Below are 49,587 nucleotides of genomic sequence, written 5' to 3'. Positions count from 1 at the left end.
TCCACAAAAACATGCCACAAATGCGGCCACAAAAACAACAACATAACCCTAAAAGACAGACAATGGAATTGCCCAAAATGCGGCACACATCATGAAAGAGACCACAACGCAGCAATCAACATCTTAAACGAAGGGTTAAAAACACTAAAAACAGAACCTAGGGGGCCTAGGGGATAGCTTAAAATATTTTCCATTCATATAGAATGGATTACCTAAGAATCTCCGACCTCTACAGGTCGGAGAGGTTCAATCAAACGAATTCACATCAAAGTATGACGAATTGATCGGCGCTGTCGGAACATACTTCAACAGCTCCGGAATCGCTTACTCATTTGATGTGTATGTCAACGGCGAGAAGGTCCACACGCAAAGCGGTGTAAGCGATTTTGCAGGATTTAGCACAATCGTTTTGAACAGATACATTCCAGTCAAAACGGGAGACAAATTCAAGGTTGTCTTCAAAAGCAATGCGCTTCCTTATCAGGCATATTCAAGACAACACTACATTGCAGGAATGAGTTTTGTAAGTTCTGACGGCAAGTCATGGAGCGATATAACACTTCAAAACAAGACCGTTTGTCTTAAGGTCTACACCGTCAGGGATGATACAAAAATCATCAATAACAATGACATTTCAGTTGATTATAATGGGGGTTCATACTTCACCGTAAGGGTTGTAACTGCTGACGGCCGTGCCGTTGGGGCCGGTGAAAAAATCACATTCATTATCAACAAAAAGACCACAACAGTAAAAACTGACATGAACGGCGTGGCCAAAGTCAAAATAATTGGTGGTCCTGGAAAATACACAATAACAACCAAATACAATGGCAGAACCTACACAAACAAAGTCACCATAAAACATGTCCTGACAACCAGCAAGGTCACAGTCAAAAAGACCGCCAAGAAGTTTACCCTTAAGGCCAAACTTAAAATCAACGGTAAATTGGTTAAAGGCAAGAAAATAACATTCAAATTCAAAGGCAAAATCTATAAGGCCAAAATCAACTCCAAGGGAATTGCAAAAGTCACTGTTAAAAAGGCTGTTATCAAAAAGCTTGAGAAAGGCAAAACTTATGCTTTTAAGGTCACTTATCTTAAGGACATCGTAAAATCAAGTGTTAAGGTTAGCAGATGATATCTCTCATCTGCAGTCCATTTTTATTTTTGATTTTTTACAGAATAATCTCCCATTGAATAATTGATGGAAGGGTTAATATAATCACTGATTGCATTTCTATCTTTCATTTGGTGGAACGGCATTTGCATTAGTCAATGGCTATTGCAAGCCATTACACTTTCAGTCGCAATGAGGGTATATCAAATACTTTTTAATGCAGATTTTTGTGGTTTTAAGAATATCATTAAAGATTATATATTCCTAAAATCTAACTATAACTATGTCAAATTTAAGTTTTGAAGAAGCAATTAACAATTTATCCGACGATGATGTTAAGGTCAGAAAGGAAGCTATCGAATCATTGGTTGGAATCACTGATGAAGAAGCTATCGAACCGTTAATCAAAGCCACCACTGACGATAATGCACAAGTAAGATTCAAAGCGGCTGAAATTTTAGGCAGCATGGGAGATGTGGCTGTCGATAAATTAATTGAAGAGTTTACAAATGCGGAAGGTAAGGACAAACGTTTTTTAGCCTTTGCACTTAAAGAAACTGAAGATAAAAGAGTCATTCCTTATTTTTTAGAGGCAACTTCCGATGATGATTTTGGAGTTAGAAAGGTTGCAGTACGTGCTTTGGGCGAACTTCAGGCTGAAGACGAGCTCGATTCAATTGCAAAATGTCTTGAGGATGAGGATTGGGGAGTCAGGCTTGCAGCTATTCAGGCATTGGGTGACCTTGCAAGTGATGAATCAATCAAATTAATCAAGGATGCAAGAAAAGCTGAAGAGGATAAGGACTTCAAGAAATCCTGTAACAAGGCAATCAAGAAAGCTCAAAAAAGACAAAAAGCCAAGGCATCCGGTGAAGCGGTTGTAAAGGTTATTCCTATGAGCACAATTAAGGAGATGGAAAAAACCAATCTGCAAAAAGCCATTAAAGAATATGAACGCTATGTAGAGGCAAAACAGACTAAGGATGCTCCATACAAAAGATTATGTATTCTATACAGAAAGGCTGATGACTATGACAATGAGGTCAGGGTCATAGAAACCGCAATCGAAGTCTTTGAAGGCACCAAAAAGGTTGACTACTTCGAAAAAAGATTGGCCAAGTTAAAATAGTCATTTTTCAATGACTTCATAGAGATCTTTCCTTTTGTTTTTTAAAACGGGAAGCTCTTCTCTTACTTTTTTTATTTCACTCAAATCAATTTCACAGATGACTAGTTCCTCTTTTTCTCCCGCCTGGGCAATTACTTCTCCCCATGGATTTGCAATGATTGAATGGCCATAGCTGTGATAGCTTGCATCAATATTCAATGCAGGTGCAACTCCTATGCAGAAAACCTGATTGTCCAGTGCTCTTGAGCGAAATAGCAGTTCCCAATGTGCGGGGCCGGTTGTCTGGTTGAATGCTCCCGGATAAAACAGAATTTCAGCACCCTTTTCAGCCATTATCCTTGCAAGTTCGACAAATCGAACGTCATAGCATATTCCGATGCCTATTCTTCCGAAATCAGTGTCGGCAATTGTAAAGTCATCTCCTGCAGTCAAAACATCTGATTCCTTGAAGGTGATTCTGCCTTTGACGTCAATGTCAAAAAGATGCATTTTCCTGTGTTTTGCTATGATTGAGCCTGTTTTGTCGAATAGGTAGCTGGTATTGTATAGCTTGTCGCCTTCCCTTTCGGGGATGGATCCCGCAAGGATGTAAACGTTATATGATTCGGCAAGTTGAGAAATAGTATTTAATGTGCAGCTGTCATGCTCATTTTCGCCGTATTCGACAAACTTGTCATTTGAATAGGGGCAGTTGAACATTTCGGGCAAAACTATAAAATCTGCATTGCTGTGTGCACTGTCGGCTATAAATGAGCCTGCTTTTTTAAGATTGGCCTTTTTGTCATCCACTACATTCATCTGACAAAGGGCAATTCTGACTTTATTCATGTTAACACAAAAAATAGAAAAAAGTATGAATTAAATCATACTTAAGCGATGTCTGCTGAACTTATTGCGTTTTCAATGTCTTGAGATGTAAGGGAGTTTTCAGCGTCTCCGGTTATTTTGAAAACATAGAGTTTTCCATCACTGAACATTGAAATATATCTGGTGTAGTCTCCATTTGCATTTTCCAGTAGCATATTTGAGGAGTTTCTACCGTCTACGGTTATTGTTTCAACAAGTTCGACATAATCTCCGCCTTCTTGAGCGTGAGTGATTCTTTGTTGTGTTATTTCTTTTAGGGATTTTGCTGTAGTAGTAATGTTGTAGTATTCAATAGTTGTATTTTCCGGATTTTTGAAAAATACCGCACTGCTGTGTTCCTCATCACTTCCATTTACTTCTTGCCATGATTTTGGATATTTGAATGAAAAATCTCCATCCTTGTATTCAACTAAATCATTTGATTGAAGTATTGGGTTAGAGTTACTACTGCTTGAAGTATTATGATTTGATCCCATAAGTACAATTCCACAAATAACAATCAATGTTATAATTAAGATAATTCCAATAACTAACTTCTTTCTCTTAATAATGGTAAGAGTGCCTTCGTCATTGGTCTTTTTCTCTGTTTTTGGTTTTTCTTGGAAAATATCCTCTTTTTTAGGTGCTTTAGCTTTCTGTTTGGGGAATTGATAACCGCAATTACCGCAAACGGGAGCACCATCATAACTAGGATTTCCACATTCTGGACATTTTTTCACAGATTTACCTCCATTAAATGTTACATTTAATTTTTATATTATAAAAATATATTTAATTAATGTGATAGTATGGCAGATGAAGAAATTATTAATCTTGATGACATAAATTATGCAGTTTATAAAATTGGCGAATGGAAAAATCATTATGAAATCAATCAGATAGGCCTATCCAGAGAAATACCGGTTACCAAAAATACAATAACCCATATTAAGTTTTCCATGGATGAAATCAGAAATTCACAATTTTCACTTTCAGATAAAACGGTCAACGGATTTGTTGCCATTGCGATGCAGTTGAATCCAAAGGTCCAGGAAATGGAATTGGATGATGTCATCGAATTGGAGGAAAATGAATATCAAAATATTTTATCAGAATTGGACGGTCTTGATGTTTTGAGCGATGATGAAAGCATTCCCCTTGACGGCGAGGAATATCTCATTTACAAATTGGAAAAGGACTGTCATGTAACCACTTCAACTCCGGCAAATGAATTCACTCAAAAATTCTATGAGGCGGAATTGAAAAAAATTGAAGATGCCCTGGATTAGAAGAAATCCAGAGTCACTTTCTTGTCTCTTTTTAACTCACGGGGAGGTTCAACGGATACGAATTCGATTCCTTCCTCTTCAATCATCTCAAGTGCATCATCCATGATTGACGGCGCAACAAGCAAACCCCTTATCTTTTTCTTTTCGGCTTCAACTTCCCTTAAATAGTCATTGTCGGTATTTTCCATATCCTGAATGTATCTTCTGAGCTGTTTTACTGCGGTCACTCCCGCTTTTCGGGCTTTCAGTTCCAGAATCATCAAATTGTTGTCGCTGTCCTTTCCTAAAATGTCAATGAATCCGTGCTCAACGCTGTATTCTCTTGTGGTCGGCTTGAATCCCTCTTCGATTATATGTGGCTTTTCCATTATCATGTCGCTCATGTCCTTTTCATATCCGGCCTGTTCAAGCTCCTCAAAGTCCTCCACATTCGCATAGTTGATGAATTGGACATGCTTTATCTCAACGGTCAAAAGCTCTTTTGGGGTTCTTCTGTGGCTTTCCAAAAACAGGTTGTCATTTTTTATGTAAGCTCTTGTTCGGGATTTTGGAGGCTGCCAGTTTACCGGCTCCACCTTTTTTTCCTGATGGATTAGAAATGCCCCGTCCGGCTTAATCATTATTATTCTCTCTCCCCAGTTCAATTCACTCAGGGCTCTTCCTTCATAGTTTACCTTACAGCATGCAAAAATAAGTATTGTGGCCCTTTTTCTAAGTGCCTCTTCAATCAAATCATAAGCATCTTCACAATTAGGTTTTTCTAAAATTTTATATTTCATCACAATTTACATTGTTTAGATTAATTTAAATAATTTGTTTTCAAAATCAATTATTATAGTTCGGGGGAGGAATTTCCATTTACGATGATGAATATTTTGAAGAAAAGAAAGAGTATTTTACCATGGATTCGTTTGAATTTGAAAACGGTGAGATAATTGATGATGCTGTTGTTGAATATATGACCTTTGGAACTCCTAAATATGATGAGAACGGAGTTATTGACAATGCAATTCTTTACTGTTCAGGTTCTCTTGGAACATTTGCCGGAATAAACAAGATTTTGCCGCTGACCGAAAAGGGCGATGCCTTTGATGGGGACAAATACTTTTTCATCAGCATGTCCGCTTTGGGGGCTCCAGGATCCTGCTCCCCTTCTACAACCGATTTGAAAAACAGGTTTCCAAAATACTCCCTTGCCGATGTCGTCAATTTCCAAAAACAATTTTTAGATGAAAAATTCGGCATCGGACATGTTGTGGGACTGATCGGCAATTCGATGGGAGGATTTGTCGGTCTTACACAGGCAATCCTCTATCCTGATTTTCAGGATTTCATCATATGCGGCGTAAGCAGCTACAAGGTTGCAGGCCATGATTACATCCTTTCGAAATTTGTGGACGAAATCATAACTTCCGATCCGGATTATGCAAAAGGCGAAATGACCTATTCATTAATAAGGACTTTGAGGTTGGCAAACCTTGCCGAGTTTAATTTTGGACTGTCCAAGGAGGCATTAAGGGCAATGCCTAAAGAGGAACTGGCCGCTGAATTCGAAACATTCGGAAATGAGATGCTTGAAATTGACATTTACGATTTGAAATACTGCAATGAATCCTGCATGAACTTTGATGTTGAGGATGATTTGGATAAGATCACTTCCGATGTGTTAATCGTTGCATGCAAACAGGACCCTCATTTCCCGCCGGAACTGGATGGTGTTCCGATGTCTGAAATGATTGAAAATTCCCGGCTGATTGTAATGGACTCAGAATTGGGGCATCTGTGCTTTAACGAACTTGAAACAATTTCAGATGAATTGAAGGAATTCATGGATGGGTTTTGATGATAGTCAATATTTCGGATTACGGTGACAGGGACGATAAGAAGTTCATCGAATACTCCATTTCAGGATTGTCCGAAATGCAGTTGGATTACCTGAAAACCAATTTAAACGAGGATATTGTTGTTAGGGGTGAGGTCATGGTATTGACAATGTATTTTCGTGATGAATTGTATCCTTTCAAAAGCGACGTTGCAAAAATAAGGTTGGACGATTTCATTGCCCGTGAGGAAATAGAGATGAATGTCTTTTTGTCAAGTTTTCTTGAAGATATGTAACATATTTTATACTTTAATGTTTTAAATACGGTTGTATTTTGATTTTTTACCAATTATTTTCAAAGCATTCTAAAAAAAATTTATATGTTCATAATCACTATGTATTAATTGAAAGAGGTTTTTTAAAATGTATCTTGAAAAAAATATTCATGTAATGGATTCATTTGAATTTGAGTATGGAAGAGTGTTGGAGAATGTTGAAGTTGAATATAAGGTTTTCGGCACTCCAAAATATGATGAAGAGGGATTCATTACTAATGCAGTCTTATTTTTTTCTACATTCAATGGAGTCTATTCCTTTTTAAGTGAATCTCATAAGTACATAATGAGCCATGGTAATTTTACTGATGAATTCTATTTTATTGTAGTCAGTCCGTTAGGAACTCCTGGGTCATGTTCTCCTTCATCCACCGGTTTGAATTATGAATTTCCAAGATATACCTACACTGATGGAATAAATTTTTTAAAACAGTTTTTGGCGGAAAAATTTAAAATAAGAAAAATCTTGGGTCTGGTTGGGGAAGGTATTGGAGGTTATGTAGTTTTAACATGGGCATGTGAGTTTCCTGATGAAATGGAATTCATTTTTATTGTAAATTCTGCCGCTAAGGTTTCAGGATACAGATTTATCATTTCAAAAGTTTTGGAGCTTATCATGGATTCAACTGAGGATTATTATACCGATGGGTATAGCATTTCAAAAACTAAGAATATGATTGCAGTAAATGCGCTTCTTTTTGCTCATTCTTCCTCTAAAAAAATATTTAATAATTTAAACAATGATGAAATTACCGCAATATTTGAGGATTTCAATGATGAATGCATCTTCAGGGACATCTATGATTTCAAATTCAGAAATGAATGTTCTATGGAATATGATGTGGTGGATAAACTGGGCAATATTAAGGCCAAATCATTGTTCGTCGGAACCAATGATAACTATTTCAATTTTGAATTGGATATGCTGCCGTTTAAAGAACTGGTTCCAAATTCAATTGTCATAAAACAGGAAGATAAGAAAGAGAATTATTACTTTGAAGAAAAAGATTATGCTCCTGTTGGCGAAGTTGTCATCGCCTTTTTAGAGCAATTTAAAAAATAAGGTGTTAAAGCTAGTTTAACTAGCGTTTAACATATGTTCAACTGCTTTTCTGGATTTGTCAGCGACATCCTTAGGCAATGTGACTTCAGGAGCTTCATTGACAAGTGAATCTCTGATTTTTTCAAGGGTGTGCAGTTTCATTGTTTCACAGATTGCCCCTTCAAGCATAGGATAGAGTTTTTTGCCCGGCACCTCTGAGTTGATTCTTGTAATCATGTCTATTTCGGTTCCGATTACGAATTCCTCCTTGTCGCTTGAAGCAATGTGTCTGAGCATTCCTCCGGTTGACATCACTTCGTCACATGCTTTTTGAACTTCAAGCTTACATTCTGGGTGGCAGATTATCTCAGCGTTAGGATATTCTTTTCTTTTAAGCTCAACGTCTTCAACATGGAATAGTCTGTGGACATAGCAATGGCCGTCCTTTGGAACAGGAATGATTTCCTTGTCGGTCTTTTCTGCAACATAGGTTCCCAGATTTTTATCCGGTCCGAACAATATCTTGTCCTGCGGCAGGCTTTCAGCAATCTTAGCTGCATTTGCGGAGGTACATAATGTGTCTGCGTGCTGCTTTGCCTCAGCAATACTGTTGACGTAAAGAATGACTCCCGCATCAGGATGCTCCTCTTTTGCCTTTAGCAGTTCCTCTTCAGGAAGCATATGTGCCATAGGACATTCTGCCTCAAGTGTGGGAATGATGATTTTCTTATCCGGATTTAGGATAAATGCGGTTTCTGCCATAAAGTCAACTCCGCAGAATATTACCAAATCCTTGTCGTCTATTTCGGAAGCCTTTATGCACAATTCCAGTGAATCGCCTAAAAAATCAGCAATCTCCTGAACTTCTTTAGGCTGGTAGTTGTGTGCAAGGATTATTGCATTTTTCTCTTCTTTTAACTTTAAAATTTCTTCTTGAAGTGAGTTATTCATACTTTCCACCCATTTTCAACATATTTTCTTATTTCATTTGTGATTATTAATTTATATTTGTCTTTGCTATTAAAGTCTTTTACCCAAAATGATACTTTCACTTTACTTTGTTTAAATGATATCTCCTTTGCATAGACATCAGGTTTCGGTTCCTTTAAGATTTCATCATACTCTGAAATCTTTCCTGTGATATAATCCTTAAACTCCTCAATGTCAACATCTAATGCCAACCCAGTCAATATGTCCACCCTATACTTTTCAGGAGCCTTATACTGCAGGTATGGTTCATTTGTCAGGGTTGAATTTGGAATATGGTCCTTAACTCCGATGTCGTCAACAATGATTGTGGACCTGAGTGTGACTCGTTCCACAATTCCCTTTTTGCCTTTGATTTCAAGCGTGTCTCCGACTTTTATGCTTTTTCCAAGAATCAGTACGATTCCGGAAAACAGGTTTGAGATGATATCCTTTGCAGCAAAACTCACTGCAATACCGACAATACCCAAACTCAATAGTGTTCCGGTCAGATTGATTCCAAAGAATTGCAGAATGACCATCAATGCGATAAAGTAGATAATATAATTAATGATGTCTCTGACGAGATAAACTAAGGTCATATCCGTTTTAAATCTTTTCATCTTATTCATTAAAAAGGCAACGACACGTGTAAGTATTGATGCCGCAATAATGATAAGCAGAATATAGATTAAGGTTGTTGTAGGGTCGTCCACTGTTGGAATATTCATGATTTGCCTCGAACAATTTCTTCCATATAATCTTCGGCCAATTCTGTGTTTTCAAAGATTTCCTGGGCTTCCTTTAACATTATCTGAGCGTATTCCTCTCCATATCTTGTGCTTATGTGGGTGATTATCAGTTTTTTGCTGTTTGATTCACGGGCAACAAAAGCCGCATCCTTTGAAGTGGAATGGCCATACTCTTCAGCATTCTGCGCTTCTTTTTGTATGAAAGTTGACTCATGGATGAGCAATGTGCTGTCCCTTGCAAACATGATCATCTCTTCACAGGGACGGGTGTCTCCAGAATAGGTTATCTTAATCCCTTTTCTTGGGGGGCCGAGAACCTGCTCAGGCTTTATGGTTCGCCCATCGATTTCAATCTCCTCTCCATTGTGCAGCTTTCCAAAGGCAGGGCCAACTGGAACTCCCAGCTCAATGGCCTTTTCACGCAAAAACCTTGGCTTTTTCTTTTCTTCAATGGAATAGGCTAATGACGGAACATTGTGCCTTACGCTTTGTGCCCTGATGACATATTCATCTGTTTCTTCAATGATTCCGGTGTCAATTTCAATAAATTCCACAGGATACTCGATTGCACAGTAACCTAAACTGTAAATGGCATCCTTCAATTTGTTCAAACCTCTTGGGCCGTAAACCGTTAATTTTGATTCCCTTCCATTCAGGCTCATGGATTGAAGCAATCCCGGAAGGCCCAATATGTGGTCACCATGAAAATGTGTGATGAACACTTTTGATATTTTCATAGGGCTTACATTGGTAAACAATAATTGCCTTTGTGTCCCTTCACCGCAATCGAACAGGAATACATCCCCAAAAGCCTTGAGTGCAATTGAGGGATGGTTGCGGTCTTTCGAATGGACTGCCGATGAGGTTCCTAAAAATGTTACTTCCATAATCTATCACTTCAATATTAATATAGAATTAATTATATATTCATAATTATATTAAATTTTAGGTGATTTTTTGGATAAGATTATTGAATACATGCTGGCTGAAGATGAAGGATTCGGGGACATTACCTCAAATGCGGTGGTTGAAAAGGACAAGATTGTAAATGCGTCTATCGTATCAAAGGATGAGGGCATTTTGGCAGGAATTGATGTCATTCGTGAATTATTTGAAGAATATGGTGTTGAGATTACTCTCTGTTTGAAGGAGGGAGTCAGAATCTCTAAAAACGACTTGCTTATATTATTCAGGGGTGATGCAAGAACAATATTGCTTCTTGAACGTACCGCACTGAATCTGCTCATGAGGATGAGCGGTGTTGCCAGTGCCGCTGCCGAATATGCCGATTTGGTTCGTGATTACGGCGTAAGGATTGCAGGCACCCGAAAAACATCTCCCGGAATAGCGAAATTTGACAAGTATGCTCTCACTGTCGGCGGCGTTGACACTCATCGCTTCAGTTTGGATGATATGGTTCTCATTAAGGACAATCACATTGCAGTTTGCGGATCTCCATTGGATGCGCTTTTGAAGGCCAAGGAAAACACAAGCTTTTCCAAAAAAATAGAAATAGAAGTTGAAACATTGGACGATGCGGTTGAATGTGTTGAAAACGGTGCGGACATTGTGATGCTTGACAACATGTCCGGAAATGAAGTCAAAAATGTCATTGACGAGCTTGAAAAGCTCAATATCCGTCAGAATTCTCTGATAGAGGTTTCAGGCGGAATCACAAAGGACAATATCATGGATTATGTTGAATATGGCGTCGACATCATTTCAATCGGGGCGCTGACACATTCCTCAAGAAGCCTCAATTTCAGCCTGAGGATAGAGTAGTTGTCATAGCCTCAGCGATAATTTTTCCTTCAGCTCCTCATCGGTCATTTCGGTGATGAATGTTTCATCGCTGCTTATGGCCTTTTCAGCGAGATTCAGCTTGTTTTTGCTCATCTCGTCAATCACTTCTTCAAGGGTTCCCTTTGTGATGAACCTGTATACCATCACATCGCTTTTCTGACCGATCCTGTGGACCCTGTCCGTTGCCTGGTTTTCGATTGCAGGATTCCACCACAGGTCATAATGGATAACGTTCTGTGCGGCCGTCAGGTTCAGTCCGACACCACCTGTCTTGAGTGTGGCAACAAGAATCTTGCAGTCCTTGTTTTCCTGGAAAGTCTCAATCACTTCCGTTCTTTTCTGCTGGGAAAGTGAACCGTGTAAAAAGAGCACCTCGGTTTTCAGCTTTTTGGATACAAGTTTCTTTATGATTTTGCCCATCTGGGCGTATTGGGTGAATATTATCACCTTTTCATCCATATCCCGGATGTTTTCAAGGATTGTAATCAGAAGTTCCATCTTTCCGGATTCCGAAATCTTCGGATTGTCAGAACGCAGGAACTGTGCCGGATGATTGCATGCCTGTTTAAGGCCGGTAATGATGTTTAAGATGATTCCACGTCTTTCAATGCCTGTTTTTCCTTCCAAATCCTCAAATATGCCGTCCATTATCGCATTGTATAACTTGATTTGCTTGTTTGTCAGGCTGCAGTAGATGTCATTGACGATCTTGTCTGGAAGCTCGTCCTTGATGTTGTCATGGGTCTTAAGGCGCCTCATGACAAACGGCTTTGTTATTGTCCTGAACTTTTCCAGCGTCTTTGTCTCTTCAAGCCTCTCGATTCTCATCACGTAGTTCGCCTTGAAGCTGTCCAGTGATGATAGGTATCCCTTGTTTACAAAATCAAATATTGACCAGTAATCAGTCAATTTGTTTTCAATGGGAGTACCTGTAAGGGCAATCTTTGTTTTTGCCTTGACGTTCTTGATTGCCTTTGTCTGCTGGGTATTCGGATTTTTGATGTTTTGAGCCTCATCAATGACGCATATGAACCATGTTTTGTCTAAAAACATGTCCAAATCAAGCCTTATCACTCCATAGGATGTAAGCATTATGTCATATTCCTCAAACGGGAATGTCCTGTTTGACCCGTGATAGATGTAATATGACAGTTCCGGTGTGAACTTTTTGATTTCATTTTCCCAGTTGGATATCAGTGTCGGAGGGACAATGATCAGTGACGGCTCGCTGTCCAGAGGATTTGCCTCCTTGAAATGGAGTATTGCGGTTAAAACCTGGACCGTTTTACCCAGCCCCATGTCATCCGCCAGTATGCATCCGAACTTATATCTGACATTGGAGACAAGCCATGAATAACCTATCTTTTGATAAGGCCTCAGCTCTCCGGTAAATGACTTTGGAACGTCGTAAGCTTTGGTTTCCCCAATCAGTTTCTTGAATTTCCTGAAATCATTCGGGTTTTTCATCTGATTTTTAATTAACTTTTCAGATTCCTTGTCCATAGTCTTATTTTGGTCATTTTAATTAATAAATTTTCAAAATTGAATTTTAAAAATTGAATTTTTTTTTCAAAAAATGAGGATTTCCCTGCTAAAAAACAAAGTTTAATAATAATCTAAAATAAAATATAATAAAGATAGTAAATTTTTATATTTTATTATGGTGATTTAATGGTAAAAATAGCTAAATTGGCTTTGGAAGATGGAACTATTTTAAAAGGTGAAGCATTCGGTTATGAAACCACCAAATTAGGAGAACTCGTTTTTTCCACAGGTATGGGCGGTTACACCGAATCATTGACTGATCCATCTTTTAAAGGAGAAATATTAATGTCCACTTACCCGCTTGAAGGTAATCACGGCGTAAGTGAAGAGTGGTATCAATCTGACAAGATTCAGGTTGAAGGATTTGTTTGTCGTGAAGTTTGCAGTCAGCTTTCAAACTTCGGACCTCAAAAAACATTGGACGAATTTTTAAAAGAGTTTGAAACTCCCGGAATCAGCGGAATCGACACTCGTGATTTGACACTTAAAATCAGAGAAAGAGGTTCACTTAAAGCGGCAATCACAACAGAAGATATAGATGATGACAAGCTCCTGGAAATGGCAAAATCACAGCCAAGCATTGAAGACAGGGATGTTGTGCCTTTGGTTTCCACAAAGGAAATCAAGATATTCAATGAGGATGCAGACAGGAAGGTTGCATTGATTGACTGCGGTGTCAAGAAAAACATCATCAACTCATTTTTGGAACGTGACATCGGAGTCGTATTGTTTCCGTATGACACAGACTACAAGACAGTCCTTGACTATTCTCCGTCAGGACTCATGATTACATCAGGACCTGGAAACCCTGACAGGGTGTCAGAGACCATCGAAACCATGAAAAAGCTATCAAACAGGCTGCCTATTTTCGGTATCTGTATGGGTCAGCAGCTCATTGCCAAATCATTCGGCGCAAGATCATATAAGATGAAATTCGGACACCGTGGGGAAAACCAGCCGGTAAAAGACTTGAACACTGGAAAAGTGTTCATTACTTCACAGAACCACGGTTTCACAATTGACAAGGAATCCCTGAAGGAAACCGATTTGGTATTGACTCAAATCAATCTGAATGACGGCACACCTGAAGGAATTTCCCATAAGGAGCTGCCGCTGCATTGTATACAGTACCACCCTGAAGCGGGACCTGGTCCGAACGATACAAGACACATTTTTGACGAATTTAACCAAATGATGGATGATTATTAATAGGAGGATTACAAATGCCAGTAGATAAAGATATTAAAAAAGTATTGATTATTGGTTCCGGACCTATTCAAATCGGACAAGCAGCAGAATTCGATTATTCTGGTTCACAAGCATGTAAATCACTAAGAGAAGAAGGTATTGAAACAGTGCTCGTCAACAGTAATCCTGCTACAATTCAAACCGACCTGGGAATGGCCGACACTGTTTACACTGAACCGTTGACTCCTGAAGTCGTTGCAAAAATTATTGAAGAAGAGGAAATTGACGCTATTTTACCAACCATGGGTGGACAAACCGGATTGAACATTGCAACAGGACTTGGAGATCTGGGATTGCTTGAAGGAATTAAGGTAATAGGTTCTGACGTTCAGACAATTAAGGATGTGGAGGACCGTGACTTATTTGCAAACCTTATGGAAGAAATCGGAGAGCAAATTCCAAAATGTCACGCTGTTGAAAGCGTAGATGCAGCCCTTGAAGCGGTTGAGGATATCGGATATCCTGTTATCGTAAGGCCTGCTTTCACATTAGGAGGAACCGGTGGGGGAATTGCCCACAACGAGGAGGAACTCATTGAAATCGCAAATCACGGACTTGACATGAGTTTCATCAACCAGGTTCTCATCGACGAATCAGTACTCGGATGGAAGGAAATCGAATTTGAAGTAATGAGGGATAAGGAAGACACCTGTATCATCGTATGTACCATGGAAAACATAGACCCTATGGGAATCCATACAGGAGACAGTGTTGTAGTCGCTCCTATCCAGTGTCTGTGTGATGAAACCATCCAGAAAATGCGTGACGCATCAATCAAGATTATCAGAGCATTGGGAATCCGTGGAGGATGTAACATTCAGTTTGCGCTGAACCCTGAAACCGATGAATACAAGGTCATCGAAGTAAACCCAAGGGTATCAAGAAGCAGTGCGCTTGCATCAAAGGCAACAGGTTACCCAATCGCTAAAATCTCATCAAAAGTCGCATTGGGACTGACTTTGGATGAAATCAAAAACGACATCACAAAGGAAACCCCTGCATCATTCGAGCCTGCTATCGATTATGTTGTTATCAAAATCCCAAGATGGCCGTTTGACAAGTTCAAGGGAATCAGCCGTGAAGTTGGAGTTCAGATGAAGGCAACCGGAGAGGTAATGGCTATCGGAAGAACCTTTGAAGAGGCATTCCAGAAAGCGTTAAGGTCACTTGACATGGGATTCGACGGATTTGAATATGTCGAATGGAGTGAGGAGGACCTTGCTCATCCGACTGATCTCATCTACTTCCAGATTTATTCAGCAATAAAGGACGGAATGGATATCGACAAGATTCGTGAACTCACCAAAATCGACAATTTCTTCCTCTACAAAATCAAAAACATCGTAGAGTTTGAAAACGACATTACAGCTGAAAAGCTTGACGATGAGGAATACCTGAGAAAGGCAAAACAGATGGGATGCTCAAACAAGCGTCTGGCGGAACTGTCCGGCCAGACTGAAGAGTATATCAAAAACCTGCTTACCAGATACAACATCAAACAGTCCTACAAGATGGTGGACACCTGCGCTGCAGAGTTTGAGGCAAAAACCCCATACTACTACAGCAGCTATGATGAGGGTAACGAGCTGACTTCAACAACAAAGAAAAAAGTGGTTATTCTTGGTGCAGGACCTATCAGAATCGGACAGGGTATAGAATTCGATTACTGTTGTGTACACTCCTCCTTGGCATTAAAAGAAGAGGGAATAGAAACAATCCTAATCAACAACAACCCTGAAACCGTAAGTACAGATTATGACATTTCAGACAAGCTGTTCTTTGAACCGTTGACCTATGAGGATGTGATGGGAGTAATCGAACAGGAAAAACCTGACGGTGTCATCGTGCAGTTCGGAGGACAGACCTCAATCAACCTTGCCGTGCCGCTTGCAAATGCCGGCGTCAAGATATGGGGAACACCATACGACAGTATCGACAGAGTAGAAGACAGGGAACTCTTTGCAGAGCTTCTTGAAAAACTTCACATTCATCAGGCACCATACGGAACAGCAAATTCATTCGAAGAGGCAAAAGAGATTGCAGAAAGAATCACATTCCCTGTCCTTGTACGTCCGTCATATGTTATCGGGGGAAGGGCAATGGAAATCGTTTATGACATGAACGAGCTTGAGGAATATATGAAAGAGGCAGTTAAGGTCTCACCTGACCACCCTATCCTTGTGGACAAGTTCCTTGAAGATGCCATCGAGCTTGATGTGGACCTGTTATGCGACGGTGAGGATGTATTCATTGCAGGAATCATGGAACACATCGAGGAAGCAGGTGTTCATTCAGGAGATTCAGCATGCGTGATACCTCCTCAGACAATTCCGGAACATATCCTCAACACAATCCGTGAGCATTCAACCAAGCTGGCCTTGGAATTGGACGTCAAAGGTTTGATGAACATTCAGTATGCTGTCAAGCTTGATGAGGAAATGGTATACATCATCGAGGCAAACCCTCGTGCAAGTAGGACAGTTCCGTTTGTGAGCAAAGCCATCGGTGTGCCATTGGCAAAAGTTGCAACATGGATCATGAACGGTGCCAAATTAAGGGACTTCGGACTTGAAAAGGAAATCAAGATAGGTCACGTGGCTGTAAAGGAATCAGTATTCCCATTCCTGAAACTTCCTGAATCCGATACAGTGCTTGGACCTGAAATGAAATCAACCGGTGAAAGCATAGGTATAGATGACAGCTTTGGAATGGCATTCTACAAGTCACAGCTTTCAGCAAACATGGAACTTCCTAAGGAGGGTAAGATTTTCATCAGCGTCAAGGAAGCCGACAAGAAGAAAATCAGGCCAATCGCTGAAAAGGCTGCCAATTTAGGATTTGATATTGTGGCAACTGCAGGTACCGGTGATGCAACAGGTCTTGATTCAGTTGAAAAAATCCTGAAAGTGTCACAGGGATCTCCTAACATCAGGGACGCAATTCTAAACAATGAAATCGACCTGATTATCAACACCTCTGAAGGTAAGCAATCCGCCAAGGACGGTTATATCATCAGACGTTTGGCCATTGAGTTAGGTATACCTTACGTTACCACTTTGGCAGGAGCAAGAGCAGTCTTGAATGCTATTGAAGCTGTTCAGAATAATGAAATCAATGTAAAATCCTTAAATGAATATGTTGATGGAGAATAATTATTCTCTATCCTTTTTTTAATTATTATACAAATAATCCTTAATGTTAATACCGCATGAAGGACATTCCTCTTCACCGATTTTAAGCCTGCTTTTACACTTGGGACAGAAGTTGAGCTGAACCTTATACTCTTTGCTTTGATCAATGACTGCGTTGACCTCAATTCTTTCGGTGATGTTGCTTTTCAGGACACTCAGGTCCCAGTCACTGTCCATCAAAAGCTTCTTATAATAGAATGCTTCAGTCATTGTGTCGTAATGACCTATGATGTCGTCGCCTTTTTTAATGTAGAATTTCCTTATCTTGTGGTCAAAAAGGATTTCCCCTTCCCTTTCCTTTTTATTGAATTTTGTTCCCTTGATTCTGCCTTTTGGGCGTTTTTCGGGAAAAGGAGGCAATTCCATATTTTCATACTTGTTTTCAAGGTCGCATTCGACAAGCAGGTCATAATCGAAATTACAAAAAAACAGCGCATCCCTTTCATATAATGCATCGGATAATTTTCTGAACTCTCCATAATCCTTATTGTTGTATTTGACCCGGTATACGTTGCCGGTTTTAACAATATTCCTGTAAAAGTATCTTATTTCCTGGGAGTTAATAGAAATCACCTTGATGGTTTAAAAAAGAGATTATCGAATTTTAACGATATCTAGTTTATATTATTGTTTTTCAAATTTAATAAATTTATGGAATACAAAAATACTTTAATAAAAAAAATTAGATTTTACTTTAATGTTTACTGTATCAAATGGAATTATATTGAAAGGCCAGGATTTGACTCCAGTCCGTGAAAATATCGTTGTGGACAATGGGAAAATCATTGAGATTGCAAAGGATGCAAAAGAGGGCAAAATCATAGATGTAGATGGTGCCGTCGTATGCCCGTCATTTATCAACGGCCATGTTCACATTGGTGACTCCATAATCAAGGATGAGGGTTATAGCCTTACATTGGCTGAAATGGTTAAGCCTCCAAATGGCGTCAAGCATGTTGCCCTTGCAAATGCCGAAGATGATGATCTAATCGATGCCATGAGGCAATCCATGCAGGACATGATTGACTCCGGAACAACCCATTTCATTGATTACAGGGAAGGCGGAATCAGGGGCGTCAAGCTTTTGATGAAGGCTTCAGAGGGCCTTCCAATCAAACCAATAATTCTTGGCCGTGACGACAGCTTCTATGGCGATGATCCCGATTTGGGAAAGGTTAAAAAAGCCATCCAGAAACTTCTGAAAATTGCCGATGGAATCGCTCCGAGCGGATTCGGTGAAATAACTCCTGAAGTTGCCCGTCTAATCTCTGAGGAATGCAGCAAACAGGGCAAAATCTCATCAATTCATGTGGCGGAATCAGAATCCAATCAGATTGAGTCATTAAACAATGATAGGCTGACTGAAATCGCCAAGGGCGTTAAGAGCAATTTCGACCAGCTTGTCCACCTGACAAATCCGAAATCCAATGATTTGGAACTTGTATCCAGGTCAGGTCAGAATGTTGTGGTCTGTCCAAGGGCAAATGCGACATTAAACGTCGGTGTGGCTCCTTTAAGTAAAATGCTTGGGTTGGGAATAAGGCCATTGCTTGGAAGCGACAATGTGATGCTCAACTCACCGGACATGTTCAGGGAATTGGAATTTACCATAAAGCTGATGTCCGTTTATCATAAAAATTATATCGACCCTAAAGAATTGGTTAAAATGGCAACAACCAATATCTGCGGATTTGAAATCAACAGTGTTGTCGAAAAGCAGGTAATTTCAGAGGATAGTTTTGCCGAGTTCAATGTTTTAAAATCTTTTTCTAAAAATCCATACCTTAATATATGCAATCGTGTAGAAACGAAAAATATATTATATACCATTAACAAAAAGATAAATGTATAATATCATGGATATGAATCCATATATTATGGGAGATGTTAATGATGTATAAAAAGATATTGGTTCCTACAGACGGTTCAGAATTCGCAAAGAAAGCTGGGAAACATGCGTTATTCCTATCAAAGGTTAGTGGGGCTGAAATAGTTGCTGTGAGTGTCACAGAAAATAATTTTGTTAACGGACTTCCATTGGATGATGAGATATACCAGTTAAACCAAATCTTAAAGGAAAGATCAGAAGAAAATCTCAAGGAATTTGATGAATTAAATGATGATGATTTAAAGATTACTCATGTAATCAGGGAAGGGTCACCTGCTAGAGTCATTTTAGAGGTTGCCCAGGAAGAGGATATTGACCTGATTGTAATGGGTAGTTCTGGTAAATCTGGCTTCGATAGATTTATTATGGGTAGTGTGGCAGATAAGGTTGTAAATTCAGCAAAATGCGCAGTACTTGTTGTCCATTAAAATTATAATTATTATTGTATTTTATAAAAGGTGTTTTTATGTTAGTTAAAAGAACAATGTCTAAAAATGTAGTTAGCGTTTCCGTTCCAGGAAACCGGGAAAAAGTTTTAGACTTAATGAGAAAAGAAAACAAGGCAGTACTTCCTGTAGTTAAAGAGGATACTGATATTTTAGTAGGACTAGTAACTCGTTCTGATTTAATTAATAATCCTGATGAAGAACAAATTGCAATGTTAATGACCAGAGAGTTAATCACCGTCAAACCTGGTGACGATGTAGTTGATGCTGCTCGCGTTATGATGGAAAATAATGTTAGAAGAGTTCCTGTTGTAAATGATGATGGTGAATTAGTGGGCATTATCACTTCATTCGATTTAGTGTCTAAAGCTTTAACCAAAATTGAAGTACACGATGCTGTTGAAAATTATATGATTACTACCGTTCCGACAACCTGGGAAAAAGCTCCTTTGAATGTCGCTTTTGAAACCATGAATCAGTTCGGACTGAAATCAATTCTGGCACTTGACGACGATGCCAAATTGTCAGGTATCCTGACTGAAACCGATTTCATTTCTGAAATTGAAATTATCTCTGAGAGAAGCGAACACAGTTCCACCGTTGGAACCGAAGGTGACAAATGGTCCTGGGACAGTACTTCAGTATTGTACATTGAGAAAAACAGTTTAAAATTCGCTGACAAGACTGTTGCTGATGTTGCTGTAAGCAATGTTGAAGTGGCCAATTCCAAAACTAAAGTTTCCGACTGTGCTAAAAAAATGAAATCCCTAAACATTGAGCAAATTCCTGTAATCGGTGTTGAAGGAGATTTGGTCGGTCTTGTAAGGGCCAGTGATTTAATCAAAGCATTAGTTAAAAACGAATAGTGGTATAATGGCTGTTAGTCCAGTATTGGTCATCAAAGCAGATGAAAGTACTGTTGGCGTTCGTGCAAGATTGTATGATGATTATTCTGAACATGAAATAGTATTGAACTCTGTAATTACTTATTGGTGGGCTAATGACTTGCCTCCTGCCATAAAATTTTTAGAGCTTTTCGATTCGGTCATCAAAAGGACAATCAATGAAATATTGCCTCACAAGACATTGAACCTGAAATATGAGGTTAAGGCAAACCAGGTTTTGGAGAAGGCTTCTGAAATTGAAGTCAATCTGATTTCTGTCATTGCAGATGATGTCGGATTTAAGATTGAGGGTTGTTCATTTTCTTTGAGTGGAATCCGCAAAGTCGAAAGTGATTTTGAGGCCAATGAATTTTCAACAAGTTTTGATCATGTTATCGAAACTCCGGACATTGTCCTGAAAAAGTATCGTGAAATGAATGAAAAATAATTCATTTCCCATTATCTATTTTTCTTTTAGCATTTTAATTTTGTGATGAATTTAAAGTAAAGTTTCATCAACATTATCATTTTAATTAATCATGATTTCATTTTAGTTAATCATTCAATAAATTTCCGTTAAAAAGAGTTTTGTAATGTGGATGATGCTAGTTAGTTTCATCAATTTCTTTTTTGATTACTTTAAGAAGGTCTTTTGCATCTTCCTTTTTAATGTCAGGTGATGTTCTGATGAAATCAATCAGCTCCGATTTTTTATCATCGTCCAATTCGGATTCTCTTAATGTTTGCGAATAGTTTCTTTTGGGATAGAATGTCTTTTTGGCAATCTTAAGCAGTTCGTCCCTTTCATCTTCAGTAATGATGTTTTCCTCAGCAGCATTGGTAAAGACATACTTCATATTAATCAGCGGAACGGACAGTGCTTCAAGGGTCTCGCTGTCAAGCATCACTGCCACGTCATCGTCGGAGTCAACCTCTCCTGTGGCATATTGGGTATAGACATATCCCACTCCAACCATTCCTAATGTGTCAAGTTCGGATGCCCTTAATGCACCCATGCTTGAAGCGCCGTATACCTTAACGCCGCTTTTCATCACGTTGAGTATTTCCTTGTGTCCCACAGCGGAGCTCTGGTGAAACACTCCATCAATTATTGCGATGATGTTCGGACGCTCTTTCAGGGCAGGTCCCAAATCTCCTCTCTGAATAGGCCTTTTATAAATCACTTCCACATCCTCGGTGGAATCGAGAATTTCTTTTGCCTCGTCAAAGGGAAGTGACAGGCCGGTATAAACTATTATCTTAACCATTTTATCATACTTTCAAAAATCTGTATCCTGCCCTTGATGGGTCAAGTGCGAAAAGCTCCATTTCAGGAATTATGACACGAACAACACTGACATCAAGCTCCGGACGGGTCAAATCGTGATATAGGATCTTGTCGATATCATTACCAATCAATTCCTCTTTTACAATTTCCAGATCCTTTGTGATTGATGTTGTTGACTTGTTTTCAATGCTTGAAAGGGATATCTTTTCATCTTCGTCCCTGAAGTAGTATTTGTTGATGCGTTTCATGCGCTCATATCCTGCCTCACGGGCAAAGTCTGCTCTGACTGTGTCTTCACGGGCACCGTTGATTTGTGTCGCTCTGCTCTGGGCCACTTCAGTCAATGCCCTCAGGATTGCAACTTCCGGATCAAGATGTGTTCCCATTCCCAGGGTTAAAAGACCCGCATCCCGTGTGACTGTATCGTCTGCTGATGCGGCGATTGTCGGAACATTGATGTCTGCTGTAAAGTCCATCAGCTTGATTTTAATGCCTTCTGATTCGAACTTGTCGATTGTCTCATTGACAATGTCGCTTTCAATGCTTGCTGAATCAATTTGGGCATAGTTCTTGTGTGTAAGCTCAAATATGCTCCATGCATCACGTTCAATCACTTCAAATATTCCATGCAGGATTGCTTCCTCCAGAACATTTCCTGATGCAAGGCCATTGGTATTTGACTTGAAGAGGCTTTCACAATCGTTTCCATGGATATAAGGATGGTAAATCGCATTTGTCGGGATGAAATATTCCTTATCTGAAATTATGTCTTTTGCAGTGCTCCATTCCAGCTTCATGGAATCCAGATTCTGCTTTTTAAAATCCTTCGGCAGATTCAGGGATTCGGGATTTATGAACTCTCCCAATTCGGAAATCTCCTCCACTGTGGCGATTTTAGTTTCATCGCTGTCCTGCCTTTCAGCGGAATACCTTTCAAAGCCTTCCATCATTGCAGATGCTCTTGCGTGGTCTTTGGCAATTCCCTTTCCACCGTAAATGCTCACTGCACCATCTTCTGCGGTTGGCCTGATTGCGGTATAGATTGGAAGGCCTATTCTGTCCAGGTCTGTAATGTCTGCAATACGTGTGATTCCGGCTGTCTTCAGCTTGTCCTCATTGTTTTCAATGGTCTTTTCGGGAGCGATTACTCTGTGTGTTCCTTTGAAGTATGTCAATTCATCGGTCATGCTATTCCCATAATAATTCTTACGATATTCTCAAAGCCTATTGTCATGGATGCTGCAGTAAGTGCTGCTGCGATAGCTATTGTGACAATCCAGATTCCCACATTCCATCTCAGAACTTTGGATCCGTCAAGGTTTCCAATAGGAAGCAGGTTGAACACTGCCAAAAAGCTGTTGACTGAATAGCCCACCAGACAGACGGTAAATATTATTACTGCAGTCTGTGAGGTAAATGCGGAGCGATAGACCGCAATTCCGATTGCCAGAAATATCAATGTGAGGATGATATTGACAACAGGTCCTGCAATTGAGATTTTACCGTTTATCTCATCGGTCATGTGGTTTGCGTAGGTATATACTGCACCTGGTGCCGCAAATACAAAACCGAAAAATGAGGTTATAAGTGCAAATATCAATCCTTGAGGCCATAATTTGAATTCTGCCCAGTATCCGTATTTCATTGACACAAGCTTATGTCCAAGCTCGTGGAGGATGAAACCGGTACCGACGCCGACCATAATGTATGGAAGGATGGTCAATATTGCATTCATGTTTCTTCCGGCATTTGCAATTGCAAAACACAGTGAAATTACGATAAATGCAATTATTAAATCTCTCACTTCACTACTTGTAAACTTAATCATAATGTTAAAATATCTAATTTTATATATAAAGTTTTTTCTAATATTAACTATGGAATCACATGTTGACAATATATTAAATGATTTGAGAAAGGATGATTTTCAGGCATATATGCTTACTCAGTTTACAAATGTCGAATACATCTCAGGCTACAGGCCAACAAGCTTTGCATTCTTGATAATAAAGGAGGATCCGATTATTTATGCCTCCAAGATGGATATGGAATTGGCAGGCAATGACTCTTCAGTTGAAGTCAGGGAATATGAATCCTTTGATGTGATGATTGGGGAATTGAAAAGCGAAGGCATTAGGAATATGGCCATTGAACCTACATTGCCCTTCAGCACATATGTCAAATTCAGGGACGATTTCAAAATCGATTCCAGAACTTACGTTGACAAGCAAAGAATGATCAAGACCCCGGATGAAATCGCAAGGATTTCAAAGGCAACCGAAATTGCTCAAAAATCTTTCCTTCAATTGGATATATTGAATAATGGGGGCAGCGAAAAGGAGGTGGCCTTTGACCTTGTCCGTCTGATGATTGAAAATGGTGCGGATAAGGAATCATTCGACACCATTGTGACAAGCGGATCCAATTCAAGCTTGCCTCATGCAATTCCTCAGGCCAAAAGTCTGGACCAGCCAATCCTGATAGATTGGGGAGCTGTTTTTGAGGGGTACTGTTCAGACAACACCCGTACAATGGTTTATACTGAAGGCCAACAGGAAATCTGGGATATTGTGGCCGAAGCGCATGACAAAGCCATTAAGGCAGCAAAACCGGGCATCAAATGCTGTGAAGTGGATAAGGTCGCAAGGGACATCATTTCCGATTATGGTTACGGCGATAAATTCATACACTCAACAGGCCATAGTTTGGGCCTTGACATTCATGAAACCCCCGGTTTTTCAACACGTGATGAAACCGTAATCGAAAAAGGCATGGTGATAACTGTGGAGCCGGGAATATATCTTGAGGGGGAATTTGGAGTTCGCCTTGAAGATACAATTGAAATTAACCGTAAGGGTAAAGTAATCGGCGATTTGCCTTTGGATATTTCCTAATATAGCTCATCAACATCATATTCGACCAAATCGGATACATTGTAATGGCTTGCAATTCCTATTTTGTAGTTTTTGATGTTGAAGAGATTAAATTTCAAATTTTCCTCATCGTTTTTTAGTCTGATTTCATCTTCAATTATTATTTCAAAGCTGTTTAAATTCAGGTTCATTCCAAGGCCGGTGTATTTCATATAGCTTTCCTTTAAAACCCAGTATTTGAAGAACTCATCCGCCGGATTGGCGGAATTCATTATGCTTTCATATTCGCTGTTGTAGAAGTAGTGCTCGGCAATGCTTAAGTCAATTTCGGGGTCATTGTATTCAATGTCTGCCCCAACTTCCATATCGGACAGGGCGCATAGGACCATCCTGCCGGAATGGCTCATGTTAAAGTGGATGCTCTCAATGTTGGATATGTAGGCCTTGCCATATTTTGCGGTCTTGAAAATTGGGTCTGTTACATTTTCTTCGGATAACAGTTTTTTTAATAGAAGATATGCTCCGGCACTCTGTTTTTTGTCTTTCTCAAATCGGTAAAAATCAATCTTTTCCTGACGATTTTTTGAAACTAGCCCGTAAGCTTTTTTCAAATTCAGGTTTTCCACATTGCAGTAGGCTAATTTAATCATTTTATCTTCAAATTCAATAATGTCATGTCATCGAACTGTTCGGCATCTCCGGTAAAGCCACGGATATCATTTAATAGAGGGCCAACCGGATCGTCATCACTTTCAAATCCATTCAGGAAGTTTAAAATTCCGTCTTCACCGTACATTTTGCCGTCAATGTTGTTTGCATCGGTTATTCCGTCTGTGTATAATACCAATTCCTCAGTTAATGTCATTTCCTCTGTAACATAGTCAAAGTCTTCCATTATTCCAATCACAATTCCGGAATCGATATTTGCAAATTTAAATTTACCATTCTCTTTTATTAATGGTGGATTATGTCCTGCATTGGAAAATATCAATTTGTTGGTTGATTTGTTATATATTCCTAGCCATAACGTGACAAACATTGCCTCGGAATTGTTCTCACATAGCTGATTGTTCAGCAGGTATAGGACTTTTGCAGGGTCAGGGTTATTCGTAAGGAGTTGTTTTATCATTACTTGACTTATCATTGCAAGAATTGCTGCGGGAACACCTTTGCCTGACACGTCACCTATGACAACGGCTAAATGATTTTCATCCAAAATATAGTAATCAAAAAAGTCTCCTCCAACTTCCTTGGCCGGCTTGGAATATCCGTTTACAATGAAGTCATCGGTTTCAATAACTTCTGTCGGCAGATTTTCAGCCTGAATTTTTGTTGCAATGTCCAGTTCGGCTTCAATTCGCTTTTGCTCACCTTCAATTCTGCGGATATTTTCAATATAGTGATTATTGGAATTGATCAGGTGAGTATATGACCTGGCGAGCGTTCCGATTTCACTATTCTCATTGACATATTTGGAATAGACATTCAGCAATCCTTCAGCTTCGATTTTTTCGTTTTCGCCAACAATGAATGATTCAATTTCAGAAAATGATGAAATGGGCTGAATCACTTTGGTTTCAATATATCTTAAAATAATGATGCATGGAATGAAGAACAGTATTAGGGATATGTCGGTTATTATGAGTGTAGGCATCAGCACCAGATATTGGTTTATATTCGGTAGGGATTCTAAATACGAATAATTTAAAATGGAAACCAACACTCCGAAACTGGCTATTATCAATGTCAGTATAAGGAAATTGTTCAGAATCTTTTCTGTCATTGTGTTTTCAGCATTCGGTTGCACTTCATGCTCAATGGGTCTTGTCAGATAAGCAAATAATAAAATCTGCATTATCAATAGATTTACAATTAGAATAGTCTCGTTCTGGCTTATGAGAAGGGTTATTGATGAAATAACTGTCATGAGCAGCAATAACCGTATTAACAGCCAGTACAATTTTTTATTGACTGGTGTTTTTGATGCTTTCGGAACCTCAATGAAATCGAATTTTTTAGAAAGCCAGATGACCAGCACTCCGAAGATAAATCCGATGTTGATAAAGTTCATGAAATATGATACGAAATGGTATTCGTCCAATACTGTGGTGTAGAAAATACCTATCAGTGTTGCATGGGTGGATGAATAAATAAGTGTGCATATCACCAGACTTGATAAAAACAGCAGAAGGTGGTAAATGTTATCCAATCTGGGTTTTGTGACTTTGTCTGTTTTAAAACCGGAGTACCAAAGTTTGTATGCCAAATATGAAACTCCAAAACTGATAATTGCTGAAGGCAATATTTCTACAGGTCCATAGCCACTCACTAAATCTATAACTATATTTCCTAATACTGCACCTAACGCGCCGTATGGTCCAAACGCCAATCCCAGAACAAATAAAAATCCGACATGAGGATTTTCAAATCCAAATCCAGAGAATGGGCATAGTAAAATATTTATCACTATGATTGTTATAAATGATATTGCCACTTTGGCCGGTTTAGATTTCATCATTCCACGTTTTTAATAATTATAAGATGATTTTCATCATTTTCATATTTGTATTCAAGTTCGTCAGCCAGTTCCTTGGTTAAAAAGATTCCAAGCCCTCCAATTTCGGCTTCTTCAATATTTTTTGGAGTTTTAGGACTTTCCTTTAAAAGAGGATTAAATTCAATGCCATTGTCAATAAACTCCACAGTTAGCGTTGGAGTTTCATATTCCACATTGACAGTTATATAATCAGTATTTGAATAATTGACGATGTTGGCGAATATCTCTTCAACAATTAAATTGACTTGAAGGTTTTCTTCTTGAAGTTCATTTGAAATGAACTCGTTTAAGGTATATAATTCCTGTATTTCTGGTTTTAGTGTTATTGAATTCATGCTATCTTTAAAATCTTGTCAAGACAGGATATCCCAAAAATTTCACCAATGGTATTATTAACATTTTTGATTGAAAATGGGATATCCTCGTTTTTTAATTTCTTATGTGCTACAATCAGAACTCTAAGTCCTGCACTTGAAATATAATTTACATGGGTAAAATCCATTGTTAATGAATCAAAATTACCGAATTCTTCATCAATTGCATTTTCAAGGTCTTTTGAGGTGATTGTATCAATGCGCCCTTCAACGGATAATGTCAGTTCCTTTTGATTATACTTTTTTGTGATATCCATTTTAATCACATTAAAAAACATTTGCTGAATAAAGTATTGAATATTATAATATTAAAATATGTTGATTTTTTTTTCGTTATTTCGGGATTTTAAAGTTGGTTTAATTTAAAAATATAAATAATATAGATAAAAAAAGTATATTGTATAACATTATTTGTAATCTTTTATGAAAATGTGAGAAAATTAAATAATATAAAAGGTGATTAAATGGCAAATAAATATTTGGCGGCGATTTTATCGTTTTTCATTCCGGGATTGGGTCAGGTTTATGCAAGAAACATTAAAAAAGGAATTATTTATTTCCTTGTTGCATTTGTTTCACTAGCGATAATTGGAAATTTTTTTGTTGATTCGATTTTAAATTCATTCTATTATATCATTGATATTCTCATCAGCATTTATGCCGCTTATGACGCTTATCTGATTGCTAAAGATTAATTTTGGAGAGGATTATGTCTGATAATAAGTCATTCATGGCAAAAATGGAAGAGGCTATCTTAAGACATACTAAACCTGGATATATGGATTCAAAGGAAGAGGTTGATAATTTTTTAAGAAATAATCCTGATCAAAAACCTCCTAAAGGCATCTTTAAAATGTCTGACTCTCAACTCTACACTTTTGGAAATGAAAATGCCAAAAACACCATCATATTCATGCATGGCGGTGCTTATGTCAATGAGATAAACTATCAGCATTTATTGTATTGCCGTAAGCTGTCTCGAAAATTGGACGCTTATGTCATAGCTCCCGTTTATCCGCTGGCTCCCAGGCATAATGCAATGGAAACCTATGGTATGATGACTGAAATATACAAAACCCTAAATCATGAAAATCTGATATTGATGGGCGATTCTGCAGGAGGAGGATTTGTCCTTTCCTTTGCACAATACTTGAAAACCGTTGGACTTCCTCAGCCAAGCAGGATAATTGCCTTTTCCCCGTGGGTTGACATTTCAATGAGCAATTTGCCTTATGATAGTGAAAATGATCCGATTTTGGGTGATGTTGGCCTTCGTGAAATCGGAAAGTCCTGGGCGGGGGATTTGGATACGAAGGATTACAGGGTAAGTCCTCTTTACGGCGATTTGGAAGGTCAGGCTCAAACGCTGATTTTTGCAGGAACTTCCGAGATATTCTACAAGGACATTAAACTGTATGTGGAAAAGCTTAAGATGAGCAATGTTGATGTAAAATTCATTGAAGGCAAAGGATTATTTCATATTTATCCGTTATTCCCATCATCTGAAGCAAAAAAAGCATTTAAAGAAATAGAAGAGATAATTGATTAATTATCTCATATACAATATATATTTTCCAAATTTAGGGATTCTATAGATAATCACGACAGCAATGTAACTGAATATTATCAGTAAAATCCAAAGAATTATTGCCTTAACAGGTTCTGTGTATGGTAGTTTAACGACAAGTGGAAGCAAAGGCAGTCTAAACAGGTTGTGCACTAAAAACACTGCAAATGAATATTTTGATAAAAAGGTAACTATTGGGTAGGCTCTGACTTTGCCCATTCTGGAACACAGTTCAAACAATGCAAATGAACCGGTTAGAATGAATGGGAATTCGTACCATAAATGGAAGTCATATCCTTTTGTAAATGCATAGTATTGGAAGAATAGACATATCATGAATGAGATGAGAGCTATCAATCCTAATTTTATGCTGTCATAGTGCTTAAATTGTCCTTTTTTAACTAAATATCCTAAAATAATATATATTCCATAAATTCCGCCACTGAATCCGAGGCAGTACTGGATATTGACATTTTCAATTCCGTGCATGGACAATACGATAGTGATGAATGGAAGCAGGAACGCCAAAAGTGAAAATACGATTGTGGCCTGCCAGATTGTATCGCTGCTGAATCTTTCAAGGGCATTTGAAACAAATGGCATTGAAAGATACATTCCGATAATCATTGGCATATACCACATGTGGCTGAAAAATAGGTTTCCGGCTTCACTTATGTTAACCTGAGCACTTCCAACCGTAATGAACTGCAGGCTGATTGCATAAATCGCAGCCCAGATGACTGTAACGATGATTAAACCCTTACAGTTTTTATTCCAAAAATTACGAACACGGTCATCGTCGTATGATCTATCAAGTAACAGGTAACCTGTAATCATTAAAAAGAATGGAACTCCAATACGTCCGATAAATAGGGATGCGAAATTGAATATTCTTGAGAATGTTGTGTAATACATTATTGAATCTGATGAGATGATATAAATCCCGTCTGTAGCGTGAATGTATAGAACAGTCAGTATCGCTATTGCACGTACCAAATCAATCCATTCTACTCTAGTCTTTCCCATTAATTTTTCTCCATGTTTTCTATCTGGTCAGGCAAGCCTTCCTGTGAATCGGAAGTTGCCTGTAAAATGAAATTAATGCTCCTGCCGATATGGGAAGCGGCATGGTTCATATTCCATCATATCGCAGATTATTCTTTGTATTAATATATTATTTTTTAAAAGTATATATAATTGACTTAATTTTAAATAAATCATTCAAGGAATTGCAGGATTTGTAAACGGTCATTTTATCATATTCATTGGTGCTGAATTTGATATCACTGGTAAATTATTTATAGTAATCTTTTTAAATAAGATATTAATAACTAATTTTTTTTTAGTTTATTGAACAAGTAATTAATTGATTTAGGAGGGATGCTTATTAAATCTAAAGTTATTTTTACGATACTGATCATATTTGTTCTAATCGGTTTAGCATCTGTAAATGCTGCAGATTTCAATCAGACTGATAAGGCAATATTGGAAAATGACCAGGGTACAAGTGAAATTAGCAATTTCACAGATTTAAATGACGAAATCAGTAAAATTCCTGTTGGGGAAAATTTTACACTAAAGAAAGATTATGCATATGATTCCAGCGATTCTGCGTACAAGGGTGGAATCCAAATTACAAAGGATAATATTGTGATTGACGGTGACGGCCACACAATTGACGGTGCAGGACAGGCCCGCATATTCAATATAACCTCAAACAATGTCACTTTAAAAAACATTAAATTTTTAAACGGATATTCTGCCGACAACGGTGGAGCAATATGCGCTTATGGTAGTTTAAACATACTGGGTTGTGAATTTATCAATAACACTGCTGCAGGACAGGGTGGTGCGATATATGTTGGAATCCCAGTTTCAGATTGCAAATTCAATTCCACATTCATTAATAATACTGCAAAACAGGGTGGAGCAATATTTTTCAACAATGAAACTGATAACCTTGTAATTAATGGATATTTTGAGGATAATGAAGCTCAAAGAATTGGTGGAGCATTATGTTTCCAGGCCAAATCTTTAAATAACATAATTTCCGCTGAATTTTATAATAATAGGGCAGGTCTCGATGCCAGTGGTGGAGCAATATTTTTCCGCAATATTGCTGAAAATAATCGATTTAAAAGTGTTTTCAGAGGAAACCGTGCAGGTTATGGTGGAGCAATCTTCTTTTCAAATAAGGCAATAAATAATAGATTCGATTGTGATTTCAGTTTTAATGTGGCCAATTCCTGTGGAGGAGCAATGTTTTTCTACAGCGCTACAGACAACAATAATTTCACAGGCCGTTTCATCAACAACTCCGCTTTCGGACTACTTGATCCTGTTAACGGTAATGGCGGTGCGATAACCTTCAAGGGTGTATCAAGTAACAGCATGTTTACATGTGACTTCATTAACAACACTGCTAACAAAACAGGAGGGGGTGTAAACTACAGGGAGACTCCACATAACATCACATTCAACTGCAGTTTCATTAACAATACAGCCGAATATGGTGGCGGAGTTAATTTCTTTGAAAGCATGGACAATGTTGTATTCAATAGTAGTGAATTTGTAGGCAATAGCGCTGTTTATGGTGGTGCAATAGCTTTTAAAAACGGATTTGTTGAAAATGCCACATTTGTCGCTAACACTGCTGTCCAGCATGGTGGTGCGATATATGTTGGAGGTCCTATTTCAGATTGCAGATTCAATGCTACATTCATTGATAATGCTGCATATAGGGGTGGAGCAATATTCTTCAACAATGAAACTGATAATGTCATAATTAATGGATATTTTGAAGGCAATGTTGCTGAAAGAATTGGTGGAGCATTATGTTTCCAAAATAAGTCTTCAAATAACATAATTTCTGCTGAATTTTATAATAATAGGGCAATTGGTGCCAGTGGTGGAGCAATATTTTTCCGTAACGCTGCTGAAGGCAATCAATTTGAAAGTATTTTCACAGGTAACTATGCTCATCAAGGTGGAGCAATTTTCTTTTACAATAAGGCAACCAATAACAAATTCAATTGTAGTTTCAGCTCTAATGTAGCTAATATATCTGGAGGAGCAATTGTTTTCTTTGGCACTACTGATGGCAATAATTTCACAGGTTCTTTTGTCAATAACTCTGCTCTGGGACATGATCCTGAAATTGATACTAACGGTAACGGTGGGGCGATAACCTTCACTGATGTGTCAAGCAATTGCGTATTCGCCTGTGATTTTGTTAACAACACTGCTAATCAACGTGGTGGTGCAGTAAACTATAAGAAAACTCCACATGACATTACATTTAACGGTAATTTCATCACCAATAATGCAAGCTATGGTGGTGCACTTGTTTTCTTTGAAAGCATTGATAATTTGGTCTTTAATGGTGAATTCAATGGTAACTTTGCTGAGTATGGTGGTGCGATAGCTGCTGTTGAGGGTGTCATTGAAAATGCCACATTCAAAAATAATCATGCTGAATGTGGAGGAGCAATTTATTTCATTGAAAAAGGAGTTGTCATTAACTCCAATTTCACAAACAATTCCGCTTATGGTCCTGCTGGTCTTGTTACTATTTATGGAGGTGCAATTCTCTTTGAAAGTAATGGAACTGTAATTGGCTCTAATTTTGTAAACAATACTGCCACATATGAAGGAGGTGCGGTTTACATTAATGGTGAAGGTATAGTTAAAGATTCTCTCTTTAACAGTAATGAAGCTCAAAAGGGAGGTTCATTATATGGTTTTAGCACCGTTGAAGTGGATAATTGTAATTTCACAGATAACCGTGCAAGAACCGGTGGTGCAATCGAATTCTGGAAAAGCGCTACAGTTAGTGATTCTAACTTCAACAATAATATAGCAGAAGCTCATGGTGGAGCAATTTACTCCGACAATGATATAAAAATAAGCGATTGTGATTTCACCGGCAATTCTGCAAATGATAGTTCTGGAGGTGCGGTTTACGTTTATGGTTCTGGTGAATTTAATAATGCTAACTTCATTAACAACTCAGCTTCAAGTTACGGAGGTGCAATCTATTTCAATCAGAACGGAACTGTCAATCAGGCTAATTTCACAAACAATAGAGCTAATGATGGTGGAGCGATTTTAACTCGCGGAGATCTTACACTCAGCAATTCAGATTTTGCAGATAATGTTGCAACTCTCGGAACAAATCTTGTATCCTTAAAAAATAATGCAACACTCACATTAATCAATGTTGGCCAGGGGCAGTTAAGAAATCTCAATGTTTCCAACATTACCTATGGGGAAATAGTAAAGATTTCTTCAAATGTTTTTGATGAAAATAATGTGCAACTTAACAATGGAACACTATCCGTTATCATCAACGGCAAAGAATATTCTGCTGTGGTATCTAACGGCTCCGCAACAATAGAAATTCCAGGTTTGAACGGAGGAAACTACAATGTTGATGTGAAATATATTGGAAACCAGCGTATTGCAATTGCACCGGTTTCATTCACAGTATTAAAACAGGATGCGGTGATTTCTGCAGCTAATAATGCATATGTCATCAACTATGGTGATAAATACTCCATAACCCTTAAGGATTCAAACGGTAAGGCTGTCGCTGGTGAAAAGGTAACATTCACATTAAACGGCAAAGCTGTTGGATCCGCTGTCACAAATGTAAATGGTGTTGCAAGCATTTCCCTGACTGCAAGTGCATTGAAATCAGCCAAAGCAGGTAAAAAGAATATGCTCATAACACTAACAAGCGACAACTACAATGCCGCTGCCAAAACCGTTAAAATAACAATCAATAAGGAAAAAACAAAAATCGTTGCTAAGAAGAAAACCTTCAAAAAAGCCAAGAAAGTCAAAAAGTACTCAATAACCTTGAAAATCAGCAAAGGCAAGGCAGTTAAAAAAGTACAAGTTACCTTAAAGGTTAAAGGCAAAACCTATAAAGCCAAAACAAACAGCAAAGGTAAAGCTACTTTCAAAATCAAAAAATTGACCAAAAAAGGCAAATTCAAAGCAACAATTAAATTTAAAGGAAACTCTGTTTTCAAAGGAGCAAGCAAAAAAGTCACAATCGCTGTAAAATAGCTGAAAATTTAGTCCAGTTCTAAATTTTGAATCCGGGAACTGGTTTGATTTCATTTGAATCCGTTCCCGGAATGACTTTTACTTGTTTTTGTTCACTTTCAATTAAGTTTCCTTAAATTTAAATAGTATTATTTAAAAAAGTATAAATGACTCATAATTTCGAGTTTTATTAATTTAAAAGGAGAATAAAAAATGGAATTAGGCGAAATAATAAGTGATGCTTTGGTTTATCCATTTCATAATATTAAAGCATTAGTTATATATGTTATTTTAGGAATTATTCTAGGAATTGCTGCTGGTGGAACTATTTTTGCCGTTATGGCAAGCGCTATGGCAAATAATGTCTTTGCAGCAATTGGGTCTGGAATTATAGGTATTATTATAGCGTTTATTGTCGGATTTGTAATTTCAGGTTATGAATTGGATATTATAAAATTTGCTGTTGAAAGGGATCCTGGCTCCCCTGGACTTGACTTTGTAAGACAATTCATCAACGGAGTGAAATTTTTCGTTGTAACCATTGTTTATATGATTATTCCAATCATTATCAGTGCAATTTTAGCTGTTATCTTCCAGCAATGGTTATCTTTAATAATTTCTGCTATTGTAGGTATTGTATTTGCTTTAGCATTGATGATGGGCCAATGCAGATTAGCAAAAACTGAAGATTTAGGTTATGCATTATCCATTGGTGATGCAATTGGCGATATTTCAAGAATAGGTATCGTAAAACTTCTTTTATTCGTCATTATTGTCTTCATTATTACATTTGTTCTGTTCTTTATTGTTGGCGCTATTATGAGATGGAATTCTACCGTTGGAGGAATCTTATTTGGTATATTAGGGGTTTACATAACCTTCTTCTCTGCTAGAGCAACTGGTTTATTATACTCTGATGTATAAATAAACCTCCCTTTTTTTCTTTTTAAATATTAGATTTTAATTATCATCTATCATTTTTCAACTCGGATATTTTAAGATTTTTTAGAATAATGGCATAATTTGCTTCTTTGATATACATTCCAAAATTGCTTTCTATTAAAATCCAAAACAACTTTTCTCAATGTTGATGCCGCTATGATTAAAGTGGTGTTTAATATCAAAACTTTATTTTAATTGACTCTATAATTCAGTATTATGTGGTGTATTTCGGTCGGATTATTTGATTTTTTTTTAATAGTGATGGGGAGTGTAAAAATTAAAGGTAAGTAGATGATTGCTCATCTACTCTATCGTCTTTTCAACCTAAGTCATTAATTGCAGTTCCTTTGGTTTCAGGGAATACCCAAATCCAAATACCTACAAGCAGGGCGAATAATGCTGCAATGGCTATTCCGTAACTTAAATCAAAGTATGTCGCAACTGTGGTTATGATTACGGGGGTTATGAATTGAGCTCCACGGGCAAGGTTGAATACCGTTCCAACAGCTGTATTTCTGATTTTTGTTGGGAACAGCTCCGAGAATAGCGCTCCAAATCCTCCAAAGAATCCTGTTCCGAAACCTGTCAGGAACATGAATACATACAGCAACTCGGGAACCTGCACAATCTGATTCCAGAAAATTGTTATCATTGATATTCCCAATGCCATGATGAAACTGTATATGGTAAATGCGGGACGCCTTCCAAGCTTTTCGGCCACGAAACCGAATGTAGTATAACCTGTAAAATCACCCATCTGGATTATGATGACTCCAAATGTGGTACCGAGCAATGCCAATCCTCGTTCCTGTTCAAGATAAGTCGGCAACCATGAATATGTGTACCAGTATGCGGACATTCCGAATATACATAACACCAATGAAATCAGGAATATTTTTCTGTGTTCTGCTCTGATTAATTCTCGGAATTCCTTTAGGATATTCTTGTTGACATATTTGTCTTTGTTTTGTAGCCAGACATCGGATTCATCAAGATATCTTCTTATAAAAATTACTGTAAGGGCTGGAATGATTGAAACGAGAAAAGTCAGTCTCCAACCGATGATGGGAGTCACTAATCCTCCCACGATTGAAGCTAGAATCACTCCAATTGGTGCGCCGGATTGCATGAATGCTCCGAATTTGGCTCTCAGGTTGTCGGGGAATGTTTCATTGATGTAGGTCTGGCCTGTAGCCCATTCTCCACCAACACCTAAACCTGTAATGAATCTGAATATTAAAAGAGAATAGAAGTCCCATGTGAAGGCACACAGAAGGGTACCTATCGAGTAGATAATGATGGTCCATTGCAATACCTTTTTACGACCGTATTGGTCTCCTAATGCTCCAAAAATTATTCCTCCAAATCCTGTGGCAAATAATGATAAACCCAGACATAAGGAAAGCATTTCTGCGGAAAAGTGCAGGCTGGATTGAAGCTGTGTTACTAAAAAGGTAAACAAAACCAGATCATAGAAATCAAAGACCCAACCTGCCCAACTCAAAGCAAAAATCCTGTAATGATGTTTATTTAATTTAGTTTGCTCATTCATTAACATAATTTTAACAACCTATAACTTTTTCAACTATGTAAATATAAGTGGGGAATGATATTTAATATTTTTTCAAAATAATTTGTATTATTCATTATTTTTTTTTGAATTTATTGTAACTTTTAGTTAGGTTGTTTGTGTTAGTTATGCTAAATTTTGTTATAATTGAAATATATTCATTTAAATAATAGTGTCAACAGAACTAATATTATCCAAGTGGATGAAATTAAATTATCTAAATTTAGAAAAATTTGTCAATTCAAAAGTAGTGATGTGGAATCATGTCTGAAGATGATTTGTATAGAAGAGCTGAAAAAAGAGCTGATGAAAAAATTGCTTTCTATAAGCATTTGATGAGTTTCATTATTGTTAATGTAATTTTCATAGTTATGAACTTTCTTACTTCTCCAGGGGAATGGTGGTTCTATTGGATTACAGTTTTCTGGGGAATAGGGTTATTGGGTCATTTCCTTAGGGTTTTTGTTTTCACTGACAAATTGGATGACAACCGTGATGAAATGATAAAAAAAGAAATGGAAAAAATGAAAAAATAATTCCATTCATAAGTGGTTTAGCCAATTATATCATAAATGTGATTTATTAAAAAAAGTTCGTTTTGAATATTGGAGTCAATATTCAAACATTCGAATGACTTTCGAGGTTATGCTCCGCCAGGGATGGTGTATTTGTCGTTTGCACCGTAAAATATCCCATCGCCTTTTCTTTTTTCAGTTACATTTAACAGTGCATTATTGAATATTATATTTAATAATTTGTATCCGTCCTTATCAATGAAATCGGTTAGGGCAGTGTTGTTTTCCCTAATTTTCAAGGCATCCTTTTCAATATCGAAGCATGCTCCATATATTATTTGCATTGAATTTTCCTCAACGGATTGCGGAGGGTATTTTTTAGTCAAATCTTTGGATTTCAAATAATCCTGGAAATGGGTCCATTCCATTTTGAGGTCATTTCCTTTGCTTGTTAACTTGCCATCATTCAAAATGTCCCTATAGTTTTTGCCGTCATAGTCATTTTCATTTTTAATGGCTTTGACATATTCTGCAAGGTCCTTTTCAAATTTATTGGCAATTGAAGAATTATTGCTCTGTTTTGCCATGGATTTTAGGTTGAATTTTTTATTTTTATTCATATTTTTAAGCAGATTAATAGCATATGTTTCAGAGGTTTTCAGTTCTCCCTTATTTGCTATTCTGAGGGTTATTTTCTTCATAATCTCCATGTCTTTTGGAGTTAACTTTTTACCCACTTCGTATGAACCGTCAAAATCAATATCACATTTGATTTGGTCTTGATTGATTAAATCAAGAATGGTGAGTGATAATGCATTTGCGCCTATCGCGTTATTTTTTGTAAATAATATTGAAATCATAGGATATGAATCTTCACTGGGGATCTTTTTTGTATTCCCGTTTTTTGGATTTTTGTTGCTTAAGCCCAACATTTCAACCATTCCTTTTTTTTTTATTCATTATTTTCATTTAAAGATTCTATATATGATTCATGAATCTCTTCAGCCAGTTCATCGTTTCCTTCAATTATAGGACCGGTATAGTCACAGTCTCTGCAAACGCATTGTGACCAGTTTTGTGGAATGATCCAATCAACATTTCTGGAACCGCATCTTGGACAAATTTTATGCATTTTCATTTTAATTCCTCAATAATTTTTGTAGTGATTTTGTAAATTTCACTTGTGTTAATCCTATGTAACTGTAAACATATAAAGTTTTTTGAATGTAAGCGATTACTTGCAGTAGAAAGATTTTTGACTTCATTATACATCTTTAAGCCGGAAAAAGTTGAATTATTTCTTGAATACTTCAAAGATTGCCCTGAATGTGATTAGCACAGGATAAATTTCCAATCTTCCGGTCCACATATTCAGCATGCCGACAATTTTCAATGGCCATTCTATTGTTTGGGACAGCTGTCCGATTTCCAGACCTATATTTCCCTGCATGGAAAATGTGAAAAACAGTGAATTGAATGGATCATGACCATATAAGCATAACAGCGACCATGAAATCAAAATGCACAGGAAATAAAGGGTTATATAGTTTCCGCTTTGTTCAACCAGTTTTTCGGTGAATTTTTTATCCTTGCGGTCCACGGGGATGACGGCTCCTCGAGGAGAAATTATTTCACGCAGATTCTTATATATTCCCTTTGAAAATGTAATGACTCGCATTAACTTGATTGCACCTACGGTAGATCCGGTAGAACCTCCGATAAGCATCAATGTCATTATGATAAATAATACGAATGGTGGCCATGCCTCCATTACGGTTGAATTAGGAATGCTTGCTCCTGTTGTCGTAATTGAGGAAACCACTGTAAACAGCATATCCATTGGAATGATTGTGGATGTGAAATAGATTAGCAGGGTTGATATGGCTATTAGCGAAAGCATCACTTTAAACTGCAAATCTCCAATCAATGATTTTCCCTTGGTTTTGATAATTTGTGAATGAACTAAAAAGCTTGTCGCACCCAGTATCATTAAAAGCATGGTGATGAAATAAATAATATAATCATTATAGTATCCTATATTCGCATTTTTCACGCTCATTCCGCCTGTTGAGATAATGCAGAAGGTATTGCAGATGGAATCAAAAAAAGGCATCCCCGCAAGGGTATACAATGCAATCCCCAGACAGGTATAAAATACATATATTTTAAGGGTTTCTTTGAGTGTTGCTGTAGTGGAAGGTTTAATCTGGTCTTCACGGGCTTCTGAATTATATAATTTAAATGATGAGGTTCCCGGTTGGGCCAGAAAGGCAAGTATCAAAACAATGATTCCCAAACCACCAATCCATTGTTGAAATGCTCTAAAAAATAATATTCCGTATGGAAGGGCTTCCACATCACTATATATGGTAATTCCACTTCCAGTCAAAGCGGACATGCTTTCAAAAACGCTGTCTACTGGGCTTATGCCTGTTATGAGGTATAATGCCAGGCCACAGATAAGACTTGCCCACAGCCATGACAGTGCGGATATTATCATTCCATGCTTTAAGCGCATTTTATTGACTTTATATTTGTCCAGGGCTTTTAAGCAGATTAATCCAAGGCCAATTGATATTAATCCAGGTATGAGATAGCCTATTATATTAAATTCTAAAAAGAGTAAATCGACAATAATTGGAACTAAACACAAAAGTCCAATTCCAATCATCAATTTGCCGGAATTTCTGGCTATGATTAACACATCATTTTTGTTAATATATCTCATAGGCAACCCGCTAATATTAAATAATTAATATTTGAGAAATGAATATTATAAGTTTTTAGGTAAAAAATATTTGATGATGGTGAGGGTTTGCATTTCATCACTGTTAAGTGCGAATAGTTTAACTATTCAGCACTTTTAAGTGATTCCACCATATCCAACTTTTTAATCTTGCGTGAAAACATCAGGTTTACAAGTATTGATAATGAAAATGTTATTGCGGCAGTTATGACTAAATTCATGAGAGATATTGAAGGGAGAATATAAAATGAGTCTCCTGATGACTCCCACATTACCTTTAATATGTAATAACCGACAGGTATGCCTAATAGATATCCGATAGTCGTAAACCATAGGTTCTGTGTTAAAAGCAACTTTCTAAGCGCCTTTGTTTTAAAGCCCAAAACCTTAAGGGTCGCTATTTCACGTTCGATTTCTGTAAAGGACAGCAATCCCAGATTGTACAGCACCACAACGGCCAGAAGTGATGCAAAAAATATTAGGATATATATCAAAAGCCACATGGCTTCTGTAAGCTCGTCCCAACTTGAAGTCATGTCCTTAAGTGAGTTTGTGGTTTTTATGGCAGTGTAATTCTTGGTGACATGTTCTTCTGTCACAACGCTTGTTGGAGTGTAGTTCAAATCCAAGTCCTCTAATTTGTCAGCAGACATTATGAATCCCTGTGAAGTCGGGTCTGAATGAATCTTGTCAATTTTTGTTTTGATCCATTTGTCTGAGCCCATAATGTGCCATTTGACAGTATCTCCAATGCCAATGCCTAACATGTCGGCCATTTTTTGTGAAACTGAAACCTCATCATCTTCAATTTTAATCCTGTTCCAGTCATAGTCTGTTGGGGTAACAAGGTCTGTATGATTCAAGACCAAAAGCGAACCTGACTTCTTGCAGGTATCTGATTCGATTTCAATAGCAGATTCCATAATCTTATCGCCGTTGACCTCCTCTGCCACATCATCAACTTCTGAAATGCTTGCCTCATCATCAATAACCAATTTCGAATCATAATGGTTTATCTGATTAAATTCCCATTCCTTCAAGTCGTTCATTCCATCATACATTCCGAATGCGGACACCAGTAGTGCAGTGCAGCCTATAACTCCGATTATGGTCATCAATGCCCTGAATTTGTTTCTTTTTGCATCACGATAATTCCAGCGGCTATTGAATGACAGATGCTTGAAAAACCCTAATCGTTCAATTATTCCTGATGAGGATACCTTCGGAGCCTTTGGCCTTATTGTATCTGCGGGATTTTCATTGAAGATACTTCTAACTGCATAATATGAAACTAAAACTGACATTATAATCATTGCAAGAGCAATAAAGACAAAATCAATGCTCCATGCAGGTTTCCATGACGGCAGGATGTAAGTGGAGCTCATCGATGGGTAGAACAGCTTCGGCAATGTCATAGGCCCTATAATCAGTCCAAGAAGAGAACCGACTAAAACCAGCCAGAAACCGTATGAGATATAATGCTTCATTATTGTCTTGTCTTTAAAACCGCATGCCTTTAAAATACCGATTTGAGTTCTCTGGTGTGTTATGATCCTTGTCATTGTTGTCAGAAGAATCAGCATTGCAATCAATATGAAGACTACCGGGAAAATTCCTGCCATCATCTGGTGCTGGTCAATCTCTTCTGAAAATTGGGACACGCTTGTGTGTTCTGATCTTTCAACAAATGAGCTATAATATCCGTCCATATGATATTCAAGCAGTTTGTCATAATTTTCTGCAGTTCCGTCGAATTTAACATTCAATACATTGTATGGGACTGTATCATTTGGAAATGCCTTATATGACATATATGCAAAACCTATTTTTGAAAAGTCAGGAATTACGGATGACTGTGATGCATGGTAAACATATTCTGGGGAATATCCTGTTCCTCTGATTTCCTTTTTGATTTTGTAATCTTCAAATTCAAATGTGATGCTGTCGCCCACTTTCAGGCCCTTTGCATCTGCAAAGCTTTTGTCTAGCCATACTCCGTTCTTGTCATTGATGTCTAGCGGTTCGCCGTCAATCAAATAAAATTTGGATATTGTATTGTTCTCTACAAAATGCAGCGTAATTTCGGGGTCATTTGAAAAATCCGCAACGGAATCCACAACCAGCTGCCTTTCCATCTGGTCGGTTGCACCCAGACAATATATCTGGTCCAAAAATAAGTCATTGATAAAATTTGAATAGATCCAACCGTCAGCCAGGTTGGTGTCATCGTAAAACTTATCGACATTGACTTCAAGGCCAACAGATTCTCCGCCGACGCCGGCAAAGACAAAAACGCCTAGAAATGCCATCAAAAAAATTGACAGGAATTGGGTTTTGTGCTTTCGGATGTCTCTTATCATCTTTTTTTTAAGCATGGGCTCACCATTCCAAATCTGTAATCTTTTTCGGATTTTCATTAACGGTTATGCTTTCGATTTGTCCGTTTTTAATTCTGATTACCTTATCGGCTGCATGGGCCAATATTGCATTGTGTGTCACGATGACTACGGTAGTTCCTTTGTTGTTGCTCATTTCCTGAAGCAAGTTAAGAATTAAAACGCCCGTTTTTGAGTCAAGAGCACCGGTTGGTTCATCACACAAAAGCATTGTTGGCTGTTTGGCCACTGCTCTTGCAATTGATACTCTTTGCTGTTCTCCTCCAGATAACTGTGCGGGAAATTGATCGGCATGGTCTTTAAGCCCAACTGAGTCCAGAACTTCCAGTCCGTTTATGTCTGTATCCACGATGTCTTTCATCAGCTCAACGTTTTCAAGTGCTGTAAGGTTCGGAATCAGGTTATAGAACTGGAAAATGAATCCCACGTTTTTGGCCCTATAGTCTGTAAGCTGATTGTCTGAAAATTCTTCTATATGATTTTCCTTTACAATGATTTCTCCGGAAGTTAGCATATCAAGACCTCCCAGGAGGTTTAAAAGCGTTGATTTGCCCGCACCTGATGGTCCTAATATTACAACGAATTCTCCTTCATCAATTGTAAAATTGACATTATCCATAGCTTTTAAGATGTGTTCTCCGGATTTATAAATCTTGTCAACATTTTTGAATTCAATTATTGCGCTCATTAACAGTGCCTTCCTAAAAATTAATCTAAATGGTTCTATTTTAATATGTTCAATTTGATGAGTGTAGTTAAAAAAAAGAAAAAGATTAAGAAATATCGGCCACTTCAATGGCTTCTACTTCCATACCTTTTGAATAGTCTTCATCCTTTAAAACGGATTTAGTGCTCATCACTCCAAACAACATCGTAGATAGGTTATGTATCATTGATGAGGTTGATGGAGGAATCACTCCTAAAACACCTAAAACAAGTAGGCTGCCGTTCACTGCAACAATATTGCGGTAATTGTCGTTGATCTTATCCAACATTCCAACACTTAATTTTCTAAGTGTCACAAGGTCGTACAAATCATCAGACAGCAAGGATATGTCGGCAACCTCTCGGGCAATATCGGATGAATGTTTCATTGAAACTGATACATCTGCAGCTGCAAGTGCCGGTGAATCATTGATGCCGTCTCCAACCATTATGACGGTTTTTCCTTCTTGTTTGAGTTCTTCAACGATTCTTGATTTGTCCTCTGGAAGAACTTGTGACTTATAATCGGTAATGCCCAATGCTTTGGCGCTGGCTTTTGCACCGCTTTCACTGTCTCCAGTAAGCATTATGACATTCTCAATACCTAAATCCTTGAGCTCTTCAATGACATATTTAGCTTCGCTTCGCACAGGATCGTCAATGCAAATAAGTCCCTCAAGTTTTCCATCGATAGCCAGATAAACCACGGAATGCTCTGCAGATTCTTTGGCTATCTTTTTCTCCTGGGTCTTTGTCACTTTCACTTTTTCATCATCAAATAAAAAGTGTTTGGATCCGATAACTGCGCGTTTTCCATCATATTCGGTTGCAATTCCGTGTGCCACAATGTATTGCACTTCACTGTGGTCCTCTTCATGCTTCAGACCTTCCTCTTCAGCCTGCTTCACGATGGCTGCGGCAATACTGTGAGCGAAGTGCTCTTCGATGCAGGCGGCCATCCTTAGGATGTTGTCACGCCCATATCGTTTGGACATAGGAACAACATCAACAACTTTAGGTGTTGCATTTGTCAGTGTTCCGGTCTTGTCGAATATGATTGTGTCTGCATTTGCATAGTTTTCGAGGAACTTTCCACCTTTTATCATCATTCTGTTGTCTGATGCTTCACGCATTGCAGATATGATTGATAATGGTGTTGTAAGCTTTATGGCGCATGAAAAATCAACCATCAATACGGATAATGCCTTTGTTGCATTTCCTGTAATCAGATATGTTAAGGCGGTTGCAAGGAAGCTGTACGGCACGATTGAATCGGCGAGCTTTTCGGCCTTGCTTTGTGTATCCGCTTTAAGCTCTTCAGAGTTCTCAATCAAATCAATAATCTTGTTTAGTCTTGTCTCTTTATTCATTGAATAAACTTCAACAATGAGATTTCCTTCTTCTATAACGGTTCCTGCATGAACTGTTTTTCCAGGTCTTTTATGAACGGCTAATGGTTCTCCAGTCATTGAAGCTTCATTAACCATTCCTTCTCCTTCAATTACTTTTCCATCAACTGGTATCACATCGCCCATATGGACTTTGATCTTATCTCCCTTGTCAATATCAACTGCAGCGCATTGTTTTTCTTCACCGTCTTCTCCTACTACCCATACAGTATCTATGTTTAAGGCCAAACTGTCTTTAAGTGTGCTTTTGGCTTTCTGCAATGTGTAGTCTTCGAGTGCGTCGGAGATGGACAATAAGAACATCATTGAGCTTGCAGGTTTATATTGTTTTTGAAGCAGTGCTCCTGTTACTGCCGCACCGTCTAGAAGTGCAACATCAATTCTGAAGTCGGTTAAGCTATCTAAACCTTCCCAAATGTATTCTAATGCATTATAGATTGTTAATGCATTTCTTATTGGTATCGGTAAAAATATCCTATAAATGAATCTATGAACGATCATTTTGGATAGTTTTAAATAGAATTCGTCGGTGATTTCCCTTGAACTTTGAGCTTGGGTCGGCTCCGCTTCAAACAGGTCATCTAATGTAATGCTGTCCAGGATATTGAAAATCTTTTGTTTGCTTTCGATGTCTCCATCGTAGTATATTAAAATGCTTCCGTTTCTGTGGGAAGTGAATACCTCTTGGACAAAGCTTTGATTTAAAAGTAATGAAGCAAGGCCATAGCCTTCCCTTTTGGTGAAAGCCCATTGGCCTGAACGAACTCTCAGACGGGAGCCGTTATCATACATTACTTGATATTTCATCTCTTTATACCTTGAAAAAATAAGTTTATTCTTTTGATTCTACGTAAATTTCTTTTTTGTCTTCTTGGTGTGCATCAACTACAATGTCTTCTGCGTTTTCTTTCATGTCCTGGAAGCATTCTTCGGCATCTCTTTTTGCAGACATTACTGTAGCCATTCCTCTGGTTGCAGCATTTTTTACGGTCTTGGATTCCAATGCTTTTTTACCAATGATTGCAGTTGCGATTCCTGCTGCGAAAATCAATGCATGTTTATGTTCGTAACATTTGCTTAAAAATTCCTCATGTCTCATTTTTATAACCTCTCTTTATAAATAGTTCGTATCCTTTTTTCCAATTTTAAGTCTGTTTTTGAGTTTGTTTATAAATTCAAATTCTTCTTCAAGTTCCGGATGATTGCCAAATCCACAATTTGGGCAATGTACCTGACTGCAGTTGCTGTGTTTTCCACAACCGCAACAGCCACGGTTTTCCAGTTTTGTTTCATCAAATTCGAAGCCACACATACGGCATTTCATAATAAACACTCAATAAAATAATTTATTCCACTTCGATGTTTTCGGCCTCTTCCTTTCTAAGGCAAACATCATATCCTTTTACACTCATTTCAATAGGATCTCCTAAAGTTGCAACCTTTTTAACGGTAATTTCTGCACCTTTAACAAAACCCATACCTAACAAGTGTCTTCTTAAACCTATGTCTCCAGTATTATGGTATTTTACCAGTTTAACTGTTTCGCCAGGTTTTACTTCCTTTAAAGTTCTTGTCATTTTTAATCACCTTTTTAAAAAAATTTAAGTATGACAATTAGAAATTCTAATCGTCATTTTTAATCTTCAACGCTTTTAATTCACTATCCGTATCCTGCAAGTAAACCAACATTGTAAATCAGGAATGAAACGATGTATGCGGTTACCAGTGTGATACCACACATTGTTAATGCCCATTTGTAACTGTTGGTTTCCTTTTTGATTGCACCGATTGCTGCAAAACAAGGGGTGTAGAGCAATGTGAATGCCATGAATGAGAATGCGGACAATGGTGTGAATGTGTCATGGACCAAATTGGTAATTCCTTCTTCATCGTCCTCTTCCAATCCGGCTAATGTACCGAATGTTGACACTACTACCTCTTTAGCGGCTAATCCAGCAATGATTGCTACAGCAGCTTGCCAGGTTCCAAATCCTAATGGAGCAAAGATTGGTGCGATAGCTGAACCGATCATACCTAATACGCTTTCGGCAGATCCGTATTCGACACCTAATGGGAATGTGCTTAAAACCCATAATACAATTGAACAGGCAAGAATAATTGTACCTGCTTTTCTTAAAAATCCTTTTACTTTTTCCCAGGTGTGCAATAAAACACCTTTTACGGATGGTACTTTATAAGTTGGCAGTTCCATTACGAATGGTGTGGATAATCCCTTAAACATTGTTCTTTTAAGGATAGCTGCAACAATAAGTGCTACAACAATACCTAATACATAGATTGCAAGCAACATTGTTCCTTCGTTGTTGGAAAAGAATGCTGCAATAAAAATAGCATAAATAGGCAGTCTTGCAGTACAGGACATGAACGGAACGAGCATCATTGCAAGCATACGGTCCCCTTCGTTTTCCATGGTTCTTGTTGCCATGATTGCAGGTACACCACAACCGAATCCTAAAATCATAGGAATGAAAGCCTTACCGTGAAGTCCAACAATTTTGTGCATCAGTTTGTCTAAGGTAAATGCTGCCCTTGCAAGATATCCGCAGTCTTCCAATATGCTTAGGAATAAAAACATCAGAATAATGATAGGCAGGAAAGTTAAAACACCACCTACTCCACCGATGATTCCGTCACAGATGAATGATGCTAGGTATTCATTTGCAATGTATCCTGCAACAAATTCCGCTATTGATCCGAATGCCTCGTCAATCATGTCCTGGAAAGGAGCTCCGATTGTGAATGTCAATTGGAACATCACCCACATTATGAAAAGGAATATGAATGGGGCCAATAGCCTGTTGGTTACAATCTTATCGATTCTATCTGTTGTGCTTTCCTTTTCAACTGATGGCTTTTTAACCGCTTCGGCCACTAAACCATCGATGAATGCATATCTTGCATTTGCAATAACCTCTTCGGGACCTTCTTTATAAACATCATGTAAATGTTTGCTTACCTTATCGACTTCAACCAATATTTTTGATCCGTAGCTGGATTGCTGAACTTTGTCTATGACTATTGTGTCTCTTTCAAGTAACTTGACTGCGGTCCAAACTGAAGGGACATCCAATAAGCTTTTGTCTTGTTCAATGACTTCTTGAATTTCTGACAAATGTCCTTTGAGATCATTTCCGTATGATAATTTTTTGCTTGTATCGATTGGGTTTTTGGATTGCTTTTCAACAGTTGACAATAGATTTTCGAATCCGTCACCGGTTTTAGCATTGATTTCAACTACCGGAAAACCTAAAAGTTCGCTCATCAAGTCAATGTCAATAATGTGATCCTTTTTCTTTGCAAAATCGTTCATGTTAAGTGCCATTACCAGGTTGGCACCCAATTCCATCATTTGCACAGTTAAATATAAATTACGTTCCAGATTAGCGGCATCCACTACATTAATAATAACATCAGAGTCGTCATCCACAATGAAATCCCTTGATACGATTTCCTCCATGGAATGAGCACTCAATGCATAATTACCCGGTAAATCGATGACATCATAGTCGTAGCTTCCGTGTGTGAAGTGGCCCTCTGCCCTTTCAACAGTTTTTCCAGGCCAGTTACCGACATGTTGTCGCATACCGGTTAATTGATTGAAGACAGTGGTTTTCCCTACGTTAGGGTTACCGGCTAATCCTACAATTAGTTCTGTCATTAACCATTCTCCCGTTTTTATTAACTTTTAGGGAATAATGCCCGTTTAAAGCATTATCCCTGACTAAAAAAATTCTTTAGTTTAAGTTCTCAATACCCAAAAAAAGATTTAGGTTAACCTAAACATATATATCAATTGGTTTTTATAGTATTTAAAGTTTAGGTATGACTAAAAATATTTATATTAAAACTGAATAGATATTATATAAACGCAAAATAATTTTAATTTTTTAGGGAAGATATGATGAGCAACTCTATTGAAGCAGCAAAACAATATATTTCTGAGAATAATTATGAAGAAGCTCTTAAATTGGCCAGGAAAAGGCATGGAAAGGATGAAGTTGATGATTATCTTGCAATTTTGGATTTATTGATTGATGACGGTTATCTGCCTGCGCTTGAAGAGAAGGGAATATATTATCAGTATTATGATGAATCGCATGACAACTGGGATTATGGTGAAAGATATTTTGATGAGTACCTGCAGAAACGGCCCAGGTCCATAAATGTTATATGTGATAAGGCCTTATCCAGATTTAACAAGGGAAACGTTGAGGAATCATTGGAGTATATGGATAAGGCTCTTGAGAAATATGATTCATTTTCACCTATTGAAAAGCCCCGCATCAGTAAAAAGGAAGTCCTGATGAATAAAATCAGATTGCTGATTAAGGCCAAAAGATATGATGATGCGTTGGATCACCTGAATCAATATGAAAAGAAATACGGTAGTGACAATGACTCTGACCTGTATAAGGGGCAAATGCTTCAAAAAGCAGGCAAAAACGATGAGGCGTTAACCTATCTCAACAAGTCCCTTCAAAACGAGGATACCATAATAGGTTTCAATGCAAAAGGAGACGCGTTATATGAGCTCGGCCAGTATAAGGAAGCCCTGAAAAACTACAAGTACTGCATCGGCTATGAAAGCAAGGTCGAGGATGATTTGGAACTTGTAACCAATTTCAATTATAAGGCTGCATTCTGCTGCGTAAAGATGGGGAATGAATCTGAAGCGGTTAAACATTTGAACAAAACAATCAACATGTTGAATGAACACGGAAGGCTTCCAAAGGACCTTGAAGCAATCTATCAGAAATGCTCCTTTGAAAAGGAAAAGATAATTAAAAAGGGCGAAGTCAAGGATGAGGAGTTTAGAAAAACCAGATTCTTTTCAGCAAGAACTTCCCTTATCATACTGGCGGTAATATTGGTTCTTTATGTGATTCTCAGATATTTGGGATATCACTGATGTCCGTCATTTTAATCTATTTTTTTTTAAACATTTTTTTAATTATGCATCTATTTTTTTTAAGTTTGTAACATATATTATTCAAATTAATATAAATATTATGAATTATTTAACTAACATTGTATAAATTATTTAGGGGCCTGAATTTTTCAGTTTTCTGAAAGTTGTTGTATGGCTGTTTTTGAGTAAAATCCTTGCGATATGATTAGTGCTCCTAAAAATACATTTAGATATACTGTTTTTGCTACTGATTTTGGTGTGTATTTGTGTATTTGTCTTAAATTCAATCCTTGTTTGAGTAATTTGAAAAAGTCTTCTATTTTTCCTCTAATTGGTTTGAATTTTTCCCATTTGTCTAGT

At 37.8% G+C, this 49,587-nt stretch carries 47 protein-coding genes and 2 pseudogenes; 21 read left to right on the top strand and 28 right to left on the bottom strand.

What is annotated here, in order from left to right; all coding sequences use genetic code 11:
• From QZ138_RS11395 to QZ138_RS03055, 3 genes and pseudogenes are all read left to right on the top strand, one after another.
• Positions 1-177: zinc ribbon domain-containing protein (locus QZ138_RS11395; protein ID WP_369334564.1), on the top strand; the 177-nt coding region annotated here is incomplete at its 5' end.
• A gap of 82 nt (positions 178-259) precedes the next feature.
• Positions 260-1,138 (top strand): annotated as a pseudogene (locus tag QZ138_RS03060) (lectin like domain-containing protein); the annotation flags it as partial.
• 262 nt (positions 1,139-1,400) lie between these two features.
• Entirely contained in the window at positions 1,401-2,246 is an 846-nt protein-coding gene (locus QZ138_RS03055) for a HEAT repeat domain-containing protein (RefSeq protein WP_292886092.1), read from the top strand.
• On the opposite strand, the gene QZ138_RS03050 is transcribed toward QZ138_RS03055, so the two are convergent.
• Positions 2,247-3,074: a carbon-nitrogen hydrolase family protein gene (locus QZ138_RS03050; RefSeq protein WP_292886089.1), complete on the bottom strand. Its 828-nt coding sequence runs from the start codon at positions 3,072-3,074 to the stop codon at positions 2,247-2,249. It lies immediately after the preceding gene.
• A gap of 41 nt (positions 3,075-3,115) precedes the next feature.
• Positions 3,116-3,832, bottom strand: coding sequence for a zinc ribbon domain-containing protein (locus QZ138_RS03045; RefSeq protein WP_292886086.1), 717 nt, complete (start codon positions 3,830-3,832; stop codon positions 3,116-3,118).
• A 69-nt stretch (positions 3,833-3,901) separates the two neighbouring features.
• Between QZ138_RS03045 and QZ138_RS03040 the strand changes: the two genes are divergently transcribed.
• Positions 3,902-4,381, top strand: coding sequence for a hypothetical protein (locus QZ138_RS03040; protein ID WP_292886084.1), 480 nt, complete (start codon positions 3,902-3,904; stop codon positions 4,379-4,381).
• Here QZ138_RS03040 and nucS read toward each other — a convergent pair.
• Positions 4,378-5,160 (bottom strand): endonuclease NucS, encoded by a 783-nt coding sequence (gene nucS, locus QZ138_RS03035; RefSeq protein WP_292886081.1) that lies wholly within the window; start codon positions 5,158-5,160, stop codon positions 4,378-4,380. The genes QZ138_RS03040 and nucS overlap by 4 nt on opposite strands.
• A gap of 122 nt (positions 5,161-5,282) precedes the next feature.
• On the opposite strand from nucS, the gene QZ138_RS03030 reads away from it, so the two are divergent.
• The 3 genes from QZ138_RS03030 to QZ138_RS03020 all read left to right on the top strand — a co-directional run bounded on the left by QZ138_RS03030 (position 5,283) and on the right by QZ138_RS03020 (position 7,601).
• On the top strand, positions 5,283-6,224 hold the full coding sequence (locus tag QZ138_RS03030; protein WP_292886078.1) for an alpha/beta fold hydrolase: 942 nt from the start codon (positions 5,283-5,285) through the stop codon (positions 6,222-6,224).
• Entirely contained in the window at positions 6,224-6,499 is a 276-nt protein-coding gene (locus QZ138_RS03025; protein ID WP_292886076.1) for a DUF5750 family protein, read from the top strand. The genes QZ138_RS03030 and QZ138_RS03025 overlap by 1 nt, the downstream gene beginning before the upstream one ends.
• 127 nt (positions 6,500-6,626) lie before the next feature.
• Positions 6,627-7,601 (top strand): hypothetical protein, encoded by a 975-nt coding sequence (locus QZ138_RS03020; RefSeq protein ID WP_292886073.1) that lies wholly within the window; start codon positions 6,627-6,629, stop codon positions 7,599-7,601.
• Positions 7,602-7,616: 15 nt separating this feature from the next.
• Here the strand turns inward: QZ138_RS03020 and nadA are convergent, their stop codons facing one another.
• Genes nadA through rnz form a run of 3 tightly spaced genes read right to left on the bottom strand, consistent with a single transcriptional unit; the run spans position 7,617 to position 10,185 of the window.
• Entirely contained in the window at positions 7,617-8,531 is a 915-nt protein-coding gene (nadA, locus tag QZ138_RS03015) for a quinolinate synthase NadA (protein ID WP_292886070.1), read from the bottom strand.
• Positions 8,528-9,277, bottom strand: coding sequence for a mechanosensitive ion channel family protein (locus QZ138_RS03010; RefSeq protein ID WP_292886067.1), 750 nt, complete (start codon positions 9,275-9,277; stop codon positions 8,528-8,530). Before QZ138_RS03010 ends, nadA begins: the two co-directional genes overlap by 4 nt.
• A complete protein-coding gene (gene rnz, locus QZ138_RS03005) occupies positions 9,274-10,185 on the bottom strand; it encodes a ribonuclease Z (protein ID WP_292886065.1) in 912 nt (303 codons plus the stop codon). The genes QZ138_RS03010 and rnz overlap by 4 nt, the downstream gene beginning before the upstream one ends.
• A 70-nt stretch (positions 10,186-10,255) precedes the next feature.
• Between rnz and nadC the strand changes: the two genes are divergently transcribed.
• Positions 10,256-11,080 (top strand): carboxylating nicotinate-nucleotide diphosphorylase, encoded by an 825-nt coding sequence (gene nadC, locus QZ138_RS03000; protein WP_292886062.1) that lies wholly within the window; start codon positions 10,256-10,258, stop codon positions 11,078-11,080.
• Between the two features lie 3 nt (positions 11,081-11,083).
• Here nadC and QZ138_RS02995 read toward each other — a convergent pair whose 3' ends face one another.
• Complete coding sequence (locus QZ138_RS02995) at positions 11,084-12,604, bottom strand: DEAD/DEAH box helicase (protein ID WP_292886059.1); 1,521 nt, start codon at positions 12,602-12,604, stop codon at positions 11,084-11,086.
• A gap of 168 nt (positions 12,605-12,772) precedes the next feature.
• Here QZ138_RS02995 and carA point away from each other — a divergent pair, with 168 nt between their 5' ends.
• Both carA and carB read left to right on the top strand, forming a co-directional pair.
• Positions 12,773-13,855: a glutamine-hydrolyzing carbamoyl-phosphate synthase small subunit gene (carA, locus tag QZ138_RS02990; protein WP_292886056.1), complete on the top strand. Its 1,083-nt coding sequence runs from the start codon at positions 12,773-12,775 to the stop codon at positions 13,853-13,855.
• 14 nt (positions 13,856-13,869) lie between these two features.
• The gene (gene carB / locus QZ138_RS02985; RefSeq protein WP_292886053.1) at positions 13,870-17,046 is read left to right on the top strand and encodes a carbamoyl-phosphate synthase large subunit; all 3,177 of its coding nucleotides are present in this window, start codon (positions 13,870-13,872) and stop codon (positions 17,044-17,046) included.
• Between the two features lie 18 nt (positions 17,047-17,064).
• Here carB and QZ138_RS02980 read toward each other — a convergent pair whose 3' ends face one another.
• Complete coding sequence (locus QZ138_RS02980) at positions 17,065-17,658, bottom strand: zinc ribbon domain-containing protein (RefSeq protein WP_292601610.1); 594 nt, start codon at positions 17,656-17,658, stop codon at positions 17,065-17,067.
• Positions 17,659-17,782: 124 nt separating this feature from the next.
• Between QZ138_RS02980 and QZ138_RS02975 the strand changes: the two genes are divergently transcribed.
• The 4 genes from QZ138_RS02975 to QZ138_RS02960 are packed head-to-tail and all read left to right on the top strand — an operon-like array spanning position 17,783 to position 20,751.
• Complete coding sequence (locus tag QZ138_RS02975; RefSeq protein WP_292886049.1) at positions 17,783-18,937, top strand: amidohydrolase family protein; 1,155 nt, start codon at positions 17,783-17,785, stop codon at positions 18,935-18,937.
• 41 nt (positions 18,938-18,978) lie between these two features.
• A complete protein-coding gene (locus QZ138_RS02970; RefSeq protein WP_292601746.1) occupies positions 18,979-19,401 on the top strand; it encodes a universal stress protein in 423 nt (140 codons plus the stop codon).
• 38 nt (positions 19,402-19,439) lie between these two features.
• A complete protein-coding gene (locus QZ138_RS02965) occupies positions 19,440-20,285 on the top strand; it encodes a CBS domain-containing protein (RefSeq protein ID WP_292601615.1) in 846 nt (281 codons plus the stop codon).
• Positions 20,286-20,292: 7 nt separating this feature from the next.
• Positions 20,293-20,751, top strand: coding sequence for a hypothetical protein (locus QZ138_RS02960; protein WP_292886046.1), 459 nt, complete (start codon positions 20,293-20,295; stop codon positions 20,749-20,751).
• Between the two features lie 157 nt (positions 20,752-20,908).
• Here the strand turns inward: QZ138_RS02960 and QZ138_RS02955 are convergent, their stop codons facing one another.
• From QZ138_RS02955 to QZ138_RS02945, 3 genes are read right to left on the bottom strand one after another with little or no spacing between them, the layout of a single operon-like run.
• On the bottom strand, positions 20,909-21,571 hold the full coding sequence (locus QZ138_RS02955) for a TfuA-related McrA-glycine thioamidation protein (RefSeq protein WP_292886043.1): 663 nt from the start codon (positions 21,569-21,571) through the stop codon (positions 20,909-20,911).
• A gap of 4 nt (positions 21,572-21,575) precedes the next feature.
• Positions 21,576-22,778, bottom strand: a complete 1,203-nt coding sequence (locus QZ138_RS02950) for a YcaO-related McrA-glycine thioamidation protein (protein ID WP_292886040.1) — start codon at positions 22,776-22,778, stop codon at positions 21,576-21,578.
• Entirely contained in the window at positions 22,775-23,419 is a 645-nt protein-coding gene (locus tag QZ138_RS02945) for a site-2 protease family protein (protein WP_292886037.1), read from the bottom strand. Before QZ138_RS02945 ends, QZ138_RS02950 begins: the two co-directional genes overlap by 4 nt.
• A 40-nt stretch (positions 23,420-23,459) precedes the next feature.
• Here QZ138_RS02945 and QZ138_RS02940 point away from each other — a divergent pair, with 40 nt between their 5' ends.
• Entirely contained in the window at positions 23,460-24,485 is a 1,026-nt protein-coding gene (locus QZ138_RS02940) for an aminopeptidase P family protein (RefSeq protein ID WP_292886095.1), read from the top strand.
• Here the strand turns inward: QZ138_RS02940 and QZ138_RS02935 are convergent.
• From QZ138_RS02935 to QZ138_RS02920, 4 genes are read right to left on the bottom strand one after another with little or no spacing between them, the layout of a single operon-like run.
• On the bottom strand, positions 24,482-25,114 hold the full coding sequence (locus QZ138_RS02935; protein ID WP_292886034.1) for a 4'-phosphopantetheinyl transferase superfamily protein: 633 nt from the start codon (positions 25,112-25,114) through the stop codon (positions 24,482-24,484). The genes QZ138_RS02940 and QZ138_RS02935 overlap by 4 nt on opposite strands.
• A complete protein-coding gene (locus tag QZ138_RS02930; RefSeq protein ID WP_292886032.1) occupies positions 25,111-26,979 on the bottom strand; it encodes a PP2C family protein-serine/threonine phosphatase in 1,869 nt (622 codons plus the stop codon). Before QZ138_RS02930 ends, QZ138_RS02935 begins: the two co-directional genes overlap by 4 nt.
• Positions 26,979-27,356, bottom strand: coding sequence for an ATP-binding protein (locus QZ138_RS02925; protein WP_292886029.1), 378 nt, complete (start codon positions 27,354-27,356; stop codon positions 26,979-26,981). Before QZ138_RS02925 ends, QZ138_RS02930 begins: the two co-directional genes overlap by 1 nt.
• Positions 27,353-27,652 (bottom strand): STAS domain-containing protein, encoded by a 300-nt coding sequence (locus QZ138_RS02920; RefSeq protein ID WP_292886026.1) that lies wholly within the window; start codon positions 27,650-27,652, stop codon positions 27,353-27,355. Before QZ138_RS02920 ends, QZ138_RS02925 begins: the two co-directional genes overlap by 4 nt.
• Positions 27,653-27,859: 207 nt before the next feature.
• Between QZ138_RS02920 and QZ138_RS02915 the strand changes: the two genes are divergently transcribed.
• Both QZ138_RS02915 and QZ138_RS02910 read left to right on the top strand, forming a co-directional pair.
• Entirely contained in the window at positions 27,860-28,090 is a 231-nt protein-coding gene (locus tag QZ138_RS02915) for a hypothetical protein (RefSeq protein WP_292886024.1), read from the top strand.
• Positions 28,091-28,104: 14 nt separating this feature from the next.
• A complete protein-coding gene (locus QZ138_RS02910; protein WP_292886022.1) occupies positions 28,105-28,944 on the top strand; it encodes an alpha/beta hydrolase fold domain-containing protein in 840 nt (279 codons plus the stop codon).
• Here the strand turns inward: QZ138_RS02910 and QZ138_RS02905 are convergent, their stop codons facing one another.
• Complete coding sequence (locus tag QZ138_RS02905; RefSeq protein WP_292886020.1) at positions 28,945-29,988, bottom strand: acyltransferase; 1,044 nt, start codon at positions 29,986-29,988, stop codon at positions 28,945-28,947.
• A gap of 354 nt (positions 29,989-30,342) precedes the next feature.
• Between QZ138_RS02905 and QZ138_RS02900 the strand changes: the two genes are divergently transcribed.
• Together QZ138_RS02900 and QZ138_RS02895 are read left to right on the top strand one after the other, a co-directional pair.
• Entirely contained in the window at positions 30,343-34,035 is a 3,693-nt protein-coding gene (locus QZ138_RS02900) for a hypothetical protein (RefSeq protein ID WP_292886017.1), read from the top strand.
• A gap of 192 nt (positions 34,036-34,227) precedes the next feature.
• The gene (locus tag QZ138_RS02895; protein ID WP_292886015.1) at positions 34,228-34,938 is read left to right on the top strand and encodes a DUF4013 domain-containing protein; all 711 of its coding nucleotides are present in this window, start codon (positions 34,228-34,230) and stop codon (positions 34,936-34,938) included.
• 337 nt (positions 34,939-35,275) lie between these two features.
• Here the strand turns inward: QZ138_RS02895 and QZ138_RS02890 are convergent, their stop codons facing one another.
• Positions 35,276-36,508 (bottom strand): MFS transporter, encoded by a 1,233-nt coding sequence (locus QZ138_RS02890; RefSeq protein ID WP_292886013.1) that lies wholly within the window; start codon positions 36,506-36,508, stop codon positions 35,276-35,278.
• Between the two features lie 281 nt (positions 36,509-36,789).
• Between QZ138_RS02890 and QZ138_RS02885 the strand changes: the two genes are divergently transcribed.
• Positions 36,790-37,062, top strand: a complete 273-nt coding sequence (locus QZ138_RS02885; RefSeq protein WP_292601649.1) for a 2TM domain-containing protein — start codon at positions 36,790-36,792, stop codon at positions 37,060-37,062.
• Positions 37,063-37,169: 107 nt separating this feature from the next.
• Here the strand turns inward: QZ138_RS02885 and QZ138_RS02880 are convergent, their stop codons facing one another.
• The 10 genes from QZ138_RS02880 to feoB form a co-directional block, all read right to left on the bottom strand.
• Positions 37,170-37,982 carry a DUF2207 family protein gene (locus QZ138_RS02880; protein WP_292886010.1) on the bottom strand — a complete coding sequence of 271 codons (813 nt, stop codon included), beginning with the start codon at positions 37,980-37,982 and terminating at the stop codon, positions 37,170-37,172.
• 11 nt (positions 37,983-37,993) lie between these two features.
• Positions 37,994-38,179, bottom strand: a complete 186-nt coding sequence (locus QZ138_RS02875; protein ID WP_292886008.1) for a hypothetical protein — start codon at positions 38,177-38,179, stop codon at positions 37,994-37,996.
• 156 nt (positions 38,180-38,335) lie between these two features.
• Positions 38,336-39,769: a TrkH family potassium uptake protein gene (locus tag QZ138_RS02870; protein ID WP_292886006.1), complete on the bottom strand. Its 1,434-nt coding sequence runs from the start codon at positions 39,767-39,769 to the stop codon at positions 38,336-38,338.
• A 122-nt stretch (positions 39,770-39,891) separates the two neighbouring features.
• On the bottom strand, positions 39,892-42,162 hold the full coding sequence (locus QZ138_RS02865) for an ABC transporter permease (RefSeq protein WP_292886003.1): 2,271 nt from the start codon (positions 42,160-42,162) through the stop codon (positions 39,892-39,894).
• Between the two features lie 4 nt (positions 42,163-42,166).
• The gene (locus tag QZ138_RS02860) at positions 42,167-42,871 is read right to left on the bottom strand and encodes an ABC transporter ATP-binding protein (RefSeq protein ID WP_292601658.1); all 705 of its coding nucleotides are present in this window, start codon (positions 42,869-42,871) and stop codon (positions 42,167-42,169) included.
• Positions 42,872-42,956: 85 nt separating this feature from the next.
• Positions 42,957-45,104: a heavy metal translocating P-type ATPase gene (locus QZ138_RS02855; protein ID WP_292886000.1), complete on the bottom strand. Its 2,148-nt coding sequence runs from the start codon at positions 45,102-45,104 to the stop codon at positions 42,957-42,959.
• Positions 45,105-45,129: 25 nt separating this feature from the next.
• On the bottom strand, positions 45,130-45,396 hold the full coding sequence (locus tag QZ138_RS02850; protein ID WP_292601662.1) for a DUF6110 family protein: 267 nt from the start codon (positions 45,394-45,396) through the stop codon (positions 45,130-45,132).
• 15 nt (positions 45,397-45,411) lie between these two features.
• Complete coding sequence (locus tag QZ138_RS02845) at positions 45,412-45,621, bottom strand: hypothetical protein (protein WP_292885997.1); 210 nt, start codon at positions 45,619-45,621, stop codon at positions 45,412-45,414.
• A 22-nt stretch (positions 45,622-45,643) separates the two neighbouring features.
• Positions 45,644-45,874, bottom strand: coding sequence for a FeoA family protein (locus tag QZ138_RS02840; protein ID WP_292601666.1), 231 nt, complete (start codon positions 45,872-45,874; stop codon positions 45,644-45,646).
• Positions 45,875-45,957: 83 nt separating this feature from the next.
• Positions 45,958-47,976, bottom strand: a complete 2,019-nt coding sequence (feoB, locus tag QZ138_RS02835) for a ferrous iron transport protein B (RefSeq protein WP_292885993.1) — start codon at positions 47,974-47,976, stop codon at positions 45,958-45,960.
• A 243-nt stretch (positions 47,977-48,219) separates the two neighbouring features.
• Between feoB and QZ138_RS02830 the strand changes: the two genes are divergently transcribed.
• On the top strand, positions 48,220-49,227 hold the full coding sequence (locus QZ138_RS02830) for a tetratricopeptide repeat protein (RefSeq protein ID WP_292885990.1): 1,008 nt from the start codon (positions 48,220-48,222) through the stop codon (positions 49,225-49,227).
• Between the two features lie 149 nt (positions 49,228-49,376).
• Here QZ138_RS02830 and QZ138_RS02825 read toward each other — a convergent pair.
• Positions 49,377-49,587 (bottom strand): annotated as a pseudogene (locus tag QZ138_RS02825) (IS5/IS1182 family transposase); the annotation flags it as partial.

This window comes from Methanobrevibacter sp. UBA212, from assembly GCF_905233225.1.
In the GTDB taxonomy this organism is placed as follows: domain Archaea; phylum Methanobacteriota; class Methanobacteria; order Methanobacteriales; family Methanobacteriaceae; genus Methanocatella.
The sequence above is the reverse complement of the archived record's forward strand: the minus strand, read 5'-3'. Positions and strand labels throughout refer to the sequence as shown.

Coding starts and splice junctions, on each gene's coding strand:
- QZ138_RS03055 (WP_292886092.1), top strand. CDS start 1,401: ATGTCAAATTTAAGTTTTGAAGAAGCAATTAACAATTTATCCGACGAT.
- QZ138_RS03050 (WP_292886089.1), bottom strand. CDS start 3,074: ATGAATAAAGTCAGAATTGCCCTTTGTCAGATGAATGTAGTGGATGAC.
- QZ138_RS03040 (WP_292886084.1), top strand. CDS start 3,902: ATGGCAGATGAAGAAATTATTAATCTTGATGACATAAATTATGCAGTT.
- nucS (WP_292886081.1), bottom strand. CDS start 5,160: ATGAAATATAAAATTTTAGAAAAACCTAATTGTGAAGATGCTTATGAT.
- QZ138_RS03030 (WP_292886078.1), top strand. CDS start 5,283: ATGGATTCGTTTGAATTTGAAAACGGTGAGATAATTGATGATGCTGTT.
- QZ138_RS03025 (WP_292886076.1), top strand. CDS start 6,224: ATGATAGTCAATATTTCGGATTACGGTGACAGGGACGATAAGAAGTTC.
- QZ138_RS03020 (WP_292886073.1), top strand. CDS start 6,627: ATGTATCTTGAAAAAAATATTCATGTAATGGATTCATTTGAATTTGAG.
- nadA (WP_292886070.1), bottom strand. CDS start 8,531: ATGAATAACTCACTTCAAGAAGAAATTTTAAAGTTAAAAGAAGAGAAA.
- QZ138_RS03010 (WP_292886067.1), bottom strand. CDS start 9,277: ATGAATATTCCAACAGTGGACGACCCTACAACAACCTTAATCTATATT.
- rnz (WP_292886065.1), bottom strand. CDS start 10,185: ATGGAAGTAACATTTTTAGGAACCTCATCGGCAGTCCATTCGAAAGAC.
- QZ138_RS02995 (WP_292886059.1), bottom strand. CDS start 12,604: ATGGACAAGGAATCTGAAAAGTTAATTAAAAATCAGATGAAAAACCCG.
- carA (WP_292886056.1), top strand. CDS start 12,773: ATGGTAAAAATAGCTAAATTGGCTTTGGAAGATGGAACTATTTTAAAA.
- carB (WP_292886053.1), top strand. CDS start 13,870: ATGCCAGTAGATAAAGATATTAAAAAAGTATTGATTATTGGTTCCGGA.
- QZ138_RS02975 (WP_292886049.1), top strand. CDS start 17,783: ATGTTTACTGTATCAAATGGAATTATATTGAAAGGCCAGGATTTGACT.
- QZ138_RS02970 (WP_292601746.1), top strand. CDS start 18,979: ATGTATAAAAAGATATTGGTTCCTACAGACGGTTCAGAATTCGCAAAG.
- QZ138_RS02965 (WP_292601615.1), top strand. CDS start 19,440: ATGTTAGTTAAAAGAACAATGTCTAAAAATGTAGTTAGCGTTTCCGTT.
- QZ138_RS02960 (WP_292886046.1), top strand. CDS start 20,293: ATGGCTGTTAGTCCAGTATTGGTCATCAAAGCAGATGAAAGTACTGTT.
- QZ138_RS02955 (WP_292886043.1), bottom strand. CDS start 21,571: ATGGTTAAGATAATAGTTTATACCGGCCTGTCACTTCCCTTTGACGAG.
- QZ138_RS02950 (WP_292886040.1), bottom strand. CDS start 22,778: ATGACCGATGAATTGACATACTTCAAAGGAACACACAGAGTAATCGCT.
- QZ138_RS02945 (WP_292886037.1), bottom strand. CDS start 23,419: ATGATTAAGTTTACAAGTAGTGAAGTGAGAGATTTAATAATTGCATTT.
- QZ138_RS02935 (WP_292886034.1), bottom strand. CDS start 25,114: ATGATTAAATTAGCCTACTGCAATGTGGAAAACCTGAATTTGAAAAAA.
- QZ138_RS02930 (WP_292886032.1), bottom strand. CDS start 26,979: ATGAAATCTAAACCGGCCAAAGTGGCAATATCATTTATAACAATCATA.
- QZ138_RS02925 (WP_292886029.1), bottom strand. CDS start 27,356: ATGAATTCAATAACACTAAAACCAGAAATACAGGAATTATATACCTTA.
- QZ138_RS02920 (WP_292886026.1), bottom strand. CDS start 27,652: ATGGATATCACAAAAAAGTATAATCAAAAGGAACTGACATTATCCGTT.
- QZ138_RS02915 (WP_292886024.1), top strand. CDS start 27,860: ATGGCAAATAAATATTTGGCGGCGATTTTATCGTTTTTCATTCCGGGA.
- QZ138_RS02910 (WP_292886022.1), top strand. CDS start 28,105: ATGTCTGATAATAAGTCATTCATGGCAAAAATGGAAGAGGCTATCTTA.
- QZ138_RS02905 (WP_292886020.1), bottom strand. CDS start 29,988: ATGGGAAAGACTAGAGTAGAATGGATTGATTTGGTACGTGCAATAGCG.
- QZ138_RS02900 (WP_292886017.1), top strand. CDS start 30,343: ATGCTTATTAAATCTAAAGTTATTTTTACGATACTGATCATATTTGTT.
- QZ138_RS02895 (WP_292886015.1), top strand. CDS start 34,228: ATGGAATTAGGCGAAATAATAAGTGATGCTTTGGTTTATCCATTTCAT.
- QZ138_RS02890 (WP_292886013.1), bottom strand. CDS start 36,508: ATGAATGAGCAAACTAAATTAAATAAACATCATTACAGGATTTTTGCT.
- QZ138_RS02885 (WP_292601649.1), top strand. CDS start 36,790: ATGTCTGAAGATGATTTGTATAGAAGAGCTGAAAAAAGAGCTGATGAA.
- QZ138_RS02880 (WP_292886010.1), bottom strand. CDS start 37,982: ATGGTTGAAATGTTGGGCTTAAGCAACAAAAATCCAAAAAACGGGAAT.
- QZ138_RS02875 (WP_292886008.1), bottom strand. CDS start 38,179: ATGAAAATGCATAAAATTTGTCCAAGATGCGGTTCCAGAAATGTTGAT.
- QZ138_RS02870 (WP_292886006.1), bottom strand. CDS start 39,769: ATGAGATATATTAACAAAAATGATGTGTTAATCATAGCCAGAAATTCC.
- QZ138_RS02865 (WP_292886003.1), bottom strand. CDS start 42,162: ATGCTTAAAAAAAAGATGATAAGAGACATCCGAAAGCACAAAACCCAA.
- QZ138_RS02860 (WP_292601658.1), bottom strand. CDS start 42,871: ATGAGCGCAATAATTGAATTCAAAAATGTTGACAAGATTTATAAATCC.
- QZ138_RS02855 (WP_292886000.1), bottom strand. CDS start 45,104: ATGAAATATCAAGTAATGTATGATAACGGCTCCCGTCTGAGAGTTCGT.
- QZ138_RS02850 (WP_292601662.1), bottom strand. CDS start 45,396: ATGAGACATGAGGAATTTTTAAGCAAATGTTACGAACATAAACATGCA.
- QZ138_RS02845 (WP_292885997.1), bottom strand. CDS start 45,621: ATGAAATGCCGTATGTGTGGCTTCGAATTTGATGAAACAAAACTGGAA.
- QZ138_RS02840 (WP_292601666.1), bottom strand. CDS start 45,874: ATGACAAGAACTTTAAAGGAAGTAAAACCTGGCGAAACAGTTAAACTG.
- feoB (WP_292885993.1), bottom strand. CDS start 47,976: ATGACAGAACTAATTGTAGGATTAGCCGGTAACCCTAACGTAGGGAAA.
- QZ138_RS02830 (WP_292885990.1), top strand. CDS start 48,220: ATGAGCAACTCTATTGAAGCAGCAAAACAATATATTTCTGAGAATAAT.